This window comes from Acinetobacter sp. YH12040, assembly GCF_013420005.1.
In the GTDB taxonomy this organism is placed as follows: Bacteria; Pseudomonadota; Gammaproteobacteria; order Pseudomonadales; family Moraxellaceae; genus Acinetobacter; species Acinetobacter amyesii.
In genome coordinates this window covers 1-57,671 of sequence record NZ_VOZB01000004.1, presented here as the reverse complement: position 1 = coordinate 57,671, position 57,671 = coordinate 1, and the positions used below count along the sequence as shown (strand labels likewise).

The window sequence follows — 57,671 nt, the reverse complement described above, 5'->3', positions numbered from 1 at the left end:
CATACGGTTCAGCGTTAACGTACCGACTTTAGTTTCTGGAACTAGGTTCGTCGGCCAGATTTTTGTTGGATCAAGCGGGTCAAAATCAAAGCTGTTTAAATCTTTAGGATCTAACACTTGGATATAAAGATCCCATTTCGGGAATTTACCAGCGTTGATGTTGTTATAAAGATCGTTAGTCAAGTGATTAAAATCTTTACCTTGTTGCTCAGCAGCTTCTTTAACGTTCAGACCTTTCACGCCTTGTTTAGAGCGGAAGTTGAATTTAACGTATTTGTATTCGCCTTTGTCGTTATAAAGCTTGTACGCATGTACACCAAAGCCGTCTTGTTCGCGGTAGCTGGTAGGCACGCCTTGGTTACCATACACATAAGTCAACATGTTGGTTGCCCATGGCTGGCTAGACAAGAAATCAAATACGCGGTTTGCGTCTTGAACGTTGTTGATTGGGCTAGGCTTCATGGCATGGATGAAGTCTGGGAATTTGATCGCATCACGGATGAAGAATACTGGAGTTTGGTTACCCACTAAGTCCCAGTTGCCTTCTTGTGTATAGAACTTGATCGCAAAACCGTGCGGGTCACGTAAAGTTTCTGGAGAACTTTTACCATGAATTACAGTCGAGAAACGTAAGAAAACTGGAGTCTTAGTACCTGCTTTGAACAATGAAGCAATGGTGAGATCAGATAAATCTTTAGTTGCAACGAATTCACCATAAGCACCTGTACCACGGGCATGTACAACACGCTCAGGAATACGCTCACGACCAAAACGTTGTAATTTTTGAACCAATTGTACATCTTGAAGTAGAACTGAACCATTTGGACCCGCAGTAATCGAGTTTTGGTTATCGCCTACTGGTGCACCATTGTCTTTGGTTAATGGCGCTGCTTGAGTCGCCGCTGTTGCTGTTGCTAACATCGCAACCAATAAAGAACGCTTAAACATCGTCTTAATCTCTCTGTTAAATACCTTTCCTGCCCCGCAAAGATACTGATATTCAAAAAATAGATAAAACAGATAATTTTTATAAATTCAATCGTATTATTAGATTTATAAAAAATATATAGTTCATTTTCAAATGTTTGAGCCCAAAAATTTCTACACATCGCCTCGAAAGAAGGATGCATTTGCTACAATCCCTGCCCTATGTTCAATTTTCTACTCGGAAGAAGTTATGCGGGCCTTGTTACAACGTGTTTTAGAAGCCAAAGTGGTGGTCGACGGTGAAATCACGGGTGAAATCAATCACGGTATTTTGGTGTTTTTAGGCCTTGGCAAAGCTGACGATTTAGAAAAAGGAAAAAAGCTGATCGATAAGATCTTGAAATACCGCTTTTTTGATGATGAACAAGGCAAGATGGGCTGGAATGTCAGTCAAGCCGGCGGCGGTATCCTCTTGGTGTCTCAATTTACCCTGATGGCACAAACGCAAAAAGGCCTGCGTCCTGATTTTGGCCCTGCCATGCCGCCAAGCGATGCCAAAGCACTGTATGAACAGTTGGTCGATTACACCAAGCGCCAATATGACCATGTACAAACAGGCATCTTTGCCGCCGACATGAAAGTACATTTGGTTAATGACGGTCCAGTGACCTTTAATTTAGAAGTTGAATAACAACTGAAGCATAAAAAAAGCCCTCAAAAGAGGGCTTTTTTTTAATCCTCCCACTAAAGGAGGAGAACAAGGCGTAAATCTTACTTACCTGTTTTCTCTTTAATAAACGCACGTGCGATTTTGATTTTTTCTTTAACCGGTTTTGGAAGTTTAGGTGGAATTAACTTCGCCACTTGGTTAAACCAAACCAAAAGCCCAAAATCACCTTCCATTTTAATACTGCCATTTTGCATACCCGTCATGAATGCAGTTGGGTCACCTTTCATCAAAGTTTTTACGCCCTGTTCGCTGTCCGCAAATTGCAAAATAAAGTCGGCTTTTTCAGCATCACCTGAAACAGTATCAATCTGTCCATTATTTACAATAATTTGACGTGCAACACCTAAATCCGTGCCGATTTGAATACGGAATTGACGTTCATGAACCAATTCAATGAATTTAGGGCTAGTACGTGCAAGCTGTTTCATACGAAGCGCTAAACCTGCCACGAGTAAATCAAGTGGATCCGTACTGACATCAACTAAAGGTAGTTTTACGACAGGAATTGATGATAGTTTCATGACTTAAAGCCTATTGTAATTGTTGGAAAATTGACTGGTTTCATCCTACCATAACTTGGCTTTTGAGAAGTAAGGCTTTGTATCTCAAATCGGACTAATGCGTTCATAAAAAAATGCGCCCTTAGGCGCATTTTCATTGAAATTTTGTTCTGGCACTTATCGGCTCGAACATTGCTGTTCTTCATCATATACAGGCGTGTGCTCTATACATTGGCGCTTTGCCATCGCACGCTCTGCACGGCGGTCTTCACGTAACAATACTAAAGTGAATACCACCATTGCGGCCATTAATGCCGTTAAATAACTATAAGTCACTGATAATTCAAACATGGTTTGTGTACCAAATCGAATTACTTCAATGAGTCCCCACACCAGCATCCCCGCCAGCATAAAACTTAACCAGCGACGATAAGGCGAGAAGAAAACAGCAATCACAGCCGCCGATACCAAGCTCAGGCCAACGATTGTTGCTAAATTCGCTGTTAACATAAAAACCTCCGTCATTTGACAACTGACATCTCTTGTCTTACAGGATGCTGAGCCGTCTCACTACTGTATCTTCAGTAAATAGATTTGGTCGATCTCAATCTCTTGCAAGCATTATGCTGAGTTTTTTGCATAAAAAAAGTCTCGTTTTTTGTTCATGCGACACACCTTGTCGCAACATTATTTTGTCATTACATTTTTTCTTTTTAAAGAATTTCTAGAACAATGATGACATCTCGTTTCGAGTGTCATTACAAAAAAAACAGCTGGTTTTAGGCTAAAAAAAATAATTTTTCGAATGCTGTTAATCGTTGTTTTTATCGACAATTTTCTTCTACCTTTCATCGGATGAGCGGAATTTTTGGCATAAAAAAACGCAGCCTTTTGGCTGCGTTTTTTGTATGAATTAAATGGTTTTAAGCGCGATTTAAATCTTTATCATGCACACCAAGCAGGTAAAGAACACCATCTAAACCCACGCTTGAAATGGCTTGATTAGCATTTTGACGCACCAAAGGTTTCGCACGGAAGGCAACGCCTAAGCCGGCTAAAGACAACATTGGCAAGTCATTCGCACCATCACCGACAGCAATGGCTTGTTCTAATGAAATCCCCATTTCTTCAGCGATTTGAGTCAACAAGAAGGCTTTGCGCGCACCATCCACAATATGGCCTTTCACTTCACCGGTTACCGCGCCATCTTGGACGTCCAGTACATTGGCATGCACTTCATCGATACCCAGTTTTGCTTGTAGATATTCAGCAAAATACTGAAAACCACCTGACAAAATAGCCGTGCGATAGCCCAGTGATTTAAGCGTTGAAATCAGACGTTCCGCACCTTCTGTAATGGTCAGACGTTCTGCAATCTTAGGCAATACCGAAGCATCCATACCTTTGAGTAATGCCACACGTGCACGGAAACTTTGTTGGAAATCAAGCTCACCTTGCATAGCACGTTCAGTGATTTCAGCCACTTGAGCGCCGACACCCGCTTCAATTGCCAATTCATCAATTACTTCTTGCTCAATCAGCGTCGAGTCCATATCAAAGCAGACCAAACGACGATTACGACGGTAAGCATTGTCCTCTTGAACGGCAACATCTACCCCTAGTTCAGTAGATAGACGTAAACATGCTGCACGCATTGCAGTAGCATCCAACATTTGGCCTTTTAGACCAAATTGAACGCAGGCACGTCGTGGGCCTTCGCTTGATCCATCTAACTCTGGACGGCCAGATAAACGAGTCACAGTTTCAATATTGAAGCCTTGGCTCGACACAATATTTGTAACTGCCTGTAAATGAGACGCCTGTAATTCTGGCGCAAGTGCCGTAACGATATAGCGTGTGCGGCCTCCCTCATTTACCCATTGTTGATATTCTGTTGTAGAGATTGGTTTAAAGCGCACAGTTAAGCCAATATCATGTGCTAAAATCAACATCTCCTTCATGGCTAATGCTGTCGCAGTCTGGTCTTCCGACGAAACAACAATACCTAAAGTCAGCTGATTGTGGATGACTGCTTGTCCGACATCTAAAATCTGTAAGGAATGTGCGGACAAAACCTGCATTAATCGTGTAAATTGATTAGGTTGGTCAGGTCCTAAAAGTGATATAAGAATGATTTCTCGCATGAATTGACTCGGGTCTGAGCTACAACTAATGTAAGAATCATAATCTAAATTGAATAGAATTGCCTTGGAAGTTTACGTTGAATGCGCCTAGACAAGGGCTATTTGCTAGCCTATTAGTAGTTTGTTTTGCTTTGCATACCTTTTTATTGGTATTGGCAACAACCCACCAACTGAACGAAAACCGTGCCAGTCAGGGACAACTGATGACCAGTCAATTGGTTACAGACAGCCTATCTGAGCTTGAGCCGGCCAATACCGTATCATTAGCCTTACTTGCTGACCGCTATGCAACCAACCCGAGCGTGGCTTCCATCCGCATCTTAAATGCCAATAATCAAGTCTTGGCTACAGGCGGTTTGACCAAAACCCGTGACGGTGAAATCTTTGTTCGTGATGCGCTGCAAAACGAAAAGAAAGTCGGAACGGTTGAAATCACCTTAATTAAACCAAGTATTGGTGAAATCTTACGTACGCAATGGGCCGCGATTCTATTTTCATTATTCTTACATGGCTTGTTATGGTTGGCGTATCGCGCTATTGCACGTCCAAGTCGTACTGAATATTTAGCGCGAATCAACAATGAATCACGTCTAAAACACGAAATTCAAACGCTAGCGCAGGCCTTAGAACAAGAAAAACATAATGCCGCTGTGGCGATTGCTCAAGCGCAGCAAAATGCGCAAGCCAAAGCAAAACAGCATAAAGATATGAAACCAGTGGTTCTCGACAGCAACAGCTTGGCATTAAATATTCAATTTTATGATCCGAAACAGCTGCTCGATAGCGTCAACAAAACCGTGTCTGTGCCGTATTTTAATCTCTGCCAAATTTTCTTAAATAAAACCACAGAACTCTGTGTTCAACATTATAAATTGAACAGTTCTGACATCAGTACGGTACATAAGTTTGATGAACATGGCGCAACCATCAGCATGACCGCTGACACTCCAGATGCGCTGCGTTGCCTCACCATGATCAGCTCAGTATTCCAATTGCTTTCAGATGTTTTATATAAACGCTACCGTGAAGAAAAACGTTTCGTTTTACAAACCCGTAGCGCGATTTCAAGCTCTGTCGAAGCCATGCAATTGTCTTCTGTACAAGCGGCTGAACGTTTAGTCCAACAATTGGTTGCTAAAGAAAGTGCCATTCATGTGCCGACAACTTTGCTCAAAGAGATTTCAGATCATTTCCAATTGGTCAGTTTGCCAAATCCGACCAATGTGCTCACTCGTCATGCATTTATGCTCAATGGGATGGACAGTGATGCCGCTGAATTGGCTCAAAACTTCAGAACTGAAATTTTAAAATCCAAACAGTCAAAAGCCTCGTAAAGGTTTGAGCGAAATCAAAAATCCCGACTTAAGTCGGGATTTTTTGTCTTAAACAGTCGAAATTTTCTGTGCAATCAAATATTTTTGCGCGTTATGCGGTTCGGTACCTGCTTCAACCGCGACTTTCTCCCATTGCCCATTCGACTGCATTTCCCATGCATTTTGATTATCTTCCAAATAGTTAAGTAAACAATCTTTCATAATGCGTTTTTTCAAACGGCTTTCCAAAATGGGAAAACAGGTTTCGACCCGTGAAAATAAGTTACGTCCCATCCAATCGGCACTGGCACAGTACAATCGTTTTTCGCCTGCATGCTCAAAATAATACACTCGAGTATGCTCTAAGAAGCGTCCAACGATAGATCTCACATGAATATTCTCAGACATACCTTTGACCTGAGGAATCAAACAACAAATCGAACGGATAATTAAATCTACAGATACCCCTGCTTGCGATGCACGATACAAAGCAGCAATCAGTTGCGGTTCCGTGAGTGCATTGACCTTCACAATAATTCGTGCGTATTTTCCCGCTTGTGCAGCAATAATTTCCTGTTCAATCAGTTTCAGTAATTCAGTATGCAGGGTAAATGGTGCATGCAATAACGCTTTCAGCTTCGCCATCTTGCCCATGCCTGTCAGTTCCTGAAACATGCGATGCACATCTTCGCAAATATCGGGATGCGTCGTCATCAGGCCATAATCGGTATACATCCGCGCATTGCCTGCGTGATAGTTACCTGTTCCCAAATGGGCGTAGCGTAACAACTGATTATTTTCACGGCGCACAATCAAAATCATCTTGGCATGGGTTTTATAGCCCACAATGCCATACACCACGACAGCGCCCGCTTCTTGCAATAAGTTGGCCACGGTAATATTGGATTCTTCATCAAACCGCGCCCGAAGTTCTATAACTGCGGTTACTTCCTTACCGTTGCGAGCCGCCTCCGCCAAAACTTGTACGATGTCCGAATCTGGCCCACTGCGATAAAGCGTCTGCTTAATGGCTAAAACCTGAGGGTCTTTTGCAGCTTCACGTAATAGGTTAATAACCGGTTGAAAGGAGTCAAACGGATGATGTAACAAGACATCTTGTGTTTTTAATACATCAAAAATCGCAGTTTGTTTACGAAAAACTTTAGGAATAATCGGCGTATAGACCGGATATTTCAGTTCAGGTCGATTAAAACTGGTACTGAGACGCGATAAATTGATCGGGCCGTCAATGCGATAGAGCTCCTGCTCACTCAAATCAAATTCATCTAACAAATAATCAATAATGCTTTGCGGACAATCATCTTCAATTTCTAAACGGACTGCCCGACCAAAACGGCGTGAAGACAATTCATCTTTTAATGCCACCGCCAAGTCATCCACATCTTCAGCCAGAACTAAATCTGCATTGCGTGTCACTCGAAAGGCATAACAGCCCGTCGCTTTCATCCCCGGAAATAGGTCATTGATGTGTTGCTGAATAATGGCGGTCAGGAAAATTTGTGTCTCTGCACTGCCTTCAACCTCGGCGGGCATTTTGATTAAACGCGGCAATGAGCGTGGCGCAGGCACAATTGCCATTTCAATGGCACGACCAAAGGCATCTTTGCCTTCTAGACTCACAATAAAGTTGAGGCTTTTATTGACCAAGCGTGGAAACGGATGCGATGGATCTAAGCTAATCGGCGTTAAGACCGGTTGAACTTCTTTACTAAAATAATGGCTAATCCACGCCCGATGTTTTTCTAAAATATCTTTAAATTGAATAAAACGAATGCCTTCACTTTGTAGTGCAGGCAATACAGCATGATTGAGGGTTTGGTATTGCTGTGCAACCGTGTCATGAATCACTTGGGAAAGTTCATCTAAGACCACTTCAGTCGGAATGGCATCTGGCGTCCGTGCAATTGCATTCAAATCTCGTTGTTTCATTAGCCCCGCAATGCGAATTTCAAAGAATTCATCTATATTGCGTGAAAAAATGATGAGAAAATTCAAGCGTTCAAGTAACGGTAAACTTGAATCGAGTGCCTGAGCCAAGACCCGCCGATTAAAATCTAAAAGTGACAATTCACGATTATAATAGGTCTCTGATGAATGCTGAAAATGTGGCATACCCTCTCAATGCTGTTTGAAACAGTCTATATCTAAAGTGTTTGCCGGCATGTTAGGCAGCGGATATGACACTTATGTTACAAATAGCATTAATCAATTAAAAAAGCATGCAATTCCCTAAAGCTCTGTTCATCAAATCGTAAAATTTATTTTCGACATCAAAAAAAGGGACATTGCCCTCTATTTTACTGAATTGTTTTTTGTTTATTGAACAGGCTTGTCTTGTTCCAATGCTTTGGGCTCACTCGTCCGTGCTGCCCAATAGGTTGCCAGTGCGGGACCCGAAATATTGTGCCACAAACTAAAAATCGCACTCGGCACAGCGGTCAAAGGTGAAACGGCAAAATGGGTCGCCGCCAATGCCACACCTAAACCTGAGTTTTGCATCCCGACTTCAATTGATACTGCTTTACAGTCTGCATAGGGTAATTTAAATAGGCGGCTGGCCCAAAAGCCCAATAGATAGCCCAAGCCATTATGTAAGGCAACTACCCCAAGAATCAGTAAACCTGATTGCAAAATCTGTGTTCGGCTACCCGCAATGATTGCCGCCACAATCGCCACAATTGCCACAACAGAAACCAGTGGCATGACCTGTATATAGGCATCCACTCGGTGCTTAAAGACAGTTCGAATCATTAACCCCACAATGATCGGAAATAAAACCACTTGTAAAATTGAAACCAACATCGATGCCGCATTAATTTCGATCCATTGGCTTGCTAACAAATAGAAAATCGCAGGGGTTAAAACCGGGGCGAGTAATGTCGAAACAGAGGTACAGGCAACAGATAATGCGGTATTACCTTTTGCCATATAGGTGATGACATTAGAGGCCGTTCCACCCGGACAGCAACCGACAAGAATTACCCCGATCGCGATTTCTGTCGGCAGTTGTAATAATTTACACAAGAAAAATGCCAATCCCGGCATCACAATAAACTGTGCCAAAACCCCGATCATCACAGCTTTAGGACTTTGCAATACACTTTTAAAATCTTGCAGTGTCATGGTCATGCCCATACCCAACATAATGATGCCTAGCATCCATGGGATATATGCTTTTAACCAAACAAATACATCGGGAAAAAACATGGCGAGCGCTGCAAACAGCACCACCCAAATCGCAAATGTTTTCTGCACAAATTGAGTGAATTTTAAGAAAGCCGACATAGGCATCTTCCATTTAAAAACAGGGACAAAAAAAGGCACACCCTTGTGCCTTTTCTCAACTGAGCCCACTGGGTCATGCCAAAGATAATGCCTGTGCATGCTGCTGCACAATATCTTTCAGGTAAATACGCTTCACCCCATTCGCCAACATGTCTTGCCATGCATGCTGAAGCGAACCCTGTAAATCGATCCCTTTGGTCAAATCAGCAATCACAAAAGTTTCAAAACCAAGCTTACGTGCATCCATTGCCGTCCATGCAACACAGAAATCCGTGGCAATGCCCACCACAAAGACTGTATCAATACCACGTTCGCGCAAATAGCCCGCCAAACCTGTTGAAGTTTTCTGATCTGCTTCCATAAAAGCAGAGTAGCTGTCGATATGCTGATGAAAACCTTTACGGATAATCAGCTGCGCCGTCGGTAAATTTAAATTAGGATGCAATTCGGCATCCTGTGTGCCTTGTACACAATGCGTCGGCCACAGTACTTGCGCCCCATAACTCAACTCTATGCTGTCATAAGGTACATGCTCAGGATGATTTTCAGCAAAAGAGATATGGTCGGCTGGATGCCAATCTTGAGTCAGCACAATATTCGTAAAGTATTGCCCCAGTTGATTAATCCCTGGAATAATTTGATCGGCATTGGCAACAGCCAACTGACCACCCGGGGTAAAACCATTTTGTACATCGACCACAATCAGCGCTGTATTTTTTTGCATATCTCTCCATCCGTTGTCATGCATTTTCGGCGACTCTACTGATTCGCTCATATTTTAAAAGCCTTAGTATTCAGTCCTGTGCGTAAAAATAAAATGACTGTCCTTCCTGACAATACCGATACTTGGGCAAATGCTCAACCAAACGTTGTGCAAATCGTGGGTAAATACGGGCTTTTCGCCGAGTCGAAGCATGAAAATAAAAATATCGCGGTTGATGTTGAAAGATATATTTTAATAAATGGCTGCGTGTCTGTTGCATGACCTCAAATGCATTAATATTTTCAGCAACATCTTCTAGGGTAGGTTCATCGGCAAAGGCCAACCACGCATTTTTTCTCGGCTGTTGGCGATTTCTTTGAAATACAGGTTTGAGTTCCAAGATAAATTCGTGCTGATGTAGATACAAACTAAATTCACGTTGATCAACTTTAAAAATTGCGACCAGTTTTCTTGCTGACATAGCCCCTCTACGTTGATTTTTTGTTTTCTCTTTCTGCTGTATTTTTACATAAAATACATTTATTTATATTGGTTTAGAGCATTAGTGCGACTTCTATTGTCGCCATAAAAAAAGCCCGCATGATGCGGGCTTTTTTTGATATAACATGTTTCTTATGATGGAATACGACGTACCAATAACAACATAAATATTGCAGAGATTGCGATACATGGAATTGCCGCGGTAATCACCCCTGCCGCCCCAAAACCTGCTGCCAATAACTGACCAGCAATTGCAGGGCCTAACATTGCACCGACACGACCAACGGCTGAAGCTACGCCAACACCCGTACCACGTAACTGTGTTGGATACACGATACCACCGAAGGCATACAGTACACCTTGACAACCAATCACGAATGCACCGACTAAAGCTGACGCCATGTACATTTGAGTCAATGAACCTGCACCATTCAGCGCAAATAGACCTGCCAAAATACCGCCGTACATCAAAATGATCACATAAGCTTTCTTCCAACGATCAGTCAACATACCTAAAATGATCGTACCAATGGTTGCACTCACCATGAAGTAGAACTGCGCAGTTGCACCATCTTTACGAGTGAAACCGAGTTCGGTGAACAACGACGGTAACCAGCTCAACATGATGTACACCACCATCAAGGTGAAGAAGTAGCTCACCCAAATTGAGAAAGTACGTAAACGGTTTTCTGTGTTAAAGAGGTTTTTGAAAGCACCTTGTTGCACTTCGCCATTGGCGGTCGCTTGAACCGCTTGATCTTTGGCTTTCAAGAATTCACGCGATTCGGGCAGGAACCAAATCATCAATGGAATCACAACAATCGGTAATAAACCGCCTAAATAGAAAATATTTTTCCAGTTTGCACCGAAGTCCGTCATTGCAACTAATGACAAGATTGCCGCACCCACAGGCATACCACAGTACATCAAACCGACTGCACGACCACGATTTTGTGGCGTTACCGCTTCAGATGCCAAGGTAATTAAAATTGGCATTGCTGCACCTAAACCTGCACCTGCAAGAAAACGTACAGCGAGTAAGCTATGGAAGCTATTTACCCATACCGTACATAAGGTAAAGATGGCGAACATCCCCGTAGACCAAATTAATACTTTTTTACGGCCCATTCGGTCTGCAATCCGACCACCCACCAAAGCACCAGGTAATAATCCTAAAATACCGGCACTAAAAAACACCCCTAGCTGCGAGCTATCCAGCCCGAAATATTCACGAATCCCTGCTGCTGCAATACCTGCAGCCTGAATATCCAGACCTTCGATTACGGCAATAAGGAAGCAGATTGCTACCGTGACAATAGCATGCTTATTATCTGACTTTTCCATTGGAGAATCCTTGTTGTCATCAGCGTTCAAATTAAGTCGCATCATCGCTGAGCCTTATAAAGGATATAACTACCAATAAGTTGAAGCCTTTCGTCCAAAATTGGATTACGTGCATGGTGTAATAGTTTTTGTGCTTTAAGTCACAAAGTCGTAAAAACAATTAAAAATTTAAAATAAAAAAATATGAATCGTGCAATGAACAGTCAAATCAAGCGATCTTTTTAAACACTCATAAAAACATGTCTATTTCTATTAGATATAAAAAAGATTATTACCCAAGTTTTTAACAATCATTTGTAATAAAACCCGAGCGAATTGATATAGTTTTTAAATCTTTAGTCATTGTTATTTAATCTTAAATTCTGATTAAAAAGCACGGAATACACATAGATCAACCTTTTGCTGATGATTTAATCAATCCCATCAACCATGCCAACCCTCTCGATTGAATAACACATTTTCAAGATTCAGCCCTTGCTGAACAATTTTCAGGCTGCAAAAAAACCGCTATTTTACACTTGATTGTTTTAAGTTTGATTTGTATAAAGAATTTTATGGCTTTGACCAAAGCATATTGTTCTTATGCGTTTGATCAGTCATAATTTGCGTAAGCATTATTCAATTTGGGTATAGCCCAATGAACATGCTACAAATCAAAATTCGAAACCATCCAGAAATCAATATTTCATCTTGTCGGATGGACAAATAGGATAGCTTTTCAAAATGACTCAGCAAGCTCAGACCATTCAAGGTTCAATTGTCGCAATCGTCACCCCAATGTTTGAAGATGGCAGCGTAGATTGGAAGAGCCTCGAGAAGCTGGTTGAGTGGCATATAAAGCAAGGCACCAATAGTATTGTTGCTGTAGGGACTACAGGTGAAGCTTCTACCTTGAGCATGGCCGAACACACTCAGGTGATCAAAGAAATCATCCGTGTGGCGAACAAACGCATTCCAATTATTGCCGGCACAGGTGCAAACTCAACCCACGAAGCAATTGAACTCACCAAAGAAGCCAAAGAATTAGGTGCAGATGCGGCATTATTAGTTACACCATACTATAACAAACCTACCCAAGAAGGCCTGTATCAACACTACAAAGCGATTGCTGAAGCTGTTGATTTACCTCAAATTTTGTACAATGTACCTGGCCGTACTGGTGTAGACATGCACAATGACACCGTGATCCGTCTTGCTGATATTCCACAAATCGTGGGCATTAAAGACGCCACTGGCGATGTTCCTCGTGGTCAAGAACTCATTGAAGGCCTTAAAGGCAAAGATATGGTGGTGTACTCAGGTGATGATGCAACGGCTTATCAGTTAATGGGTTTAGGTGCTAAAGGCAACATTTCGGTTACTGCGAACGTGGCGCCAAAAGAAATGAGCGAAGTGTGTGCAAGCGCTTTGGCGGGTGACGCAGTCCAAGCCGAGCAACAAAACAATACTGTTGCAAATTTACATCAAATTTTATTTTGCGAATCGAACCCAATTCCTGTGAAATGGGCACTTCATGAGATGAACCTGATTGAAACAGGCATTCGCTTACCATTAACACCCCTTGCAGAACAATATCGTACTCCGCTTCGTGAAGCACTCATCACTGCGGGCGTTATCAAATAAAGAAGAGCAAACATCATGCAATTACGTTTAGGACTTAGCCTGGCACTTTCAGTATTTACATTAGCCGGTTGTAGTTCACTTGCCTTTAATAATGGCACACTGGACTATAAACAAACCACAGATGTTGAACCGCTGAAATACCCTGAAGGGTCAATGGTTCGTCCTGCAACGCCTTTGTATCCTGCTCCATCAGTTGACCCGCTAGCAATTGAGCATGCACCAAAGCTTGAAAATAAGCGTGGCAATCGCTATGCCCTTCCGCGTCCAGCCGCGGAAAAAAATAATGTCGTTGCAGATTCCTCAACAGACAGTACAAATATTAGCCGCCCTCAACTATTGGTGGATGGAAATCAAAATCCACTGATCAAAGTTGAAGGAAATTCTGCTACAATTTGGCAATACACACTTGCTACCCTCAGCAGCCTTAACCATACCATTGTTGGTCAGAGCAAAAACCGTTACGAAGTAACCGTCAAGGTCGATCAGCAGACCTATGTCTTAAGACTTTCTTCTGTAGGTTCAAGCAATAACATCGCTGTGTTCAATGCCGATAACAGTTTTGCAGACAAAGAAAAAGCTGCAGATCTGTTAGCTCAGATTTACCAAAATTGGCCAGCCTAGTCGTACTAGGCATTTTTTCTCGAAAAAGGTTCCCTCATGTTAAAACAAACCTTGCTCTATACTGGTAAAGCGAAATCTGTTTATGAAACAGATAGTTCTGACCACCTCATCCTAGTTTTCCGTGACGATGCTTCTGCATTCAACGGTGAAAAAATTGAACAACTGGATCGCAAAGGTAAGGTGAACAACCGTTTTAACGCCTTTATCATGGAAAAATTGGCTGCGGCTGGTATCGAAACTCATTTCGAAAAACTTCTTTCTCCAACTGAAGTTTTAGTGAAAAAATTGACTATGGTTCCTGTAGAGTGCGTAATCCGTAACTATGCAGCAGGTTCACTTTGCCGTCGTTTAGGCGTTGAAGAAGGTAAAGAACTTACTCCGCCAACTTTCGAATTGTTCTTCAAAGACGATGCGTTAGGCGACCCAATGGTGAATGAATCACAAGCGATTGCATTAGGTTGGGCGACTGCAGAACAACTCGCTCAAATGAAAGAATTGACTTACAAAGTAAACGAAGTACTTAAAGGTCTATTCGATGCAGGCAACATGCTGCTTGTTGACTTTAAACTTGAATTTGGTGTGTTCCACGACCGTATCGTACTGGGTGACGAATTCTCTCCAGACGGCTGCCGTCTATGGGACAAAGACACTAAGAAAAAACTCGACAAAGACCGTTTCCGTCAAGGTTTAGGCGGTGTAGTTGAAGCTTATGAAGAAGTTGCTGCACGTTTAGGTATCGACCTTTCTGATATCTAAATCGTCCATCGATTATAAAAACCGAGCTCTTTAGCTCGGTTTTTTAATGAAATATTACTCGATTAATCCATGATCGAAAAAACAAATGTTAACCATAAAAATCCTCTGTTTCACATTTACCCACGTTCACACTAAGATAGCTACATATCAGGCAGCACCAGGATCTATACTTCTCCAATGTGTATGCCGACCAGATTTTCCATCTACCCTCTAGGATGTATCTCCCCCAAAGACATCCTATTTTTTCAGCCCAGCTCGCCTTGAGTTGGGCTTTTTTTTGCATGAAATAGACATAAAAAAGGGCGCCGAAGCGCCTTAGCATTATGATCATTCAAATCATTGTTGCTGTTGTTGCATCCAACGTCGTTGCTGCAAACGCTCACCTTCAACTTCACGTTTATTACGTGCAGACTCATACAGCTTAGTGCCTTTCAGTTCAGGCGGCATATAATCCTGCATGACAAAATGCTCAGGATAATTATGTGGATATAAATAGTCCACGCCATAGCCTTGCTCTTTCATCAATTTGGTTGGTGCATTTCTCAAATGTAGTGGCACAGGTAGATTCGAGGTTTTTTCTGCCAAATCTAAGGCTTTGTTGATGGCCAAATAAGTACTGTTACTTTTAGCACTGGTTGCCAAATACACCGCACATTGCCCCAAAATGATTCGACATTCAGGCATACCAATTGCCTGCACAGATCGGAAACATTCTCCAGCCAACAGTAAAGCATTTGGATTTGAGTTGCCAATATCTTCTGATGCCGCAATCAACATACGACGGGCAATAAAAACAGGATCTTCACCACCTTTGAGCATTCGAGCCATCCAATACAAAGCGGCATCTGGATCACTGCCTCGAATCGACTTAATAAAAGCCGAAACTAGATCATAATGCTGTTCGCCCGATTTGTCATAGCGTGCAATATTTTGCTGCGCAACTTTGACTACTACCGCATTGTTAATGATATTCTCTAAGTCTGGCTCAAACGTACTGGCGATTAAATCTAAAAGATTTAATGCTTTACGAGCATCACCTGCGGCAAATTGAAATAAAGCTTCATATTCTTCGATTTGAATATAACGCTCTTTTAAAAACGAATCTTGCTGAATGGCTTGATCCAATAAGCGCTGAATTGCGTCATTATCCAGAGCATTTAAGGTATACACCTGACAACGCGACAATAAGGCATTATTAACTTCAAATGAAGGGTTTTCTGTTGTTGCACCAATCAGAGTAATTTTGCCCTTTTCAACCGCATTCAGTAATGCATCTTGTTGTGACTTATTAAAACGATGAATTTCATCAATAAACACCACAGGTGTCAATAAATCTCCACCATCGGCGATGATTTCACGTAACTCTTTCACTCCAGTATTGAGCGCAGATAAACTAATAAATGGTCGGTCAACGGCCTGCGCTAACAACAATGCAATTGTGGTTTTACCTACACCCGGAGGTCCCCAAAAAATAATCGATGGCAAATGCCCTTGGTCAATCATCTGGCGTAACGGTGCATCTTCACCCAGAAGGTGATCTTGTCCAATAATTTGAGATAAATCATGAGGACGCATGCGTTCAGGAAGAGGAATTTGGCTGTCTGACATCTTATTATTTCGTTTCCGGCAATTGGGGACGTTTTTTCTATTCTAACACTGCCTTGGCAGAATCTTTGCTTTATTCGGTATTCAATTTAGGAGGGTGGTTTAATGTCGTTATTTAAGTATCTTGCATGTAAAAAAGCTTAGGCGAATGTTAACTATAATGTAACAAGACTTCCTAGCCCTTATTGATCAAATTAAAGTATCATCGGCAAGATATCCCATTTTAGACTTGCCTGACCCAATTGGACAGATTGTATGAAGCAATCAACAAAGCAAAAGCGAATCGTTCAAGTTCAACAAGGCATTGATCTACCTATAAATTTATTTCAAAAAATGCCCCAAGCCAAGAGTATACAATTACAAGATAATCAATTCGCTGAATTACGAGAAAAACTGAATAGTCGTAATCAAATGTTAGATGCTAGTGTCGACTGTATAAAATTATTAAGTCTAGACGGTCATGTTCTGCATATGAACCGCGCGGGATGTTTAGCTCTGGGCGTACCTCTAACTGAAACTGAGTTTGGTATGTCTTGGCATAAATTACTGCCTGAAGAAGTCCGTGACGCGTGTTTGAATGCTTTTGCCGAAGCCAAAGAAGGTAAAATATCTCGCTTTGTCGGCATGAGCCAAGTAGCAGATGAACCCTTGGCTTATTGGGATAATATGCTCAGCCCAGTATTCAACGAATATGGCCAAGTCAAAGAAATCCTCTGTGTATCACGTGATATTACGATACAGCGACTGGCAGAAAATAAACTTCAACGCATCATTGAACGAGATGATTTAACAGGTTTATTAAACCGCCGTGCGTTTAGTCGAGTATTTAAAAGCCAATTAAAAGTGGCGCGAGAACATCAGCAACAACTGGGTTTGTTATTAATCGATCTAGATTATTTTAAGCATATTAACGACACCTTAGGTCATAGTGCAGGAGACCATTTACTGCATACCCTTGGGCAGCGTTTTCAGCAATGTTTTGATACAAATATTGTAGTTTCACGTTTAGGTGGCGATGAATTTGCCATTTCTATTCCAAATTTAAAATCGCAACAACAATTACAGAATTTTGCCAGCATCGCCTGTCAGCAAATGGACATGCCCATTTTCTATAATGGGCAAAGTATCAATATTGGTATGAGTATTGGCTGTGCGATCTACCCTCGCGATGCACAAAATACCTCCAATTTACTTAAATGTGCTGATATTGCGCTAAATGATTTAAAAAGCAGTGGTCGTGGTGGTGTACGTATGTTCAACCATACTATGTTAAAAACCCTTGAAAATACTACTCGCCAATTAACGCTTGCACGCAGCTTGATTAAGTCCAATCAAATTATTCCGTTTTATCAGCCCAAAGTTCGTCTTTCTGACAGTCAAGTTATCGGCTTTGAAGCGTTGTTACGTTGGTATGATAAAGACCAACAATTACAATTACCTTCTCAAATTTTTGCTGCATTTCAAGATTATGAATTGGCTTCACGCATTAGTGAAACAATGCAAATTAAAATCTTTCAAGATATTCAAAAATGGATTGAACTTGGACTGCAACCGCTACCGATTTCTATAAATGCTGCACCTGTAGAATTTTTACGTGATGATTATGCGGAAAAACTACTGAATCGCTTAAAGCAGTTTGGTATATCACCGGATATTATTGAGGTCGAAATTACCGAGCAAAGCCTGTCAGAACGTGGCTCAAATTATGTGATTCGCGCTCTCCATTTATTAAAAGAGCATGGCATACACATTTCTCTAGATGATTTTGGTACAGGTCATTCATCATTAACACGTTTGAGTAATTACCCTGTCGACTGTATTAAAATAGACCGTAATTTTGTGGAACGCATGCATACCGACTGTTCAGCACTTGCCATTGTCAAAGCGATTACCCAAATTGGTGCGAGTGTTTCCCTGAATATACTAGTCGAAGGTATAGAGAAACCGGAACAGGTCGATACATTAAAAGAATGTAATTGTCATACTGGACAAGGTTTTTACTTTTATCGCCCGCTCAGTTATGACCATGCGATGGAACTTTTGAGTCACTAAAACTTGTGGAGCAAGACACGATGACACTGAAGTATTTAGTCAGTGCCTGTCTGGCAGGCCAACCCGTTCGTTATGATGCAAAATCAAATACACAACAAGCGATTTGCCAACTGATGCAGACTCACCAAGTCATTACGGCCTGCCCAGAAATGATGGGCGGCCTGAGCTGTCCACGTTTTCCTGCAGAAATTCAAAATGGTCAAGCCACTGATGTGCTCAATGGTACAGCTCAAGTTAAAGATGTTTTGGGGACAGACGTTAGTGCTGAATTTATTGCAGGTGCTCAACGAATGTTAGAATTGGCCCAATTACACAAAGTTGATGTTGTTGTCTTGAAAGATCGCAGCCCGTCTTGCGGCAGCCATTATATTTATGACGGCAGCTTTACCCGTACGAAAATTGAAGGCTATGGAGTAACCACAGCACTCCTCAAACAGCACGGTTTTCAGGTTCTGTCAGAACAAGACTTTCTGGCTATGATACAAGATCAACTCTAGATCCAAGATAGAGCGTATCTGTGTCCTTTAGCGTACCCAACGTACAATATAATCTTCAATATCGTCAGGGTTGACGTCTTCTTCACTGATGCAACGCCCTGCGGCAGACTTTCGTGCCTTCAAAATACTGTCACGATTTCCCGTCACTAGATGATGCCAACGTGGTAAATCTTTACCTTCAGAAATTCTACGATAAGCACAGCTCGGTGGTAGCCAATGAAATTGGTGAATCTGATGTGGCGTCAGCTGTATACAGTCTGGAACATGTGATTGACGATTTGGATAATCGGAGCAAGATGCCTTTTCACAATCTAAAAGTTTGCATGCCACTTTGGTGTAGGCAACCTCATGAGTATCTTCATCTTCAAGCTTAATTAAACAGCAAAGTCCGCAACCATCACAGAGTGACTCCCACTCCAAATGGGTGAGTTCAGTCAAAGCATGCTTTTTCCAAAAATGTGGGCGTAGAGTATCGGTCATCTTCTCGCTCGCAACAAAGGTGGCAGGCATATTAACTGAACCTGCACATTAATTCTTTGTTTAAGTTACCGAATATTGAACATTAAATAAACAAAAGACTACATAGTAGGTTTTTTTAGCCTCTTATAATGGGCATACAGAATAAAAAATCACATGGAGATAAAACTATGTTCCGCTGGGCTATTATTTTCGCTGTAATTGCATTGATTGCGAGTTTGCTAGGTTTTGGTGGTGTGGCAGGCTTATCCAAAGACTTTGCTGTTATTCTTTTGGTTATTGCAGTTATCCTTGCAATTGTTGGTTTCCTCTCTCGAGGAAAAGTTTAGGCGACGGATTGTATGTCGTTTTAAACTACAAATTACCCCCCCCCTTAGACTCATGGATAAGAAACGTACGTTTTTATCATCTTGAGTGTCAATGAAAAAAATAAGAGCCTATGAGCTCTTATTTTTTTACATCCACGTAAACTTACTACGTTATATGGTTTTAGCTTTATGGTTTTAAATGACGTGGTCTAAAGCCTGTTGCAATTAAGGCGATACCATAAGCAGCAACACCAATCACACATAAGATGATCACTTCCGCGACACGCATCCACGCAGATACATCACCGTTGTACCATGTTAAGCCATACCACAGTGCAGCAATCATCACAGCATTGGCTATCGCAAACTGAATCACCAACTTTTTCCAATGTGCGCCAAAGCGAAAAATATTGCGCTTATGTAAATAAAAATACAGCATCCCTGCATTCACTAATGCGGAACCAGAGGATGCCAATGCCAAGGCCATATGCTCAGCATGCCAATCAATCAGTTTAAAGAACCCAATAAACACCACGTTAAGAATGGCATTGGCTGCGACCGCCATTAAACCTACACGTACTGGAGTTTTGGTATCTTGCTGCGCATAAAACCCTGGTGCAAACACTTTGATCAACATGAATGAAATCACACCAGCACTCATACATTGCAATGCCAATGCAGTCATCTGTGTATCTTCAAAGCTAAATTGACCACGTTCAAATAAGGCCTGAATAATAGGTGTCGAGAGCATGAAAAGCGCAATACTGGCAGGCACACCCACCAAGATAATGACCTTAGCTGCCCAATCAATCATACGACGGAATTTTTCTTGATCTTGTTCAGCATGACGCGCAGACAACGAAGGTAAAATTACAGTACCAATAGCTACCCCAATCAAACCTAAAGGTAGCTCGGTCATACGTTCAGCACTATATAGCCATGATACTGAACCGTCTTGCATAAAAGACGCCCAAATGGTGTTCAACAGTAGGTTGATCTGCGTCACTGAGACACCAAACAGTGCTGGCAGCATCAACTTCATGATGCGATCAACACCTTCGTGTTTGAAGTCAACTTTCGGTGGAATCAGTAATTTTTTACGCCACAGCTCTGGAATCTGAATCGCCAATTGCAAGAATCCTGCCGCGACAACAGACCAACCCAAAGCCATAATTGGCTCAGCCATATAAGGGGTTAACCACAGCGCACCGGCAATCATCGCGACATTGAGTAACACTGGAGCGAACGCAGGTGTACTGAATGAGCCATAACTATTCAAAATACTGCTGGCAAATGCCGTTAAGGACATAAACAGTAAGTAAGGAATCGTTAGGCGGAACATATCGGTAGCTAACGCAAATTTGTCTGCATCACCATGGAAACCCGGTGCATAGATATAAATAATCGCGGGTGCCGCCACCATTGCGATGAACGTCAAACTAGTCATCACCAGACCTAAACAGCCAAAAACACGGCTAATCAGAATCTGGACTTCGGCATGGGTTCTACTGGTTTTATATTCAGTCAATACAGGAATAAAGGCTTGTGAAAATGCCCCTTCTGCGAATAAACGCCTAAAAAAGTTAGGAATACGAAAGGCAACCACGAAGGTATCGAAGTCTTTACCTGCACCAAATACATTTAACAGGACAATATCCCGTACCAGTCCCAATACACGGGACAACATAGTCATTGCACTGACAATGACTGTCGAACGCCAAAGCGCCATCGGTATTTCTCACTTTTGAAAGTGCGCCTATTGTAATGAAACTCGTCAAGGAATTTCATTGGTTTATTAAACGCAGTATGTATTGTTTATTTGTTTTTAAAATGATGCAGCTGTTGACGAAAAGCGTTCCACTCAAAAAATGGACCCGGATCAGTTTTACGTCCCGGTGCAATATCTGAATGCCCTGCAATATGTTGTTGAATTTTTGGATAAACCTGCTGCAAACATGCCACCACTTGAGTCAATACCTCATATTGCACAGGTTCGAAAGGCAAGTCATCACTGCCCTCCAGCTCAATCCCAATCGAATAATCATTACATTCTTTTTGTGCTAAATAGGTAGAACGCCCTGCATGCCAAGCACGATCGTTAAAATTCACAAATTGCAGTACTTCACCTGTACGCAAGATCAATAAATGGGTAGAAACCTCCATACCTTCAATGGTTTGAAAATAAGGATGTTTCGACCAATCCAACTGATTTTGGAAAAATTGTTCGATATAACCACCGCCGAACTGAGAAGGTGGCAAACTAATATTATGAATGACGACAAGCTGAATTTCGGTATCTGCGGGACGCTGATTAAAGTTCGGTGATGGAACTTGACGCGCACCTAGCAATTGCCCATCCTGCACCTGAAATGTTGTTGCTTGTGACATAAAAAAATCCTGTGTCTAAGCCGGCCTGCAATGCTGCAGATCAAAACGCCGAGCCCTACTTGAAAGTTTTAATGCTAAAACTTTCACATTGAAATCTCAATTCAAGTCTGTGAAAGGAGTTAAAAATCACTCATTTTTAAGGAACAATGCTAATATAACGCGCACATTTTCCTGGGTTAAAAAGATACGGAACTTCTTATGAGCATATCGCAATCTTTGCTTGAACAATCAATCCAAATCAATATTCAACACGCACTACAAGAAGATATTGGCGAAGGCGATATTACAGCCCTGTTAACTCCAGAAGATGAACAAGCAACTGCAACGATTATCAGCCGTGAAGAGATGATCTTGGCGGGTCAGCCTTGGGTCAATGCACTCATTCAGGCTTATGATGCCGCTGTCCAAGTCACTTGGTTGAAAAATGACGGTGACCGTGTGGCCGCAGGCGAAGCCTTTTTAAAACTCGCAGGTTCTGCGCGTAGCTTACTTACGGTTGAGCGTCCAGCCTTAAATTTTGTACAAACCTTATCTGCAGTAGCGACCAAAACCGCTGCCTATGTCCAGCAGCTTGAAGGTTTGCATACTCGTCTACTCGATACCCGTAAAACCTTGCCAGGCCTACGTATTGCTCAGAAATATGCTGTCGCTGTTGGTGGAGGTCAAAACCATCGCTTAGGTTTATTTGATGCTTTTTTGATTAAAGAAAACCACATCATGGCTGCTGGTGGCATTAGCCAAGCTATTGCTAAAGCGCATACCATTGCTCCGGGTAAACCCGTTGAAGTGGAAGTCGAAACTTGGGACGAACTCAACCAAGCGTTGGAAGCAGGTGCGGATATTGTGATGTTGGATAACTTTAGTCAGCAACAAATGATTGATGCCGTCAAACATGTGAATGGTCGCTGCAAACTTGAAGCCTCAGGCAATATCACTATAGCAAATTTACGTGAAGTGGCAACAACGGGTGTCGACTATATTTCGATGGGTGTTTTAACCAAAGATGTGAAAGCAATTGACCTGTCTATGCGCTTTAATGCTTAAACGTTACCAAAATTAAATCCATTTAAAAAAGGGTGCTCATCAGCACCCTTTTTAAGATGATTCCTTTTAATCATCATCTTTGCCTTTTGAATTCTCTTCTCGCTCTTCATCCTGATCTTGATCAGCTTTAGCATCACGATCATCATCATTTTGCTCATTGTCATGATCACGATCTGATGACAAAACAAAGCGCTCTTTATCCTCATCTTTTGAATTGGAAACATCACAAGCACTCAGTCCTAAAAGTCCCAACAATGAAAAACCGATCAATAACGCTTTCATTATTTTCTCCTTGTTATTGTGTTCTTCACACTGTGCTGAAACTTTGCTGCCAACAATAGCGCTTTTCGGTTTTAATTTGTCAGTCGATATTACTCACCCAACTTAAAAACAAAAAAAAGCACCCGAAGGTGCTTTTATCAACTTAAGCTTGAGTAAATCTTACCAACCCAAAGCTTCTTGTTGTTTCTTAATCAACTCTTGAATACCTTTTTCAGCCAATTCAAGCATTTCATTACACTGTGCACGCGTAAATGGTTTGTCTTCAGCTGTGCCTTGAAGTTCAATGAACTCACCTGCTTGTGTCATGACCACATTTAAGTCAGTTTGGCAGTTTGAATCTTCTTCATAGCAAAGATCAAGTAATGCTTCATCTTGATACATACCTACAGAAACAGCTGCAACTAAGCCTTTAAGCGGATCTTGTTTGATTTTTTTATTTTCAAGCAAGACATTCATCGCATCGACCAAAGCAACAGCTGCACCTGTGATTGATGCTGTGCGTGTACCGCCATCTGCTTGAATCACATCACAGTCGATGCTAATTGTATTTTCACCCAATTTTTTCAAATCAACCATGGCACGTAAGCTACGACCGATCAAACGTTGGATTTCTTGTGTACGACCACTTTGTTTACCACGTGCTGCTTCACGGTCACTACGGGTATGTGTAGAACGTGGAAGCATGCCGTATTCCGCAGTTACCCAGCCTTGACCTTTCCCTTTAAGGAAACGTGGCACTGAGTTGTCGACACTTGCAGTACAAAGAACTTTTGTATGACCAAATTCAACCAATACAGAACCTTCCGCATAACGTGTGTAGTTACGGGTAATTTTTACTTCACGTAATTGATCTAATGCTCGTTGGTCGATACGCATGATGAGTCCTTAATCTGACAAAATTGATTGCGGTACATTATAACAGAAGGTACAGCCAGATTCGGGACGCATTCGTGCGCATTTACAAAATCCATTCATCCAAGTTTTGATAGGCCCATCGTACGACATCAGGAAATTTGTTAGACTGAAGCCACGCAAAATTCAGGACGAATTGCATGTCGATACGGGAAGAACGTAAGCAACAAAGTCGTAAAGCTATCCTTGATGCAGCGCTTGCATTGAGTACCACAGGCCGTTCTTTTAGCAGTCTGAGCTTACGCGAAATTTCCCGTCATGTCGGCTTGGTTCCTGCTGCGTTTTATCGCCATTTTCAAGACATGGACGAACTCGGTTTGGAACTAGTCGACCAAATGGCCCTGCACCTTCGGAATGTCCTCAATCAACTGAGTCAGCAATGCTTTCAAGCACCAGATGCACGCACACGACAAAGTCTGGATTATTTATTTCATGCCGTTGAGCAATTTCCTGAGGCATGGATGTTTCTTATTGCTGAACGTTGGGGTGGTTCAGCTTCCTTAAGACAAGCCATTACACGTGAATTTAATTTTCTCAGTACCGATTTGGCCCATGCACTGGCTCAAGTTGAAGCGACTCAACATATTCAATCCGAACAAGACCTCAAAGTATTGGGACAAATTTTGTTTGAATTGGCCTTAAGTTGGGCCATGCAGTGGATTGACTTACATCGACATATTGACCTTCCACAACGTACGGATGCGCTACAACAATTTCGCCGCCAAGCTCAGACTCAAGTTCAGCTCTTATTTCGTGGCATCTTACATTGGGATCGATCTTTGGCTCAAATCTCTGATCCACAAAATTTATCGCCATAAAAAAGCCGCATCGAGTGCGGCTTTTTTATGACATCTGTTATTTTGCTTTGCGTTCTTTATCAACAAGGAATTTCACGATTTCAACGGTACGTGCATCTTCACCTTGTACGATGTATTTACCATTGACGGTAATCGCAGGCACGCCACTCAATTGATATTGAGCCGCTAAGCTTTTCGCTTGAGCAATTTTTGATGACACAGCAAATGATTTAAATGTGCTGTTAAATTTCGCTTCAGGAACACCATAACGGGTGTAGAACTTCGCAAATGCGCCTTGTTCTAAGATATTTTTCTGACCCACATGAATGTCATGGAACAATTGTAAATGTGCTTTTTGACGAACACCCAATGCTTCCGATGCATAGTAAGCACGTGCGCCTTGTTCCCAAAGTGGGTTCATTGCTGCAGGTGTACGGACAAAACGTACATCTTTAGGCAATTGCTTTAACCACGTTTGCATATGCGGTTCTAATGTAAAACAATGTGGGCAGCCATACCAAAAGAACTCACGGACTTCGATTTTACCTGGACGTTCGACTTTAATCGGTTTTGGAATAACCGTGTAATCAGTCCCCGCGACAAATTGTGCTGCCATCGCACTGCCGGAAAAAGCCAAAATAGCTGTTGTAATCGTGCCTAAAAGGAATTTTTTCATTGAACTTATCGTCCTCAAAATCATTATGATTAGTTTATGGCAACACTATAAATCAAATCTGTCGATTTCGTTTTCATTCTGTGAACTTTTTTAAGGCTTTTATCGCTTTTTTTTCAGGACGCGCTACACTAACTCCCATAAACTTTTTTCTAAAATATAAAGACTTGATTGAGGTGCAACCGATGTCGCAATTGAATGTTGATCCACAAGAAATTGCCAAATTTGAAGCTTTCGCAGCCATATGGTGGGATCAGCATTCTGAGTTCCGCCCTTTGCACATGATTAATCCCCTGCGTTTGAACTGGATTGATGAGCATTCAAATGGTATCACTGGCAAGAAAGTATTAGATGTAGGGTGTGGCGGTGGTATTTTAGCTGAAAGCATGGCACGTCGTGGCGCGCAAGTATTGGGTATCGACATGGGCGAAGCGCCATTAAATGTTGCACGCCTACATGCCGAACAAGAAAATGTGCAAAATATTGAATATCGCCAAGTGCCTGTAGAGCAATTGGCAGAAGAACAAGCAGGTCAATATGACGTCGTTACCTGTATGGAAATGCTCGAACATGTACCTGATCCAGCATCAATTATTTTAGCGTGTCAAAAACTGGTAAAACCGGGTGGTCATGTATTTTTCTCGACCATTAACCGTAATCCTAAAGCGTATTTGTTTGCGATTATTGGTGCGGAATATGTTTTACGTATGTTGGCGAAAGGCACTCATGATTATTCCAAGTTTATTAAACCTTCAGAATTAGCTCATGATATTCGTCAAGCCGAGTTAAAACTCAAAGATATGACTGGTTTACATTATAACCCGATCACCAAACGCTATTGGCTCGCACCCAATGTGGATGTGAACTATATGGTTCATACGGTGAAAGAAGCCTAATGAAAGCTGTACTCTTTGATCTTGACGGTACACTGATTGATACCGCGGCTGATTTTATTCGTATTATTCAAGACATGTGCCGTGACAAAGGCATTGCGGTGGTCAGTGCAGAAGATATTCGTGTACAAGTATCTGAAGGCGCGCGTGCGATGGTCAAACTGGTCTATCCAGAGTTAGACGTTGAAGATCCTGTCTTTCTGGCACATCGTCAACGCTTTCTAGATCTGTATGGTGCTGATATTGCAGTTGATACCGATCTATTTGAAGGCATGTATCCACTACTCGCAGAGTTAGAACAACATCAAATTCCGTGGGGCATTATCACCAATAAGCCGCGTTCACTCAGTGAAGCGTTGCTCAAAGCGTTGAATTTGACTGAACGCTGCTCGGTATTGGTTTGCCCAGACGATGTCAGTAAAACCAAGCCAGACCCAGAGCCGATGTATTTAGCAGCCAAGCACATTCATCTAGATGCTCAAGACTGTATCTATGTCGGTGATCATCCACGTGATATCGATGCCGGTCGTAATGCGCAGATGTACACAATTCTTGCGGCTTATGGCTATTTACCTTTACAACACAAAGATGACTTAACAGCTTGGCATGCAGATTGTATAGTGAAGACTGTTGCTGAATTGCATGAAGTCATTCATGATTTGGTCATCAAACCGAAAATGCTAAACACAGCGACTTTATAACGATAGAACACAACACAATAAAACGAGGAGGTACGGATGAAATATTCAGAATATCAACCTCGCCCCGATCTGCTTAAAGATCGCATTATCCTGATTACAGGTGCGGGCGATGGTATTGGCCGTGCGGCTGCCCTCAGTTATGCCTTACATGGCGCAACCGTGGTCTTACATGGACGCACACTGAATAAACTAGAAGTGATTTACGATGAAATTGAAGGATTGGGTGCCCCCCAACCGGCTATTTTACCGCTACAACTGTCTAGTGCCTCTCCTCGTGATTATGAGCTATTGGTCGACACCTTAGAAAAGCAATTTGGTCGCCTAGACGGCATTTTGCATAATGCAGGGATTTTGGGTGAGCGAACTGAACTAGAACATTATCCTGTGGATGTTTGGGATGATGTCATGGCGGTGAACCTTCGTGCGCCCTTTGTACTGACTCAAGAGCTGATGCCCCTACTGCAAAAATCTGAGCATGCCTCAGTGGTCTTTGCCAGTTCAGGTGTGGGGCGTGAAGCCCGTGAACGTTGGGGCGCGTACTCGGTTTCAAAAATTGCCATTGAAGCCGTAAGCACTTTATTCGCAAAAGAAAATGTACATCCGAATATTCGCTTCAACTGCATTAACCCAGGGGCAACACGTACTGCCATGCGTGCAAAGGCGTATCCAGACGAAGATCCAAAAACTTTGCCTACGCCTGAAAGCATCATGCCTGCATATTTATATTTAATGGGTGACGACAGCTTGCATTTAACCGGTGCCAGCATAGATGCCCAAGATGAATAGGGTGAAAACCCAATTTAAAAAGGAAGCTCGCGCTTCCTTTTTTTATGTATTGAATGCCTACAAGACATCATTAACCGACTGATTTCGCGGTGTCCACGCGAAAGTCGACTTGAGTTTTTAGCAAATTTGCCGATACTTGAGGCATTCTTTAAAAACATTGGATTGATACATGTCTGACTTTAGCAATATTACAGTGACTCCAACTGAGGATGGCATGGTTAACCTACTGGTCGATGGTCAACCGATTTCAGCAAAATATGGCATGAAATTCGACCCGAGTATCGTGGACGATTTAAAAGGCTTAGATGTCGGTCAAAATGCAAAATTATTTGAACAATTTATTTTTTCGCATACTGACTTAAACTTTGAGCATGCCTATTTCTATGTCACTTGCATTCAAAAGCAAGAAGCAGGCTTTCAAGTGATCACTAACTTTGTTTATCGCATCATTGCGCAAGATCAAGCACCGTTTGAGCATGTGATTACCAAACAAGGTGCAGCAATGACACCTGAAGATATTAATGAATTTATTCAAGCTCATATTCAAAAATCATTAACGGATTATACCGACCTGAAATACGCATACTAATTACGTTCCAAGTGACACATTTAGAACTAAAAAGGGCCATTTGATGCCCTTTTTTTAAACTCTTAGATTAGCATTTGAAATTCAACAAGCTTTGATCAATAGACAGCTTCATTACCCAACTTGCCATTGATCGTATTTTTAAATTATTTTTATAATAATATTCTGTTTTTCAAATCAAGTATAAAAGCATAGACTGCTGAGCATGACATAGACCGACGGCAAGGAGACCCAAATGGCTGATCAAAAACGTAAAATTGAAACCATTCGTTCAATTGAAAACTTACAACTGACTGAAAATTTGATCTCTGCAATGGACGATGCCGAGCAAGCTGAATCTGTGGCTCAAGCGATTTATTCACTCCAATGCCTCAATGAGCAGTGGTACTAAAACCCGAATTTACCCACCGTTTTCAGTCCAGTATCTCTACCCTATTTGCCCATCAAGACTTGATGGGCATTTTTGATCTTGCTTAAAATAGACCTCAAATTTGATCAAAGCTGAATTGCAAGGATAAAAGCACGCTTTATCGGGCCATCGTTTTCAAGATGGAAAGATTGTTCTCGGCGCCAAATTTATCGCATAATATCCGCAATCTCTTCGTTTTATTTAAAGAAATATTCATCTTTCTTCACAGTTTCTCTGCATTTAATGCGTACAGTAGTGATATTGAAGATAAATTACTCATGAGGGTTGAACATGAAAAAGATTTTGCCAATTTTGGCTCTTTCTTTCAGTGCTTTAATAGCAAGCAGCATCACGTCTGCAGCGCCTCACTTCAAGAACGATGAACGTGGCTTTGATGGCCCACGCGGCAATGCATATGGTCAAATGAAAAAAGATCGTGATTTCCGTGGTTATCAGGACGATGACGATCTTGAAGATCGACGCCGTATGCGTGAACAACGTGGAGTCAAACGTTTGCAACAACATAAATGGCAAACGGGCTATGTGATGCCACAGCATTATCGTGGTAATGGTTATAAAGTCGATTATAAAGACCATAACTTACCTAAACCATCGCGTAATCAGCAATGGTATAAAATCAATAATGACTACATATTGGTCAACTCAGATAGTAACAGTATTCTGAAAATTTTAGGTATGTAAGCCATTTTGAATTAAATTTCGCCATATTTTTTAAAGCCCAGATTAACTCTGGGTTTTTTTATGAGGTTTTTCAACATTTAACCGAAAAGCCTGATGCTGCCTAGCTTTCAGGTCATTTGCACACCTTCAAATTTCCTCCATACATTTCACAATTCAACTATATTACCCCCACGCTTTCTCTGAACTTTCTCGCTAATTTTGAATCATCGAAAAACAGATTAGAAATGTATAGAGGTGTCCCATGAACAAAATCGTATCGACTTTAGTTCTTTCAGTATCGGCTTTAATGGCAACGACAGCAGCAATCGCTGCACCAGACCATCGTCAAGATGACCGCCGTTACCATCCGTCATACCAACATCAAGATAACCGTTGGAACAATGACCACCGTCCGAGCAATTGGAATAACAACAACCGTTATGACAATAATCGCTACGACCGTAATGACTTTCGTCGTGTAAACCCAAGCCGTGATTGGCGTGTCGGTCAAAGCTTTCCACGTTATTTCGACTCAAGCCGCTACAAAGTGAGTGATCGTGAAGCACGCCGCTTACCGAACACCGGTCGTTATCAACAATGGTACAAAATCAATGGTGATTACGTGCTAGTCAATGATCGTACCGATCGCATCATTCGAATTAAGAATGGCTAATCATTCAACGATCTCTTGAGTCCCTTTCCCAACACCTGAACACTGTTCAGGTGTTTTTTTATATTTGCTTTCCGCTGTCATCTGTTTTTGTTTAGAATCATCCATAACAGAGCGAATAAACAGGCATAGGCATGCAAACGAATATCACTGAACCATCTTCCAGCACAACCTTACAGTATGTGCATTGGTTCCGTCATTCTGCACCCTATATTAATGCGCATCGCAACAAAACCTTTGTCATCATGTTTGATGGTGAAGCGCTGCAACATGAAAATTTTCAACACATTATTCATGATATTGCCTTATTACACTCACTTGGTATTCATCTAATTTTGGTGCATGGTGCTCGTCCGCAAATCAATCATAATTTACAAAGCAGCGGCATCAAGACACCATTTCATCATCACCGTCGCATCACCACTCGCGAATCCTTACCTGCGGTGATGAATGCCGTCGGTTCCATTCGTCTGCAAATTGAAGCCCTCCTGTCTATGGGTTTAGCCAACTCACCGATGTACGGCGCGCGTATTGATGTGGTCTCAGGCAATTTGGTCACGGCAAAACCGTATGGCATTCGTGACGGTATCGATTTTCAACTGTCTGGTGAAGTTCGTTCCGTCGATATCGATGCGATTCAACGTCATTTAGAGAGCCAAAATATTGTGGTGCTTGGGCCAACAGGTTATTCCACGACAGGTGAAGTGTTTAATTTATTGGCTGAAGAAGTTGCGACCAAAACCGCGATCAGCTTAAAAGCGGATAAGTTGATTTTCTTGGGCAAACAACATGGTTTGCACAATGAACATGGGCAGCTACAACGCGAAATTACGCCTCATCAACTTGATCAGCATATTTTGCAATATCAAGATTCTAACCCCGACATAGCCCTGCATTTAAGCGTTGCCAAAGATGCTTCCCTTCAAGGCGTACACCGTGTTCATCTCATTTCCTATGCTTATGATGGCGCATTGATCGAAGAATTGTTCACGCGTGACGGTTCTGGCACCATGATCACTGATGCGCATTATGAAGAAGTGCGTACTGCCGATATTCAAGATGTTGGCGGCTTAATCAATCTCTTACGTCCTCTCGAACAAGAAGGTATCTTGGTTTATCGCTCACGCGAACGTCTGGAAAATGAAATTGGACAATTTGCAGTGATTGAACGTGACGGTACGATTTTGGCCTGCGCTGCGTTATACCCGATTCCTGTCACAGGGAATGAAAAACGCTCTGCTGAAATCGCGTGCGTAGCTGTGCATCCAGGGTATCGAAAATCAAATCGCGGTAGCCAAATTTTGCATTATTTAGAAGAAAAAGCGCGAGATTTAGGTATCGAACAATTGTTTATTTTGACCACACGAACAGCGCATTGGTTCCTTGAACAAGGTTTTGAACAAGTCAGTGTCGATGACTTACCGAATGCCCGTCAGGCCTTATATAACTATCAAAGAAACTCATTGGTTTGTAAAAAGTCACTTTAAAGTGGCTTTTTTTATGCGCTGAATAGCATTATTTTGCATAAGGTTATGCCGAATCCCTTGGCATAACCCTTCAATCACTTTGCAAGCCACAGAATAACTATATCTGCCATTTAAATAACCATAATAAATAAAATAATTTCAACAACTTAAAATAATACCTCTGCACATTATATGTTTTTCTAAAATCATAATTTTTCATAAGTTTTGCTGATTTTTATTTATCTTTTTTCCTGATTTTAAATTTAAGTTTTCTTATTTTTTTCGAAAAAGAAAACTCTTTAGCTTATGTGTTCATAAATCAACAGTTCTGCAACTTTAGGCCTTTATAGGAGCAACACATGCGTACTCACAAAGCAAAACTTTGGACAAAAACACTTGTACTGTCTACAGCGGTTGTGGGTGGCATGATGATGTCGGGCTGTGGCAAAAAAGAGGCTGAAGAAAATGTCACCTTAAATATCGGCTTCCAAAAATATGGCTTATTGCCAATTTTAAAAGAACGCGGAACCTTAGAAACAGCCTTAAAAAGCCAAGGTGTAAATATCAAATGGGTCGAATTTCCTGCTGGTCCACAGTTGCTTGAAGGCCTGAATGTAGGCAGCGTGTCATTTGGTGAAGTCGGTGAAGCACCACCTATCTTTGCACAAGCCGCTCAAACCGATTTGGTTTACATTGCCAACCAACCTGCTGTTCCAAAAGCTGAAGCGTTAATTGTGCAAAAAGATTCGGCTATTCACAGTATTCAGGATTTAAAAGGTAAACGTGTGGCCTTAAACAAAGGCTCAAACGTGCATTACCTGTTGCTCAAGTTGTTGGAAGCCAATCAGCTTAAATTTAGCGACATCAATGTCGTGTATTTACCGCCTGCCGATGCACGAGCTGCCTTTGAAAAAGGTGCAGTCGATGCATGGGTAATTTGGGACCCGTTCCTTTCTGCCGCTGAGCATCAACTTAATGCTCGCACCATTGCCAATGGCGAAAACTTGGTGAAGAACTACCAGTTCTATTTGGCCGATCGCAAATTTGCTCAGGAAAATCCAAAAGTCCTGCAAGCTGTGGTGAATGAGTTGAATTTGACCACGCAATGGGTCTCAAAAAATCAAGACGAAGCGGCCAAGTTACTCGAAGGCAAAACCGGCTTAGGTCTGGATGTACTTAAAACATCAATTTCTCGCTTAGGCAATCAAGTGACGCCGATTACTGCACAAGTGGCGCAAGAGCAGCAGCAAGTCGCTGATGCGTTTTATAACGAAAAATTAATTCCCAATAAATTAAATATTGAGTCGGCCATTATCAAATAAGCCGACCACAGCATAAGGGCGATGCCATGCGTATTCTAAGAACATTTTCCATACTGACTTTAACCACTTTTGGCCTTGGACTCAGTGCCTGCCAAAAACAAGAAACAGCACAGCAGGATCGTGAAAAACCAGCTGAAACAGCCGTAAAAACCTTGGTTATTGGTTTTCAAAAATCAGCCTTAAATTTGCTGGTTGCCCGTGAACAAAAGCTCTTTGAACAACAATTTCCCGGCGCTCACATTGAGTGGAAGGAATTCCCTGCTGGCCCACAAATGTTAGAAGCCCTTGCCGTCGGTGCAGTGGATTATGGCTATGTCGGCAACACCCCGCCTATTTTTGCCCAAGCTGCCAATAAAGACCTGAATTATATTGGCTATGAAGTGGTGCCTGAACAGTCGCTTGCTGTCGTGATTCCAGCGGATAGCTCAATCAAAACCATTCAAGAATTACGTGGCAAACGCGTTGCTGTACAAAAAGGCTCGAGTGCGCATGAGTTATTAGCCAAAACTTTAGAAAAAGCCGGTTTGACTTGGAATGACATTCAACCGATTTGGATTCCACCAGCAGATGCACGTGCCGCATTTGATAAAAAATCAATTGATGCATGGGCCATTTGGGACCCGTTTTTATCTGCAGCGGAGTTGGATGCTCAGGCTAAAGTGCTGATTCAATCTGGTGATTTTCCAAAGACCTATTCATTTTATGTGGCAAATCCAAAAGTCGTTCAAGCACACCCTGATGCCCCAGCTAAATTTTTAAAGGCCCTAGACGCTTCCGATCAGTGGATTGTGAAGAACCAAAATGTGGCTTTAGAGATTTATCAAAACAGCACTGGGCTGCAAAAGAATATTGCTGCGCAAGCCTTTTCTCGCCGATCTAAACCATCTCCTGTGCGCCCACTGACACCCGAGGTCATACAAGCACAGCAAAATATTGCGGACTTATTTGAACAAGTCCAACTGATTCCAAACAACATTCAAGTCCAAAAGCAAGTTTGGACACCTTCATCACATTGATACCCGAGCCATCAAAAATACAAGGAACTGAACATGAAAATTTTCTGGTTTATCCCTACCCACGGTGACAGTCGCTACTTAGGAACAAGTAAAGGTGCACGCCAAGTCGATCATGCCTACATGAAGCAAATTGCGGTAGCGGTGGATAATCTTGGCTATGAAGGCGTTCTGATTCCGACAGGTCGTTCATGTGAAGATCCATGGCTTACAGCTGCAAGCTTGATTGATGCCACTAAAAATCTAAAATTTCTAGTCGCGCTACGTCCAGGGGTGACAACGCCTGCACTGACTGCACGTATGGCTGCAACTTTTGACCGTTTATCTGGCGGTCGAATCTTACTCAACTTAGTCACAGGCGGCGATGAGCAAGAACTCAAGGGTGATGGTGTCTATGAAGATCATGCGACGCGTTACCAAACTGCAGCAGAATACACCACGATTTGGCGTGAAATTTTAACCCGTTCACATACTGGTGAAAGCTATACCTTCCATGGCGAACGTTTGAGTGTGGACGACGCAAAATTACTTTATCCACCGGTACAAAAACCGTATCCACCACTATGGTTTGGCGGTTCTTCAGAGGCAGCTGTTGAACTGGCGACTGATCAAGTTGACACCTATTTGACTTGGGGTGAGCCACCTGCTGCGGTGAAAGAAAAAATTGCAGTGGTGCGTGAAAAAGCCAAAGCCAAAGGACGTGAACTGAATTATGGCATTCGTTTACACGTCATTGTGCGTGAAACCAATGAAGAGGCATGGAAAGCAGCTGAAGAACTGATCCAATATGTCGACGATGCCACCATTGCCGCCGCGCAAGCCAAGTTCAAAACCATGGACTCTGTAGGGCAACGCCGTATGGCTGAACTACACAATGGCGACCGCAGTAAATTAGAAGTATCGCCAAACTTATGGGCGGGTGTCGGTCTGGTTCGTGGTGGTGCAGGTACAGCACTCGTTGGTGATCCTGAAACCGTCGCCGCACGTATCCAAGAATATGCCGATCTAGGTATTAGCACTTTTATTTTCTCTGGTTACCCACACCTTGAAGAGTCTATTCGTTTTGCAGAATTGGTGTTCCCACTACTGCCATTGGAAACACGTCAAAAATTGGTTCAACCTAACTTAACCGGCCCATTTGGTGAGATTGTCGCGAACAACTACACCCCAGATGAAAATAAAAAAGCTAAAAAGATTCAGGAGCCGGCCTAATGTCCAAAACTTTTTCTGTTGAAACCTTCAAAGCACCGAAGGTTTCACGTGGAACACAACTCGGGCAGCGTTTGCTGCCTTGGTTGTTTCCTATTGCATTAATTATCGTGTGGCAAATTGCCTCTGTTACAGGGCTGTTAGAAAGTCGTATTTTGCCTGCGCCAAGTGCGGTGGTGGTGGCCTTTTGGAACTTACTGATCAGTGGTGAACTGTGGAAGCATGTCCAAATCAGTGCGGGTCGTGCTTTGGTTGGGCTTTTAGTTGGGGGTGGATTAGGTCTTTTTTTAGGGCTGCTGAATGGTTCATCCAAAACAGCATCGACGCTACTTGATACCACGCTGCAAATGATCCGTAACATTCCTGCTCTTGCCCTGATTCCCTTGGTGATTTTATGGTTTGGGATCGATGAATCGGCCAAGCTTTTTTTAGTTGCTATTGGAGTATTCTTTCCCATTTATATCAACACCTATCATGGTATTCGCTCTGTAGATCCTCAACTGATTGAAATGGGCAAAAGCTACGGTTTGAGTGGCTGGCAACTGTATAAAGAAATCATTCTACCGGGGGCGATGCCGTCTATTTTAGTTGGTCTGCGTTTTTCACTCGGGCTCGTTTGGGTTTTGTTGATTGTGGCAGAAACCATTTCTGCACAAGCCGGCATCGGTTATATGACCATGAACGCACGCGAATTCCTGCAAACCGACATCGTCTTGGTCGGGATTTTATTGTATGCCCTACTCGGTAAATTGGCCGATGTACTGGCTGTTACCTTAGAAAAATATTTACTCCGTTGGCACTCGGGTTACCAAAAATAAGGAGCATATGATGACCGATTTAAGTATAAGCCGTCATGCAGACGACTCAACCCAACCTCAGCGTTCTTCTGTCGAGGATATCAACCCCCATGCGGTGTTGGGCGCAGAGATCCTGATTGAACAACTACACAAATTTTATGGCGATGTTAAAGTCCTTGAAGACCTTGACCTGCATATTCAACCCGGTGAATTCTTGGCGATTGTCGGTCGTAGTGGCTGTGGTAAAAGTACCCTGCTTCGCCTCATCGCCGACTTAGAAAAACCGAGTTATGGAGAAATTAAATTTAAGTCTGCTCGTCATATTCGTGAAGGCATCACAAGTGATGATATTCGTGTGATGTTCCAAGACCCTCGCCTCCTGCCTTGGCGTAGCATTGAGAAAAATGTGCAACTCGGTTTAAGCAAAGACCAACATGCCAATGCCACAGCACTCCTCGATAAAGTTGGTTTAAAAGACAAAGCGGGGCTTTGGCCAACACAGCTGTCAGGAGGGCAACGTCAACGTACTGCACTGGCACGTGCCTTGTCACATAAACCACGCATTTTGCTGCTAGATGAACCACTGGGTGCGCTCGATGCCTTAACACGTTTAGATATGCAGAATTTGATTGAAAAACTCTGGACTGAACAAGGTTTTACCGCAATTTTGGTCACGCATGATGTAAGTGAAGCCGTGCAGTTGGCAGACCGTATAATCTTGCTCGATAAAGGCCATATTGCCAAAGAATTTAGTGTCGATTTGCCCCGCCCACGAAAAAAAGGCATTGAATTTACTGAACTTGAACAACAAGTCTTACAAGCGGTCTTGGCCACTTAAGCTGTACTTGTGCAGGAAATCATCACTTAAACCGTGTGACTTCCTGTACTATTCAAGAACAATATCGCAACAAAACCATGTTTAGCATTGAGGGGAGATTTATCGCCTGTTGACAAATACATCACAAAAATTACGACAAATCATAAAAAGCCATGACTAAAAATAATGATTTATTTAAATTTCACCCTAAAATGATTATTTGAAATATTATGGCATTCGTCGTATTTATTTGACCGTTGAACAGAATAAACTGCCAAAATTCATAAAATTAAAAACGATGATTGTGCACAAATCTGTTGATTTGCCGTACAATTCAATATTCCCTTTTCATTTTCTTAAAAGAGCTAATGGAACAAAAAAAGAGTACCCAGAAACGCCACCAGTTGCTTAATGCAGCACTGGATGTCTTTTCCCTGTATGGCTTCAATGGCGCCAGCTTGGATGAGATCGCACAGATTGCAGAAATGCATAAATCGAATATTTTCTATTACTATGAAAATAAAGAAGCGCTTTATGTTGAAGTTCTGACAACGGTTCTACAAAAGTGGCTTGCTCCGCTACAAATGTTGGAAGCAGACCTTGAGCCTGAAGAAGCGATCACCAATTATCTATTGCAGAAAATTGAAGTATCTCGTACCCAACCGAAAGCCTCACGTTTGTTCGCACTTGAAGTCATTCAGGGCGCACCACACATTCTTGAAATTTTAAAAGGTCCACTAAAAAAATTAGTGAAACGCAAAGCCAAAGTCATTAGCAACTGGCAAGAACAAGGCAAAATTTCAAAAGATATTGATCCAGAACTTTTAATTCTGAACATTTGGGCAATTACGCAAAACTATGCTGACTTTGCAACCCAAATGGAAATGGTCACTGGAAAAACCTTACGTAATCGCAGTATGCAACAACGGATTATTCAACATACCGTTCATATGATGCTTTACGGTGTAATTCCACGCCCAGAAAAGTAAATTGAATTGGGTCGAATTGGCATACGACCATAGCATTCTATGGTCGCCGACCGAAATTAGCTAAATGCCTTATTTTACTGTTTGATATAATTCCAATAATTTCTTTGCGCCGAATAATAAATTTTCTTCCCAATCCAAATGTGCTGTGTCATTCGCACCATCGGTAATATATTTTACCGACACAAAGCGAACACCCAGTTTTTTACATACTTTAGCGATTGCGTAGCCTTCCATATCGACAAGATTACACGGTACTTTCGGCAGCCCAGTTTCAAAGCTGTCGCCTGTACCACAAATTCCTTTAGGCAAATGGCTAAACATGCTCTCTGGCTGAATTTCAGCAGGATGATCGGTATCCATCGGGGTCACCCCGACATCAAAACCCAAAGGCGATACGTCCATATCCCGTTGTACAAATTGAGCCACTTCAACCAACGCATGTGCATCAAAATGTGAACTTCCCGCAGTGCCCAAATTCAGCAAAGTATGACATCCGGTTTTTTGAATCACATCAAAGGCTTTAAATGCGGCATTGACTTTACCAATACCACTGTAATGCACTTCAATGCCTGCAGCTTCAAATAAGCCTTTAGATTCACTCGGCAGTGCCATAATTAAAGCGATTTGCTGACGCATAGCGGTCTCCTCAAATTGATGCCTTCATATAGCATACATTTGCACGTGCGCAGAAAAATCATCTTCAAAAATCACATTGCTCAGAAAAATAAATTCCTCAAGCAGATTCAACTGCTATCAAATTTGAAATTGCATAGGCCGCTTGCCAATAAAAGATGGTGCCAATTGTTGGTCATGACGTAAGGCATCTAAAATCTTCTCTAATGCAATATGTGCCATATCCCCTCTCACACTATGCGAATGGGTCATCGGCATATGCTCGATGCCAGCTCTTCGCGCTGACAAAATTTTAATGTCTTGTTTGTTGACCACCCAAGTATAGGCATTCACAGCCGGCATCAATGCCTTAGACAACAATTTTGGAATGGGAAATTTATAACTGACACAGGTATAAACCCGTGACTCATACGGCCCCACAGGGCTAATCAGACTATTAAACACCATGCCCGACGGCTCTCCCCAATGGTACTCCACCAAGGTAATATTCGGTGCGATAAAACTGTCGCGGTGGACTTGTTCAGCACCATGCGGATTGGTTAGCCATGGCATCATGCCAACATCTGCATCATGGTCATGATAGTCAACCACTACTTTGCGCGGCCCAACATCTATGGTGGCATCTACGGCTTTTCCGGACTCTGAACGAAACCAGCCTTCATGGACAAATATAGTATGGGTCACATCAATAATATTTTGTGCAACAGCGCCCATCTCGCCATCATAACTGCCAACCATGTAGTAGCTGACCCAACCGGCTTGATCATAAAATGGTAATTTAAATATTTCTGGGCGTTCTTGTTTTGGCTTTTCACCGAGATAAATCCATACCACCCCATCTTGCTCACACACATCAAAACTACGCTGTTTAAAGGGATGCGGTTTTTCTGGAAAAAATTGTCCATTGACACTGGGAATATGCGCCACATGGCCATCACCCTGATACGACCAACCATGATATGGACATGTCACACAGCCATCAGTCATTTTACCCTGAGACAAAGGCACACCACGATGCACACATTGATCGAGCAATGCAGCGGCTGTTCCATCTTTTTGTCGGAACAGAACAATTTTTTTACCATACAGGGTGGCTGAAAAAGGTTGATCTTTTTTGAGTTCTTTAGAGGTACAAGCGACGTACCACTCTTCTAATAATCCTTTGGCATCATCCCAAAAACTGGTTTGATTACACATAATTCGATCCTTATTTTTATCTTTTTTGTTTTAATCCATAATCCTTACTCTAGCACCTACACTTCAAGCAAGTTTATATCTCGAAGCCAATTGATCTCTCGAAAATACGCGCAAATTTTATACATGAATGTTTTACTTGGATAGCAAAATAACGTAACTGCATCACACGCTTGCAGAAGCTCTATATTTGTTTGCTGAAATCCGTCAAAGCTAACGCGCAATAGTTTTCTTCAACGGATTTACATTAACCCGACATCATTTAAGATGCACGCTGAGCATCACAATACGCTTTTAAACACGGAGAAAAAAATAAGCTGCCGCGATAAAACCCTTGTATGGTTTTCAGCATCACCAATAACCAAAGCGTACAGAGCAAAACCGCAAAAAAAGTGCCACACTGTTGGATAGCGTGTAACTGCGTTTGTTCCGCCAAATGGATGACCGCCAAACTAAAAACCCCGAATGGAAATGTCATCGCCCACCACCCGAGATTAAAGGGTAAATCTCGCAAATGTTTTAGCGTGATGAGTATAGCGATTCCAAACCACCATACACCAAATCCGAGTAGAACAAGGGCTGCGAACACACCGCCTTGAAGTAATACCTGTCCTAAATCTGCCAAGTCTACCGCTGTCAAAATACGCGGGGCTTGCTCTCCCAAAAGTAACAGCGCTAAAGCCCCTGTCCCAATCGGTCCTAAGGCCAACCAACTGCTGATTGCCATCTCCTTGCTTGGTAATTGATGTAAAGCCAGACGCAGCAACAAAATGCTTAAGATGGCAAATGCTGGAAATACTGAGATCCCCCAAAGCAAATAACTCCCCAGCAAAATATGGACAGCATGGGCCTGTGCAGGTAAATGCGCCAACAATAAACCGCCTGAACTGGCAGCCACCTCGCAAGCCACTATCGGCAATAACCATACTGCGGTCATGCCTTGCAGCGCATGTTGCTGACGACTAAACATCAGAAATGGGACACACCATGCAATCGCAATTGCCATCAACACATCGACATACCATAAATATTCAGCCCAAGTGATGATGCTTACGCCGAAAAACTCAGTGTAAAGCGTGGTGCCAAATTTCAATGCACCATTGATCAGGGTTGCCAGTGCCATGGGGATTGCCCCCAGAAATAAACTCATCACCGGATGCTGGAAAATCTGCTTGGCTTCTTGTGGGTATAAGATCCATCGGCTGAGATACATGCCACTAAACAATATGAATAACACGATGCTGATCTGCCACAGCGCTGCTCCAAAGGACCACATCCACTGCTGCCCCAACGCTATAGATGGTAAAATGAGGGCCACCACACCTGTGCCCATCACCACCGTAAACCAGTTTGGGGTGAAATGACGAATCAAGTCTTGTTTATGCTGGAGTTGATAAAATGGCATTTTCATCGCATGATGCTCATCAAAATGGAATGTCTATAGTTTAAGCACACCATTAAATAAGAAAAATTGATTAATATTTATTTTTATAATTTATTTTACTGATAATAAATTCATCTCTGCATAAAAAAACTTGAGTAAAAACACAACAACAAGACGAACGCAGAAGATTATGGCAATATATAGCCCTCAAACATTTTCAACAATTGATTCGCCCATGAAGCTGCTCCGTCTGAATGCTTTAGCGCCCCACTTAGAACTCCCCAAAACTGCCGTGACCATTGGCAATTTTGATGGCGTACATTTGGGTCATCAAGCGATGGTCAGCCAGCTCAAAGACATAGCACAGCAACAAAACTTAAAAACAGCTGTGATGATTTTTGAGCCACAACCGCTTGAATTCTTTAAAGCTTATGATGCACCGCCTCGAATCAGTTCACTACGTGAAAAAGTCGAATATTTAACTGGACTGGGCGTCGACTATATTGTGGTGGCGAAATTTGACAATGCCTTTCGTAATCTCAGCGCCGAAGAATTTGCCGATATTTTAAAAAATAAACTCAATACACAAAGTTTAGTTTTGGGCGAAGATCATCACTTTGGCAAAAACCGTCAAGGCAATAGCGAATTTTTACGCCAATACGGCTTCCAAGTCACAGCCCTGCAAAATGTCGAAGTCGATGGCGAACGTGTCAGTTCAACACTGGTTCGTCAGACATTACAAGCAGGCGACCTTGCCCATGCCGCAAAACTTTTAGGTCGTCCATATAGCATCACAGGTCGTGTGCAGTATGGCGATCAAATCGGTCGCACGATTAATTTTCCTACCATTAATGTGCGTTTAAACCGTCATAAACCTTGTTTAAATGGCATTTATGCAGTCGATGTCATTTGTGAAACTGAATCTTTAACAGATAAAGTAAAAAGCGAAAATGCTGACAAATTAGGGGTTGCAGGTTATGCACCCTCTGCCCTGTTTGGTGCAGGGCATGTTGGTACGCGTCCCGCGATTAAACAGGAACATCCTGAATGGCGATTAGAAGTACATTTTCCTGATGTTTCTGCTAATCTGTATGGCCTGTTAATGCGGGTGACGTTCTTGAACTTTTTACATGGCGAAAAGGACTACCCTTCGCTTGAAGCATTGAAAGCAGGAATTGATGATGACGTCGAAAAGCTCCTTGAGTTTCGAGGTCAGCACCCTCATTTCCCCTTTTAAACCCCGATTATTTATTGTAAAACGCGTCAGTCAACGGGCTGATAAATTTGGAAGACAACTTGCATGAGCGATAAGCAAACTCCTGAAAATGCAGTGGATTATAAAGCCACGCTAAACCTCCCAGGTACTGAATTTGCGATGAAAGCAAATCTCGCAGTACGTGAAGCGAAATGGTTAGAAGAGTGGTATGCCGACAACATTTATCAGCAGATTCGTGCATCGCGTATTGGCAAGAAAAAATATGTGCTTCATGATGGCCCTCCATACGCAAATGGCCAAATTCACTTAGGCCATGCGGTGAATAAAGTCCTCAAAGACATCATCATCAAAAGCCGTGTAATGGACGGTTTTGACGCACCGTATGTACCAGGCTGGGACTGTCATGGTCTTCCAATCGAACTGAAAGTTGAAGAAAAAGTCGGTAAAGTCGGCGTAAAAGTAGATGCCTCAACTTTCCGTAAAGCCTGCCGTGAATATGCTTACACCCAAGTCGAATTACAGAAAAAAGACTTCGTGCGTATGGGCGTATTTGGTGATTGGGACAATCCTTACCTCACCATGAACTTCAAACAAGAAGCCGACATCGTTCGTTCGCTCGGTGAAATTGCTAAAGCAGGCCATATTGAGCCGGGTCTTAAACCTGTAAACTGGTGTTTGGACTGTGGTTCTGCCTTAGCTGAAGCTGAAGTAGAATACGAAGACAAAAAATCAGATGCGATTGACGTTGGTTTTAACGTTGTTGATTTAGCTGATTTATCTGCACGCCTAGGTGTTACAGTTAGCGATTCTACAGATATCGTAATCTGGACAACCACGCCTTGGACTATGCCTGCCAACCAAGCGGTTGCTCTACATGCTGAGCTTGAATACCAATTGGTGAAAGCAACTGGCGAAGACAAAGCAGCGCAAAACTTCATCCTTGCAAAATCATTAGTTGAATCTGCAACGCAGCGTTATGGCTTTAACGCAGTTGAAGTGATTGCTGAGTTTGCTGGTGCAAAACTTGAAAACCTAGTACTACAACATCCGTTAATTGCTGAACGCCAAGTACCAGTAATCTTAGGTGAGCATGTCACAGACGGCAGTGGTACAGGTGCTGTACATACCGCGCCAGGCCATGGTGTGGACGACTATAAAGTTGGCTTACAGTACAACCTAAAAGTCGACAATCCAGTTGGCGGCAACGGTGTGTATTTACCAACTGCGCCAATTTTTGCAGGCGAACACATCTACAAAGCTAATCCAAAAATCATTGCTGCTTTAACCGAAGCAGGCAAACTTTGGGCACATGTGGTGATCAAACATAGCTATCCACATTGCTGGCGCCATAAAACACCGATTATCTTCCGTGCAACACCGCAATGGTTCATCAGCATGGATGCAAAAGGTTTACGCCAAGGTGCATTGAACGCGATTGAAAATGACATCAGCTTCGTACCGGATTGGGGTAAAAACCGTATCCAATCGATGATTGAAGGTCGTCCAGACTGGTGTATCTCACGTCAACGTACATGGGGCGTGCCAATTCCATTCTTCGTGCATAAAGACACCAACGAACTTCACCCGCGTACGCCTGAGCTGATCGAAGAAGTGGCGAAGCTGATTGAACAAGAAGGTATTGACGGCTGGTATAACCGTGATGCGTCTGAGTTTATCGGTGCAGATGCAGAGCAATACAATGCAGTTCGTGACACTCTAGACGTTTGGTTTGACTCTGGAACAACACACTTTGCAGTACTCCGTGAACGTGAAGAATTGCAAGACCCTGCTGACTTGTACCTTGAAGGTTCTGACCAACATCGTGGCTGGTTCCAGTCTTCATTGTTGACGTCTATGGCGATTAATAACCGCGCACCTTACAAAGGCTTATTGACTCACGGCTTCGTTGTTGACGAAAAAGGCCGCAAAATGTCGAAGTCGATCGGTAACGTGATCACTCCACAAGACATCATCAAAGACATGGGTGCAGATGGTCTACGTTTCTGGATCGCCTCTGCAGACTACCGTTATGAAATGACTGCGGGTAAAGAAATCTTCAGCCGTGCATCAGATGGTTACCGCCGTATCCGTAACACATTGCGTTTCTTGTTGGCTAACTTGAATGGCTTCAAACCATCGACGGATGCGTTGCCTGTTGATCAATTGATCGCACTGGATCAATACATCTTGCAACGTGCTGCGGAAGTACAGAAAACCATTCAGCAAGCCTATGAAGATATGAACTTCCATATCGTGACCAGCGCATTGACCAACTTCTGTATTAATGACTTGGGTGGTTTCTATTTAGACATCATCAAAGACCGTCAGTACACCACTAAGGCAGACTCAGCTGCGCGTCATTCTGCGCAAACTGCGTTGTATCACTTGGTTCAAGCATTTGTTCGTTGGATGTCTCCAATCTTGAGTTTCACCGCACAAGAAGCTTGGCCGCTAATTCCAGAGCAATCTGAGAAATATGTATTTACTGCGGAGTGGTATGACATTCCTGTAGCCTCTACAGCAAATTTAGTGACTGAAGCTGAATGGCAAACCTTGATCACCGTTAAATCTGCAGTGAACAAGTTTATTGAAGCTGCACGTACTGCAAAAACTGTGGGTTCAAACTTGTCTGCCAAAGTTGAACTTTGGGCCAATGCTGAGCTGAAAGCTGTTTTAGACAAATTCGGTGAAGAACTGCGTTTTGTCCTCATCACTTCTCAAGTGATTGTCAATGAGTTTGATGCAACGCAAGGTGAAGCCTCTGACCTTGATGGTTTAAATGTCAAAGTCTCTGCTGCTGATGGTGAAAAATGTGCACGCTGCTGGCATGTATTGCCAGATGTGAATACACATCACGAACATCCAGGTCTTTGTTCTCGTTGTATTATTAACCTTCCTACAGGTCAAGGCGAAGAGAGAAAATATGCCTAATCCACAAGAAAAAAAGGGCTTCTTTCAATTCTACCCACACAATTTAGTGTGGGTGGGCTTATCCATTGTTGCCATTATTTTGGATCAATGGACCAAATGGATTGCAAGTACACATCTGAACTACGCAGATCCTGTACCTGTCATGCCCTTTTTAAATTGGACATTACTACATAACTATGGCGCTGCCTTTAGTTTCTTGTCCGATGCCGGTGGATGGCAACGTTATTTCTTTACTTCACTCGCAGGACTTGTGTCTGTCATTTTTGTATTTTGGCTCATGCGTATGCCAAAAAACGTGAAAGTCCTTCCAATTGCCATTGCCCTGATTTTAGGCGGCGCAATCGGCAACTTAATTGACCGCGTATCTTTAGGCTATGTGGTGGATTTCATTCACGTGTATTACAACAACAGCCACTTTCCTGCATTTAATATTGCAGACAGTGCCATTACTTTAGGCACGATTCTGCTTCTTATCGATACGTTTTTCTTAGAAAAACACCGAATTCAACGTGCGGAAGCGCAAAATGACTGATTTTATCAATCCTAACGAGGAAACTCGTATTGAAGAAGGCTCTAAAGTAGACCTTCACTTTTCTGTTGCTATTGAAAATGGCGTAGAAATTGACAATACCCGTAGCCGTGCTGAACCTGTCAGCCTTGTCATGGGTGATGGCAGCTTATTACCGGGTTTTGAGAAAGCTTTATTCGGTTTACGTGCAGGTGACCGCCGTACTGTGAGCCTTCCTCCTGAAGATGCTTTTGGTCCATGGAACCCAGAAAACGTACAAAAGTTTGATACTGTCAAATTTGAGCAACGTCCTGTTGAAGGCCATATGATTGAGTTTGAAGATAAAGCCAAACAAAGTCTGTATGGAGTAATCAAAACCGTCGGTGAAGACATTACCGAAGTGGATTTCAACCACCCTCTAGCTGGTAAAAATATCACCTTTGAAGTTGAAATTTTCAAAGTGACCCCTGCCGGTCAACAAGGCGTGAAACTGATCTAAGTTTCAGCAAATAAAAAGCTCCTTCGGGAGCTTTTTTTATCACTATTTTTATAACTATCAATCGACTCGATACATTTTCTGTATATGCAACGGACCGTTTTCATATTAATTTAATGCAAGACTTTAAAACAAGACAGGAAATACGATGAAACTTCATATTATTGTCGGCAGTGTCCGCGAAGGCCGTACGGCAATTAAGATTGCCAACTGGCTACTTTCAGAAATCGAAAGCTATGACTACAGTACCGTAGAAACTGAAATTGTCGATTTAAAAGAATGGGATCTGCCTATTTTTGCAGGCGCACATCCACCATTAACCGGGATTTATGACCAACCCAAACAACAAGCATGGGCAGATAAAATCGCACAAGGTGACGCATTTATTTTCATTAGCCCTGAATATAACCACGGCTACAGCCCTGCGCTCAAAAATGCATTGGATTACCTCGGTAAAGAATGGGCCGGAAAACCTGCGGCATACGTTAGCTATGGTGGCACCAATGGTTCACGTTCGATTGATCAAATTCGCCAAGTGGCAACCCAATTGGGCTTAATTGACAGTAATGCTGTGGTTGAAATTCGTGACATTTTCACGCGCAATCAAACAGATAAATTTGAACCGAATGAATTTGACAACAAAGCGGTTAAAGGGATTTTCAAAAAATTACTGCAATATGTGAGTGCTTAATTCTTGCCGTTCGCGTGATAGATGCCACCTTTTATAGGTTCAGGCTTAGATTATTTTCAGCAGATGGCAGCTATACGCCATGCATCATCCACGATAAAGTTAAAGCATACAGAGACAGGACGTCACTGAACATAAAACAACAATGATAAGACCAAGCAGGAAGCTTACGGTAAGACAGGAGTTATACCGCTAGAATGAATCTGAAAAAGCCCCAACAGGACGTTGGGGCTTTTTCATTTCGTTCTGTATGCTTAATCATAATGAAGCCCACCTAGGTAGGCTCCTTCTAATCATTGCGATATAGAATATTATCTTGCTTTCGACACATCCACAATTAATCGTGTTGCCAAATACAAACGCGGAATAATACTGTCTTTTAAAATATATTCTGCATTGCTTGAGTGAGCCCCATCTCCTGATAATCCCATTCCCTCAATTACAGCAGCTTTCGACTTTACTCCAGCAAAAGCAGCATCAGTACCGCCTCCTGTTGGAGTCAAAGAAACAGTCAATGGAATGTTTAACTCATTTTTATAGATGTCTTGCGCTTTTTCAGCCAACTTTTTAGAGGGATCATTTACAGCCAACGGTGGACGGCGGACTTCAAATTTCACACTGACTTGGCTATCTGATAACTTTTTATTTTTGATTTTCTCATTTAACGTTTTTTCAACGGCCTCAAAGTCTTGGACACGTAGTGCTCTGACATCCGCCTGTGCAGCAGCATGTTCTGGAATGACATTGCGTGTTTTACCCGCTTCCGCCACAGTCCAATTCAGCTTTAACCCAGTGTTAGGATCAGATAGATTTTGCATTTGTGCGATTTGGTGAGAGAGCTCAGTGAGTGCATTCACCCCTGCCTCAGGTTTCACACCGGCATGTGAAGATTTTCCTTTAATTTCTAAATAGGCTGCGCCAATGCCACTGGTTGCCAGACGTAAGTTACCATCTTTACCGCCCCCTTCAAAAGACAACACCACATCCTGATCTTGTGCTGTTTCTGTAATCAACTTACGTGAGGCAGGTGAGCTGATTTCCTCATCTGAATTCATCAAAACAGTGATCGTGCCATAGTCTTTATAATTCAATTTTTTAAGGGTATTCAAAACATGCAAAATTGCAGCTACCCCTTGTTTATCATCAATGATACCTAAGCCATAGACCTGATTACCGTCAATTTTAAACGGTTGGTTTTTAAGCATTCCCCGTTCATAAACCGTATCCATATGCGCGATCATCATGATTTTACTTTTACCTTGACCTTTCAATACCCCTTTAACTATTGGTCCCATTTTCTCAGGTGTATCGTCCATGCGATAAATATCTGTACTTTCGATCACACTCACTTCAGCACCGACATTCTTCAACTGATCTGCCACCACTTTGGCCATTTGATTCAGGCCTTCAAGATCCTTACTGCCGGATTCAATATTGACCAAGGTTTTCAAGGTCTCTAAATAACTTTGCTTTTGACTTTCCGCAATTTGCATAATCTCTTGTGGAGATGCTGCCCAACTTGCTGAAGCACTAAGCGCAATGACGCAGCCTAATGCAAGCTGAAGTTTTGATGTCGTCCGTTGTTGTGTAAGTGTTCTTAGCATCGATCTTATTCCCTGTATATTTTTCATTATGAATTTTTAATGTCTGATAAATTAATTCACCATTCAACCAATTAATCGCAAAAATATGTAACACCGCTGATAAAGCTTTTTGTCACTTCAAAACTAGCTTCCTGCTGTTTTAAAAGCGGTTTAGATCAATTTGGATGCATAGATCTAGTGGTCTAGAGCCTAGATGCTGTGCAATACATTGACGCGACGGACAGAATGATAATTTAGGTGTTGTACGTTTTGGCTTACATCAGATGCGGATAATAGACACTATTCACGTTATTGGATTACTTTTATATTAAGGTCATACAGCGACAGGATGTCACTGAACATAAAACAACAATGATAAGACAATGAGCAGGAAGCTTAACGGTAGGACAGGAGTTATACCGCTAGAATGAATCCGAAAAAGCCCCGACAGGATGTCGGGGCTTTTTTCGTTTAGGCGATGTGAAAGCAACATTCCATGTATTTGCACAGACTAAACATCCACCTGAAAACCTAAATCGACATCACAGGCGGCTTGACCACCTCGTATCCCCCAATTTTCTAGCGGGCTTTCACGTAAGGTAATGATGATATGGTCGGCTGGAATGCCAAATTCCACCAAATTATGCACCAACATTTGATATAACTTACGCTTGGTTGCTACGGTTCGTCCCGCAAAACAATCAATGGTGATATGTGTAAAACGCTCAGGCTGCGTCAAATGATCAAACACCTGAAACCGATGTGGCGCATGCACTTGCAAACGTATATTGCGGTCATATCGAGGCAATTGAAAACTCTGTTGTATGGCGTCAAAGACAGCATTTATCAGCTGTTGCTCTTGTTCTATGCTGTATTGCATCCGTATATCGATTTGTGTTGCAGGCATGCGCGAAACTCATTGTTGTTATATTCATCACTACACTAGCAGGATTTAGCGATGTTCTGCTGTAGGCATTTACCTACAGCGCTTGCAGTATTTACGGCTATGGCTTTAACAGCAACGCGCCTATAGTAAGAACATACAGAGACAGGATGTCTTGCAATAAAAATAAATAATGCACATGCAGCAGGAACGCTGATCGGTATGACAGGAGTCATATCTTTAGAATGAATCTAAAAAGCCCTCGATAGGATGTCGAGGGCTTTTTTCATGTCGTCATTCATTCAGCGATCACACTCTATTCGTCGAAAAATCGCAATTTATCAACAATACTTACATCGCAACAGTAAAACTGTACTTATAATCGGCAGAGAATTTAGACAGAATAACGGCTGCGAGTTCAGCAGCTCGAACTGTCAGCGCTTAGGGATTAGGCGACAACAATAAAAATTGAATTAAAAAATTAGAGAATGACCTATGCAATTGCAACAGCAACAACTGAATAGTTTTACCCGCATTTTTCATGCCGCTCCAGAACACAATAGCCCGCAAGATCTTGCACAATATATTGGCGCGCATCGACAAGAGCTTTTACAACAAATCCATGAAAATGGCATCTTACTGTTTCGTGGTTTTAACATCGAACAACCCGAACAATTTAACCAACTGATTGAACAATATTTTCAGTTTACCCCATGGAATGCATTTAACCCCAATATGCCCAGCTGGGTTGCATCATGGATGCGAAAATACAGCGAGAAATTGCTCGGCGCAGGTGACTACCGTCGTTATATCGACCGCAACACAGTGCAATTGGGTCCAGTCGAAAACTCGGTACAAGGCCCGCATGTTGAAGGTGGCGTGCGCTCAGAACGCTCGCGTTATATCGCCTTATTCTGTCAGGAACCTTCGACGTATTTGGCAGAAACTGGGTTCAATAACTTAGAGCAAATTTGGGAGAATTTTCCGAAACATTTACAGGAAAAATATCTCGGCGCATGGAACCATTTTTCTTATGTTTCGGCACGTGAGGTGGGACTATTTGACCGATTATTGCTGAAAAAGAGCCCGTTTAGTTTAGAGATTCGACAAGATAAAAAAGCCAAACTGACCTTGCAGCGTTCGCCACTGGTGATTCATCACCCCGATACGAAAAAGCATGTGATTCAGCCGTGGGCTTTTGCCAATAATACCAATTCATTTGCCCATCAGGCGGCCAAAAATTGCTTTGAAAATCGCGGGGAGATTGAAATCGATTCAACGGCTGACGGCATGCAACTAACATGGGAAATTTACACGCCAGAAGGTCAACAAATTGAATGGAACGATGCCGAAAAGCAGCAATTTTTTGATGCGATGTATAAAGATGCCCTGCTTTTACAGTGGCATAAAGGTGATGTTGCGATCGTCGATAATATTAAAATTGCGCATTGGCGGATGAATGGAGAACAGGGAAATCGTAAATTGATTCAAATTCAAGCCAATGCATTTAATGCCGATGAGCACTATGCGGCTTAGCTGACGTATTTAAAATTCGTGTAGGCCTATATGTGAGAAGCCCCGTAGGGGCTTTTTTTTATTTTTTGAATTTTTTGTTTATTTTTTAGCCACTATTTCGGCTCAATTTTGAATAACCATGCCTTTTCTCCATCTTCAATGCCCCAAATACTGCCGTCTTTGGCTTCAATTAGTCCTCGAATACGCTGTGGCATGGCAATTCGTTGTATTTCTTGGACAGGTTTAAGCTCTGTATCAACAATCACAATCGCTTCTGAAGATAAGCCACCAATCAACGCTTTATTTTTCCACAACGGGAACTTTTGCCCTTGGTAAAACATCAAACTTGACGGTGAAATCACCGGTGTCCAACTGATAGCAGGCGCTTCAAATTCAGGCCGAGTATGATGATCAGGAATCGGTTGATCATCATAATGATCGCCATTCGATACATGCGGATAGCCATAGTTTTTCGCACGCTGCACGAGATTTAACTCATCACCGCCTTTCGGGCCCATTTCGGCCACCCACAGCTGCTGTTTTGCATCAAATGCCATGCCTAAAGGGTTACGGTGCCCGAAACTCCAGACTTGCTTTGCAACCTCGCCTTGGGTCTGAAATGGATTATCCGCAGCAGGTGTTCCATCACTATTTAAGCGCAGCACTTTACCCAAATTTGACTGTAGATCTTGTGCAGGATCAAACTTTTGACGTTCGCCCGAACTCACCCATAATTTTCCATCTGTACCAAACTGCATTCGGTGTGAATAATGGCCTTGACCTTCTGCTTTTGGAATTTGCCTCCAAATAATTTTCCGCTGTTTTAAACTTGGTGCAGCTTCATTGAGGTTTAATGTGGCTTTTTCGATGACAGCGCCATAACCGCCCTGTCCGGCTTCTGCATAGCTCAAGTATATCTGATGATTTTTTTCAAACTGTGGATCGAGTGCAATATCACCTAATCCGCCTTGTCCGCCATAGGCTACTTTGGGAAGGTTTTTCACCTGTATTTTCTGCTGATTTTGCGGGTTAAAGATGATCAGCTGGCCTTTTCTTTCTGTCAGCAATAAACGGCCGTCTGTAAGCGGCTGGATGGCCCAAGGCTCATTAAATTGAGCGATTTTTTGTATTTTAAAGCGCTGTTCTTGCTGGATTTGTGCCGATTTTTGAGCTTGGCTTGGTGTTTGATCTTGTGCTGTAGTTGTGGTGTTTTCCGCATGGCATGCGGCTGTCATCAAGATACCGACGATGAGGCTAGGCGTTCGAAAATATTGTATACATTGTTTCATTTACTGTTCCCTTCCCTTTTATAATCATTTGATTCTAATCAATTAATCAGATGATTTTTCTTTGGAAAGGTAACAGAATAATTTTGTACGTTTTGGCTTACATGACATGCAGAAAATTGCTGCTATTCAATTTATTCAAACAGGCCTAATCTACAGTTATCAGGAAACAGGAAGTTTCCGAAACACCAAAACAATAAGAATAGTTTCTGCATCAGGACGTGAGATATGACATGGAGTTGTATCTAAAATACGAAATACGAAGAAAACCCCAACAGGATGTTGGGGTTTTCTTTTTCTAGCTGATTTTTAAAAGTTCGCTCTAATCTAGAACTTTCGCATAACATCTCTGTCAAAACTTCTTACAGTTTCCTGCGAAATTATTACATACCCAAATCCGTCAGCTTGTTAGCGTGGTAGACAATCCTCATTGCAAGGAGTCAATCATGACTTTAAAAGCTTTAGTGATAACGTCAAATGTCGGTGTTGAACATGATGAGCTGATTCAACCCTTAAATTATTTAAATGAAAAGGGAATTGAAGCCATTCATGCCGCTGTTAAACATGCTGCGGTCCAGACAGTAAAAGCAGACAAAAAGGTCGAAGCTGAAGTCCAACCCAATGCCCAATTGAGCAGCGTAAATGCTGAAGACTATGACGTGTTAGTAATTCCGGGCGGAACTGTCAATGCAGATCATCTACGGATCGATGAAGATGCGCTGCGGCTTATTCAAAACTTTGCTAGCCATCAAAAACCTATTGCTGCAATTTGTCATGGTCCTTGGGCGCTCATTAATGCTGAAAGAATTCGTGATAAAACTCTGACGTCTTATAAAAGCATTCGTTTGGATTTGGAAAATGCGGGTGCACATTGGGTCGATGAGCAGGTGCACCGCTGTAATACGGGCGGTTGGGTGCTCATTACTTCTCGCTGTCCAGATGACTTGCCTGCGTTTAATCAAGCGATTCAGCAGGAGCTTGAGCAACAGCAACAGCAACAGCAACAGCAACAGCAACAGCAACAGCAACAGCAACAGCAACAGCAACAATAATACTAAAATGAAAATACCCGCATATTGCATGCGGGTATTTTATAATGTTGATTCATAAAATATATGGCTTACAAATTTTTTAAGTACGCCACAACATCGTCATTGCCTGCCATTTCTGCAAGTTCTAAAGCGGTGTATTGGGTTTTGTGCTGTACGTCTGCACCTTTGCCTACCAATAGCTTCACTACGTCTAAATAGCCGTTTTCTGCGGCTGCATGCAGTGCGCTGTAGCCTTCGTCATCGGCAGAGTTTACGTCTGTGCCATTTGCCAAAGATTTTTCGACTTCTGCGAGTTCACCTAAAGATGCCCAGTACACCAGTTCAGGCAGATGCAGTTCTTCATCATCTTCAGGGATTGGGGAGAATGAGTTGAGTTTCATAATGACTTAAAAATTTATGTATTAACATCCATCTTACAAGTTCAAATTTTCAATTTCTATTGCATTTTATTTTGTATATTATCCAAACGAAATGACTGCTCTTTAATTTGCGACAACATTGAGTAATTTCCTACTACTGATAAACCTAAAGCACTAATTATTAACCAAGCAGACCAATTTGCTAGCTCAATAACATCTATATTCTCAATATCGGACCAATAAGCTCTATGTAAAGCTTTAGATCTTTTAGCATATAGTTTTTTTATTTTATTTTTCAACTCATTATAACTATTAACATCATAGATACCATAACCACCGTATACCAATATACAAGCAAGACCTTTTGCATTTGATTCAGATATTTTGGAATCAGTAATAGAAAAAAAACACTCAATACACGACCACAGCTTAATAAACTTCATAGTAGCATTATGATCTTTTGTAGCTTCACAATACCAATATACTGCTTTTATAATCGCATCCTCTACTTCAGTTTTTTCTTTGCACTGTAAAATATTAAAAAAAGAGTCAAAAAATAGATTTACCCTAAAATATTCTAATAGTTCAGAATCAATTTCTGCGATTGAAAAAGAAGGGAATGCAAAAGAAAAGCTATTATCTTCACACCTAGGTTTCCATTGCAAACGAGGTTGTCTCGATTTATGGGTTGATGACGAATTCAATACTTGAATTCTATAACTAAAGATTGATTTTTTATTGACTGTTTGAAAACATATATTTAAAAAGCTAGTTATTAAATTAGTTTTGTAATCAAACTTTTGTTGTACTTTTTTTTTACTTCCCTCTTCGCTGCCAATAATCCATAAATAATCTTTCATCATTTTATAAAAATTAGGATCATGTTTCCCATATGCTTCATTAAAAATAGATAAATCAGATGGAACGATCCTATATTTTCCACAGTTTAATATCTTAACATTCTTTAATTTCACCCCCTCACAACACATAAGATTATTATAAGTATGAATCTCGGTCTTTGATAACTTGTAAACATCATCCAACATATTGGCTAAATCTTTATTGTTCAAAAGGTAATCTGCATAAACTTTTTCCAAATTTAAAAAAACCTCAGAAAAAGTAATGTACTCTTCTAAGTCATAAAATGAGATTAATCTTTTTGTAATTGATCTTAGAATTAGCCTGGTATCTGTAGTAATGTAAATACTATTCTTTTCTGATAAACGAATTTCTTGCCCTAAAAGATCATCTAGATTTTTGATGTCTTCAATACTATTTATCTTTATAAAGGCTTTTTCTGAAAACAAAGAATTGATCATCCTTTGAAGAGTTCTTTTTTCTTTAGATCGGTTCATAAAAGAAATCTTTATTGAATTTTTCTGATTCTAATAATTATTCCAAACATATAAAAGCCCCCTTTCGGAGGCTTTTCTTTTTAAAGAATCATAACTTAAGCTTTGGCTGTAGTTGCCTCTTTAACATCAATTTTATCACTGTCGTTTTCATGCATGATCAATGCAACCGCGATCGCAGTAATCAGTACAGGTAAACCCACCGCCATAAAGTTGAAATGCGCAGGTAAGTTCATACCAAGTAAACCACCAATCAGAATCGGCCCTACAATCGCACCCATACGACCAATGGCAGAAGACCAACCAATTCCTGTCGAACGTACAGCAAGTGGGTAATACTGTGCCACATAGCTGTACAGCAGCATTTGCGAACCAATAGATGCAGCACCTGCCAAGAATACCAAAATGTATAGCAAGAACTGATTCGATTGGAAGCCCATCAAGCTCATCACAATCGCGCCCATCATACCCAAAACCATCAGCACAGGTTTTAAATGGAAACGGTCAGCCAAAATACCACCGCCAACAATACCCACAACTGCGCCCACGTTCATGACCATCATGAACATTAAGCTGTTATCCATAGAATAACCGGCTGCCATCATCAGTTTTGGTAACCAGCTGCTTAGCGCATACATGGTCAATAGGCACGTAAAGAACGCCACCCAAAACAGCAATGTATTTACGGCACGACCACGGCGGAACAAACTCACCACGTTAGCAGCTTCAGGTACATTTTCTTGCGGTAAAGTGAATACTGTATTTTCAGTCACTTTCACTTCAGGCGCTAAGCGCTTCACGATACTGCGGGCTTTTTCCTGTTTGTTTTCTTTCACCATAAATGCCAAAGATTCAGGTAAGAATTTCCAAATCACAGGTAAAAGGAAAAGTGGAATACCTGCAATAAAGAACATGATTTGCCAACCAAAGTCAGGGGTGAACCATGAACCTAAAAGTGCCGCCATCACACCACCGACTGCATAACCACTAAACATCGTCGTTACTAGTGTGCTACGCATCTTCTGCGGCGCGTATTCCGACGTTAAAGCCACAAGGTTAGGCATTACACCGCCAATCCCTAAACCAGCCAAGAAACGCAAAATACCAAATTCTGTTGGATTCGATGCAAAACCACCAGCAAAGGTCAAACCACTAAATAAAACGATACAGATCATGATGACTTTTTTACGGCCAATCTTATCTGCTAAAGAACCAAAGAACATGGCACCAAACATCATCCCTGCGAGCGCAGTACTGGCAAGCATCCCCGCTTGCATTGCACTTAAGCCCCAGTCTTGCATCAATAATGGTAAAACCACGCCATTAATCGCTAAATCGTAGCCATCAAATAAAATAATCAATAAGCACCAAGCCACTACATTGAAGTGGAACGGGGTAAATTTAGCCTTATCGACTACAGAATTTATGTCTATTTTTTCCGTTGTCATCGTTCTCATCTCCCATGAGTACTTGTCCATAACATTCATTGAATTTTTAAGTAAAATTCAACAGCCACGGAATATACGGAACAGTAATTTCTAGGGATATTAGACGTATGTTTAATAAATCGAATTGCTTATAAGTGCATGTTAATTGTGTTATTTTTCATGTTTTAGTTTAATTATTAAACATTATCAATATATGATTATTTAACTGATTTTTTTAAATAATAATATCCTAGTTTTTAGGTCTAATTCTTCTATTCTTTCATTAAACTTCAGAACGACACACCATCATTTAATTCTATCTTTAGTTTAGAAAAATTTTAAATGTCTAAAAAACAAACGTAATTACATCTTTAGAAAAGCTCGTTTGAACGCTCTTGATTGTTTTAAATGCATTGAGAGCACTGAGATTAAGCGATCACTAGCTAACAGCGAAATCGACGAGACGCATAATATGACTGTGCACCATTATGGTAGCTAAATACATGATAATAACGTCGGTCACAAAACAGTGCCGCGCCCTTTTGCCGAATATCAACTGGCGTTACAATCCAGCTCGAAGTCTTTAAATCAAAATGAAAAACTTGCTGTATCGCTCGATAGTCCTCTTCTGTCAGAAGCTGAGCACCGATGTCTCGAACCATGTCTATTACGTTATTTTTGGGAGGATGATCCTTCCGATTCTCCAAGGCATCACGGTCATAACATAAGCTTCGTCTAGGTTTTGGCGACTCTAAGCTGCAATCATAAAATATCAGGTCATGAGATTGCCGATTCAGCGTCACAATATCTGGCTCACCGCCTGTATTTTCCATTTCAATTAAAATTTTTAGTTTTGAGGACTGTGCTATCAATTGTTTTTTAACTTCATCCCAAAGCAATTCTGGATGACGCTGCATATTTGCCTAAAAGCGTTGCTGCAATATCTCTAAAATAAAGATTTCATCGAGATCTTGGAGCGTATGTATATTCTATTATTTTTATACATTGCAGACTGAATTTCACTATAAAGAATATAAGCTCACCTTGATGTAAATTTTTTGCGCTATTTAGCCTCATTCTTTTTAAATATCTCTAGTTTTCCTATTTTTGTGCTTTAGCTTTTTCTACTTTTATAACGTTCGTTTCCTTTTATCTTTTTACGAACACATAAAAAAACACCCCCAACGTTTAAGTTGGGGGTGTTTTCGAATAATGAGCTGGCGATGACTTACTCTCACATGGGTAACCCCACACTACCATCAGCGCTAAGAGGTTTCACTTCTGAGTTCGGGAAGGGATCAGGTGGTTCACTCTTGCTATTG

At 41.9% G+C, this 57,671-nt stretch carries 56 protein-coding genes, 1 rRNA gene and 1 pseudogene (1 of these 58 running past the window's edge); 31 read left to right on the top strand and 27 right to left on the bottom strand.

Going from position 1 to position 57,671, the window contains the following annotated elements; all coding sequences use genetic code 11:
* Positions 1-948: the 5' portion of a catalase gene (locus FTT99_RS05465; protein ID WP_180130545.1), read on the bottom strand. It extends 570 nt beyond the left edge of the window; 948 of the gene's 1,518 nt are visible here — the first part of the coding sequence; it begins with the start codon at positions 946-948; the stop codon falls past the left edge of the window.
* A gap of 229 nt (positions 949-1,177) precedes the next feature.
* Between FTT99_RS05465 and dtd the strand changes: the two genes are divergently transcribed.
* Positions 1,178-1,618 carry a D-aminoacyl-tRNA deacylase gene (gene dtd, locus FTT99_RS05460; RefSeq protein ID WP_180036027.1) on the top strand — a complete coding sequence of 147 codons (441 nt, stop codon included), beginning with the start codon at positions 1,178-1,180 and terminating at the stop codon, positions 1,616-1,618.
* 80 nt (positions 1,619-1,698) lie between these two features.
* Here the strand turns inward: dtd and FTT99_RS05455 are convergent, their stop codons facing one another.
* From FTT99_RS05455 to serB, 3 genes are all read right to left on the bottom strand, one after another.
* Complete coding sequence (locus tag FTT99_RS05455) at positions 1,699-2,178, bottom strand: SCP2 sterol-binding domain-containing protein (protein ID WP_078190615.1); 480 nt, start codon at positions 2,176-2,178, stop codon at positions 1,699-1,701.
* 156 nt (positions 2,179-2,334) lie between these two features.
* Positions 2,335-2,667 (bottom strand): AciT family ciprofloxacin tolerance protein, encoded by a 333-nt coding sequence (gene aciT / locus FTT99_RS05450; RefSeq protein WP_078190616.1) that lies wholly within the window; start codon positions 2,665-2,667, stop codon positions 2,335-2,337.
* Positions 2,668-3,080: 413 nt separating this feature from the next.
* Positions 3,081-4,301: a phosphoserine phosphatase SerB gene (gene serB, locus FTT99_RS05445; protein WP_111885109.1), complete on the bottom strand. Its 1,221-nt coding sequence runs from the start codon at positions 4,299-4,301 to the stop codon at positions 3,081-3,083.
* Between the two features lie 77 nt (positions 4,302-4,378).
* Here serB and FTT99_RS05440 point away from each other — a divergent pair, with 77 nt between their 5' ends.
* The gene (locus FTT99_RS05440) at positions 4,379-5,635 is read left to right on the top strand and encodes a hypothetical protein (RefSeq protein ID WP_078190618.1); all 1,257 of its coding nucleotides are present in this window, start codon (positions 4,379-4,381) and stop codon (positions 5,633-5,635) included.
* Between the two features lie 48 nt (positions 5,636-5,683).
* Here FTT99_RS05440 and ppk1 read toward each other — a convergent pair whose 3' ends face one another.
* The 5 genes from ppk1 to mhpT form a co-directional block, all read right to left on the bottom strand.
* Positions 5,684-7,747, bottom strand: a complete 2,064-nt coding sequence (gene ppk1, locus FTT99_RS05435; protein WP_180130541.1) for a polyphosphate kinase 1 — start codon at positions 7,745-7,747, stop codon at positions 5,684-5,686.
* Positions 7,748-7,951: 204 nt separating this feature from the next.
* On the bottom strand, positions 7,952-8,920 hold the full coding sequence (locus FTT99_RS05430; protein ID WP_180130535.1) for a bile acid:sodium symporter family protein: 969 nt from the start codon (positions 8,918-8,920) through the stop codon (positions 7,952-7,954).
* Positions 8,921-8,993: 73 nt separating this feature from the next.
* On the bottom strand, positions 8,994-9,644 hold the full coding sequence (pncA, locus tag FTT99_RS05425) for a bifunctional nicotinamidase/pyrazinamidase (RefSeq protein WP_180116200.1): 651 nt from the start codon (positions 9,642-9,644) through the stop codon (positions 8,994-8,996).
* Positions 9,645-9,714: 70 nt separating this feature from the next.
* Positions 9,715-10,104 (bottom strand): hypothetical protein, encoded by a 390-nt coding sequence (locus tag FTT99_RS05420; protein WP_180130532.1) that lies wholly within the window; start codon positions 10,102-10,104, stop codon positions 9,715-9,717.
* A gap of 152 nt (positions 10,105-10,256) precedes the next feature.
* On the bottom strand, positions 10,257-11,468 hold the full coding sequence (gene mhpT / locus FTT99_RS05415) for a 3-(3-hydroxy-phenyl)propionate transporter MhpT (RefSeq protein WP_180004342.1): 1,212 nt from the start codon (positions 11,466-11,468) through the stop codon (positions 10,257-10,259).
* A gap of 723 nt (positions 11,469-12,191) precedes the next feature.
* On the opposite strand from mhpT, the gene dapA reads away from it, so the two are divergent.
* Genes dapA through purC form a run of 3 tightly spaced genes read left to right on the top strand, consistent with a single transcriptional unit; the run spans position 12,192 to position 14,468 of the window.
* Positions 12,192-13,091 (top strand): 4-hydroxy-tetrahydrodipicolinate synthase, encoded by a 900-nt coding sequence (dapA, locus tag FTT99_RS05410; RefSeq protein WP_078193262.1) that lies wholly within the window; start codon positions 12,192-12,194, stop codon positions 13,089-13,091.
* A 15-nt stretch (positions 13,092-13,106) separates the two neighbouring features.
* Complete coding sequence (locus tag FTT99_RS05405; protein ID WP_078193263.1) at positions 13,107-13,712, top strand: lipoprotein-34 precursor (NlpB); 606 nt, start codon at positions 13,107-13,109, stop codon at positions 13,710-13,712.
* A gap of 36 nt (positions 13,713-13,748) precedes the next feature.
* A complete protein-coding gene (gene purC, locus FTT99_RS05400) occupies positions 13,749-14,468 on the top strand; it encodes a phosphoribosylaminoimidazolesuccinocarboxamide synthase (RefSeq protein WP_078190626.1) in 720 nt (239 codons plus the stop codon).
* 336 nt (positions 14,469-14,804) lie between these two features.
* On the opposite strand, the gene FTT99_RS05395 is transcribed toward purC, so the two are convergent.
* A complete protein-coding gene (locus tag FTT99_RS05395; protein ID WP_111885104.1) occupies positions 14,805-16,076 on the bottom strand; it encodes a replication-associated recombination protein A in 1,272 nt (423 codons plus the stop codon).
* A gap of 252 nt (positions 16,077-16,328) precedes the next feature.
* Here FTT99_RS05395 and FTT99_RS05390 point away from each other — a divergent pair, with 252 nt between their 5' ends.
* Positions 16,329-18,125, top strand: coding sequence for an EAL domain-containing protein (locus FTT99_RS05390; protein ID WP_180130530.1), 1,797 nt, complete (start codon positions 16,329-16,331; stop codon positions 18,123-18,125).
* Positions 18,126-18,145: 20 nt separating this feature from the next.
* Positions 18,146-18,622, top strand: coding sequence for a DUF523 domain-containing protein (locus FTT99_RS05385; RefSeq protein ID WP_078193265.1), 477 nt, complete (start codon positions 18,146-18,148; stop codon positions 18,620-18,622).
* Between the two features lie 27 nt (positions 18,623-18,649).
* Here FTT99_RS05385 and FTT99_RS05380 read toward each other — a convergent pair whose 3' ends face one another.
* Positions 18,650-19,102 (bottom strand): YcgN family cysteine cluster protein, encoded by a 453-nt coding sequence (locus FTT99_RS05380; protein ID WP_180036044.1) that lies wholly within the window; start codon positions 19,100-19,102, stop codon positions 18,650-18,652.
* Between the two features lie 167 nt (positions 19,103-19,269).
* Between FTT99_RS05380 and FTT99_RS05375 the strand changes: the two genes are divergently transcribed.
* Complete coding sequence (locus FTT99_RS05375) at positions 19,270-19,428, top strand: DUF1328 domain-containing protein (RefSeq protein WP_005006601.1); 159 nt, start codon at positions 19,270-19,272, stop codon at positions 19,426-19,428.
* A 166-nt stretch (positions 19,429-19,594) separates the two neighbouring features.
* Here FTT99_RS05375 and murJ read toward each other — a convergent pair whose 3' ends face one another.
* Together murJ and ampD are read right to left on the bottom strand one after the other, a co-directional pair.
* Positions 19,595-21,136 (bottom strand): murein biosynthesis integral membrane protein MurJ, encoded by a 1,542-nt coding sequence (murJ, locus tag FTT99_RS05370; protein WP_078193266.1) that lies wholly within the window; start codon positions 21,134-21,136, stop codon positions 19,595-19,597.
* Between the two features lie 86 nt (positions 21,137-21,222).
* Positions 21,223-21,795, bottom strand: coding sequence for a 1,6-anhydro-N-acetylmuramyl-L-alanine amidase AmpD (ampD, locus tag FTT99_RS05365; protein ID WP_180130528.1), 573 nt, complete (start codon positions 21,793-21,795; stop codon positions 21,223-21,225).
* Positions 21,796-21,993: 198 nt separating this feature from the next.
* Between ampD and nadC the strand changes: the two genes are divergently transcribed.
* Positions 21,994-22,839: a carboxylating nicotinate-nucleotide diphosphorylase gene (nadC, locus tag FTT99_RS05360; protein WP_180130526.1), complete on the top strand. Its 846-nt coding sequence runs from the start codon at positions 21,994-21,996 to the stop codon at positions 22,837-22,839.
* Between the two features lie 66 nt (positions 22,840-22,905).
* Here the strand turns inward: nadC and FTT99_RS05355 are convergent, their stop codons facing one another.
* Entirely contained in the window at positions 22,906-23,121 is a 216-nt protein-coding gene (locus FTT99_RS05355; protein ID WP_180078513.1) for a hypothetical protein, read from the bottom strand.
* 159 nt (positions 23,122-23,280) lie between these two features.
* Positions 23,281-23,997, bottom strand: coding sequence for a ribonuclease PH (gene rph / locus FTT99_RS05350; RefSeq protein WP_111885099.1), 717 nt, complete (start codon positions 23,995-23,997; stop codon positions 23,281-23,283).
* 176 nt (positions 23,998-24,173) lie between these two features.
* On the opposite strand from rph, the gene FTT99_RS05345 reads away from it, so the two are divergent.
* Positions 24,174-24,851, top strand: a complete 678-nt coding sequence (locus FTT99_RS05345) for a TetR family transcriptional regulator (RefSeq protein WP_180130524.1) — start codon at positions 24,174-24,176, stop codon at positions 24,849-24,851.
* Positions 24,852-24,888: 37 nt separating this feature from the next.
* Here FTT99_RS05345 and FTT99_RS05340 read toward each other — a convergent pair whose 3' ends face one another.
* Complete coding sequence (locus FTT99_RS05340; protein WP_111885097.1) at positions 24,889-25,506, bottom strand: thiol:disulfide interchange protein DsbA/DsbL; 618 nt, start codon at positions 25,504-25,506, stop codon at positions 24,889-24,891.
* A 182-nt stretch (positions 25,507-25,688) separates the two neighbouring features.
* On the opposite strand from FTT99_RS05340, the gene ubiG reads away from it, so the two are divergent.
* The 14 genes from ubiG to FTT99_RS05270 all read left to right on the top strand — a co-directional run bounded on the left by ubiG (position 25,689) and on the right by FTT99_RS05270 (position 37,842).
* Positions 25,689-26,399 (top strand): bifunctional 2-polyprenyl-6-hydroxyphenol methylase/3-demethylubiquinol 3-O-methyltransferase UbiG, encoded by a 711-nt coding sequence (ubiG, locus tag FTT99_RS05335; RefSeq protein WP_078190637.1) that lies wholly within the window; start codon positions 25,689-25,691, stop codon positions 26,397-26,399.
* A complete protein-coding gene (locus FTT99_RS05330; protein WP_180130522.1) occupies positions 26,399-27,097 on the top strand; it encodes an HAD family hydrolase in 699 nt (232 codons plus the stop codon). The genes ubiG and FTT99_RS05330 overlap by 1 nt, the downstream gene beginning before the upstream one ends.
* A 36-nt stretch (positions 27,098-27,133) precedes the next feature.
* Positions 27,134-27,883: a YciK family oxidoreductase gene (locus tag FTT99_RS05325; RefSeq protein WP_180022987.1), complete on the top strand. Its 750-nt coding sequence runs from the start codon at positions 27,134-27,136 to the stop codon at positions 27,881-27,883.
* 169 nt (positions 27,884-28,052) lie between these two features.
* Positions 28,053-28,472 (top strand): hypothetical protein, encoded by a 420-nt coding sequence (locus FTT99_RS05320; RefSeq protein ID WP_111885093.1) that lies wholly within the window; start codon positions 28,053-28,055, stop codon positions 28,470-28,472.
* A gap of 232 nt (positions 28,473-28,704) precedes the next feature.
* Positions 28,705-28,860: a hypothetical protein gene (locus FTT99_RS05315; RefSeq protein WP_180063058.1), complete on the top strand. Its 156-nt coding sequence runs from the start codon at positions 28,705-28,707 to the stop codon at positions 28,858-28,860.
* 309 nt (positions 28,861-29,169) lie between these two features.
* Positions 29,170-29,580, top strand: coding sequence for an RcnB family protein (locus FTT99_RS05310; protein WP_180008591.1), 411 nt, complete (start codon positions 29,170-29,172; stop codon positions 29,578-29,580).
* A 241-nt stretch (positions 29,581-29,821) separates the two neighbouring features.
* The gene (locus tag FTT99_RS05305) at positions 29,822-30,232 is read left to right on the top strand and encodes an RcnB family protein (RefSeq protein ID WP_180084471.1); all 411 of its coding nucleotides are present in this window, start codon (positions 29,822-29,824) and stop codon (positions 30,230-30,232) included.
* A gap of 131 nt (positions 30,233-30,363) precedes the next feature.
* Positions 30,364-31,716, top strand: coding sequence for an amino-acid N-acetyltransferase (argA, locus tag FTT99_RS05300; protein ID WP_180084472.1), 1,353 nt, complete (start codon positions 30,364-30,366; stop codon positions 31,714-31,716).
* A gap of 338 nt (positions 31,717-32,054) precedes the next feature.
* Complete coding sequence (locus FTT99_RS05295) at positions 32,055-33,017, top strand: sulfonate ABC transporter substrate-binding protein (RefSeq protein WP_180130520.1); 963 nt, start codon at positions 32,055-32,057, stop codon at positions 33,015-33,017.
* Positions 33,018-33,043: 26 nt separating this feature from the next.
* Positions 33,044-34,033, top strand: a complete 990-nt coding sequence (locus FTT99_RS05290; RefSeq protein WP_180130518.1) for an aliphatic sulfonate ABC transporter substrate-binding protein — start codon at positions 33,044-33,046, stop codon at positions 34,031-34,033.
* A 33-nt stretch (positions 34,034-34,066) separates the two neighbouring features.
* Complete coding sequence (gene ssuD / locus FTT99_RS05285) at positions 34,067-35,242, top strand: FMNH2-dependent alkanesulfonate monooxygenase (protein ID WP_180084475.1); 1,176 nt, start codon at positions 34,067-34,069, stop codon at positions 35,240-35,242.
* The gene (gene ssuC, locus FTT99_RS05280; RefSeq protein ID WP_180130516.1) at positions 35,242-36,057 is read left to right on the top strand and encodes an aliphatic sulfonate ABC transporter permease SsuC; all 816 of its coding nucleotides are present in this window, start codon (positions 35,242-35,244) and stop codon (positions 36,055-36,057) included. Before ssuD ends, ssuC begins: the two co-directional genes overlap by 1 nt.
* A 10-nt stretch (positions 36,058-36,067) precedes the next feature.
* Positions 36,068-36,874, top strand: coding sequence for an ABC transporter ATP-binding protein (locus FTT99_RS05275; RefSeq protein WP_180130590.1), 807 nt, complete (start codon positions 36,068-36,070; stop codon positions 36,872-36,874).
* 347 nt (positions 36,875-37,221) lie between these two features.
* Entirely contained in the window at positions 37,222-37,842 is a 621-nt protein-coding gene (locus FTT99_RS05270; protein WP_078190649.1) for a TetR/AcrR family transcriptional regulator, read from the top strand.
* 69 nt (positions 37,843-37,911) lie between these two features.
* Here FTT99_RS05270 and FTT99_RS05265 read toward each other — a convergent pair whose 3' ends face one another.
* From FTT99_RS05265 to FTT99_RS05255, 3 genes are all read right to left on the bottom strand, one after another.
* A complete protein-coding gene (locus tag FTT99_RS05265; protein WP_078190650.1) occupies positions 37,912-38,478 on the bottom strand; it encodes a 5'-nucleosidase in 567 nt (188 codons plus the stop codon).
* 117 nt (positions 38,479-38,595) lie between these two features.
* A complete protein-coding gene (locus tag FTT99_RS05260; RefSeq protein WP_180130514.1) occupies positions 38,596-39,672 on the bottom strand; it encodes an aromatic ring-hydroxylating dioxygenase subunit alpha in 1,077 nt (358 codons plus the stop codon).
* Between the two features lie 259 nt (positions 39,673-39,931).
* Positions 39,932-41,080, bottom strand: a complete 1,149-nt coding sequence (locus FTT99_RS05255; RefSeq protein WP_180130512.1) for a TDT family transporter — start codon at positions 41,078-41,080, stop codon at positions 39,932-39,934.
* A 208-nt stretch (positions 41,081-41,288) separates the two neighbouring features.
* Between FTT99_RS05255 and ribF the strand changes: the two genes are divergently transcribed.
* The 5 genes from ribF to FTT99_RS05230 all read left to right on the top strand — a co-directional run bounded on the left by ribF (position 41,289) and on the right by FTT99_RS05230 (position 46,895).
* Positions 41,289-42,290, top strand: coding sequence for a riboflavin biosynthesis protein RibF (gene ribF, locus FTT99_RS05250; RefSeq protein ID WP_180009565.1), 1,002 nt, complete (start codon positions 41,289-41,291; stop codon positions 42,288-42,290).
* A 63-nt stretch (positions 42,291-42,353) separates the two neighbouring features.
* Positions 42,354-45,200 (top strand): isoleucine--tRNA ligase, encoded by a 2,847-nt coding sequence (gene ileS, locus FTT99_RS05245; protein WP_180130510.1) that lies wholly within the window; start codon positions 42,354-42,356, stop codon positions 45,198-45,200.
* Positions 45,193-45,732: a signal peptidase II gene (lspA, locus tag FTT99_RS05240; protein ID WP_078190655.1), complete on the top strand. Its 540-nt coding sequence runs from the start codon at positions 45,193-45,195 to the stop codon at positions 45,730-45,732. Before ileS ends, lspA begins: the two co-directional genes overlap by 8 nt.
* Positions 45,725-46,207: a peptidylprolyl isomerase gene (locus FTT99_RS05235; RefSeq protein WP_078190656.1), complete on the top strand. Its 483-nt coding sequence runs from the start codon at positions 45,725-45,727 to the stop codon at positions 46,205-46,207. The genes lspA and FTT99_RS05235 overlap by 8 nt, the downstream gene beginning before the upstream one ends.
* Before the next feature lie 145 nt (positions 46,208-46,352).
* Positions 46,353-46,895 (top strand): NADPH-dependent FMN reductase, encoded by a 543-nt coding sequence (locus tag FTT99_RS05230; RefSeq protein WP_180130508.1) that lies wholly within the window; start codon positions 46,353-46,355, stop codon positions 46,893-46,895.
* Positions 46,896-47,203: 308 nt separating this feature from the next.
* Here FTT99_RS05230 and FTT99_RS05225 read toward each other — a convergent pair whose 3' ends face one another.
* Together FTT99_RS05225 and FTT99_RS05220 are read right to left on the bottom strand one after the other, a co-directional pair.
* On the bottom strand, positions 47,204-48,496 hold the full coding sequence (locus FTT99_RS05225) for a glutamate carboxypeptidase (protein ID WP_180130506.1): 1,293 nt from the start codon (positions 48,494-48,496) through the stop codon (positions 47,204-47,206).
* A 490-nt stretch (positions 48,497-48,986) separates the two neighbouring features.
* A complete protein-coding gene (locus FTT99_RS05220; protein WP_180130504.1) occupies positions 48,987-49,382 on the bottom strand; it encodes a tautomerase family protein in 396 nt (131 codons plus the stop codon).
* Between the two features lie 471 nt (positions 49,383-49,853).
* Here FTT99_RS05220 and FTT99_RS05215 point away from each other — a divergent pair, with 471 nt between their 5' ends.
* Entirely contained in the window at positions 49,854-50,894 is a 1,041-nt protein-coding gene (locus FTT99_RS05215) for a TauD/TfdA family dioxygenase (protein ID WP_180130502.1), read from the top strand.
* A gap of 92 nt (positions 50,895-50,986) precedes the next feature.
* Here FTT99_RS05215 and FTT99_RS05210 read toward each other — a convergent pair whose 3' ends face one another.
* Positions 50,987-52,162 (bottom strand): PQQ-dependent sugar dehydrogenase, encoded by a 1,176-nt coding sequence (locus tag FTT99_RS05210; protein ID WP_180130500.1) that lies wholly within the window; start codon positions 52,160-52,162, stop codon positions 50,987-50,989.
* 443 nt (positions 52,163-52,605) lie between these two features.
* Between FTT99_RS05210 and FTT99_RS05205 the strand changes: the two genes are divergently transcribed.
* Positions 52,606-53,211: a type 1 glutamine amidotransferase domain-containing protein gene (locus FTT99_RS05205; protein WP_180161297.1), complete on the top strand. Its 606-nt coding sequence runs from the start codon at positions 52,606-52,608 to the stop codon at positions 53,209-53,211.
* Positions 53,212-53,279: 68 nt separating this feature from the next.
* Here the strand turns inward: FTT99_RS05205 and FTT99_RS05200 are convergent, their stop codons facing one another.
* From FTT99_RS05200 to rrf, 5 genes and pseudogenes are all read right to left on the bottom strand, one after another.
* Positions 53,280-53,591: an ankyrin repeat domain-containing protein gene (locus FTT99_RS05200; protein ID WP_180161295.1), complete on the bottom strand. Its 312-nt coding sequence runs from the start codon at positions 53,589-53,591 to the stop codon at positions 53,280-53,282.
* A 56-nt stretch (positions 53,592-53,647) separates the two neighbouring features.
* Entirely contained in the window at positions 53,648-54,925 is a 1,278-nt protein-coding gene (locus tag FTT99_RS05195; protein WP_180161293.1) for a HEPN domain-containing protein, read from the bottom strand.
* A gap of 95 nt (positions 54,926-55,020) precedes the next feature.
* The gene (locus FTT99_RS05190; protein ID WP_180107421.1) at positions 55,021-56,370 is read right to left on the bottom strand and encodes an MFS transporter; all 1,350 of its coding nucleotides are present in this window, start codon (positions 56,368-56,370) and stop codon (positions 55,021-55,023) included.
* A gap of 422 nt (positions 56,371-56,792) precedes the next feature.
* Positions 56,793-57,335: pseudogene (locus tag FTT99_RS05185) on the bottom strand (DUF4256 domain-containing protein).
* 229 nt (positions 57,336-57,564) lie between these two features.
* A 5S ribosomal RNA gene (gene rrf / locus FTT99_RS05180) occupies positions 57,565-57,671 on the bottom strand; the annotation flags it as partial.

Bases quoted from the DNA above. Each gene is read 5' to 3' on its own strand.
- dtd (WP_180036027.1), top strand. From the start codon at position 1,178: ATGCGGGCCTTGTTACAACGTGTTTTAGAAGCCAAAGTGGTGGTCGAC.
- FTT99_RS05455 (WP_078190615.1), bottom strand. From the start codon at position 2,178: ATGAAACTATCATCAATTCCTGTCGTAAAACTACCTTTAGTTGATGTC.
- aciT (WP_078190616.1), bottom strand. From the start codon at position 2,667: ATGTTAACAGCGAATTTAGCAACAATCGTTGGCCTGAGCTTGGTATCG.
- serB (WP_111885109.1), bottom strand. From the start codon at position 4,301: ATGCGAGAAATCATTCTTATATCACTTTTAGGACCTGACCAACCTAAT.
- ppk1 (WP_180130541.1), bottom strand. From the start codon at position 7,747: ATGCCACATTTTCAGCATTCATCAGAGACCTATTATAATCGTGAATTG.
- FTT99_RS05430 (WP_180130535.1), bottom strand. From the start codon at position 8,920: ATGTCGGCTTTCTTAAAATTCACTCAATTTGTGCAGAAAACATTTGCG.
- pncA (WP_180116200.1), bottom strand. From the start codon at position 9,644: ATGCAAAAAAATACAGCGCTGATTGTGGTCGATGTACAAAATGGTTTT.
- FTT99_RS05420 (WP_180130532.1), bottom strand. From the start codon at position 10,104: ATGTCAGCAAGAAAACTGGTCGCAATTTTTAAAGTTGATCAACGTGAA.
- mhpT (WP_180004342.1), bottom strand. From the start codon at position 11,468: ATGGAAAAGTCAGATAATAAGCATGCTATTGTCACGGTAGCAATCTGC.
- dapA (WP_078193262.1), top strand. From the start codon at position 12,192: ATGACTCAGCAAGCTCAGACCATTCAAGGTTCAATTGTCGCAATCGTC.
- FTT99_RS05405 (WP_078193263.1), top strand. From the start codon at position 13,107: ATGCAATTACGTTTAGGACTTAGCCTGGCACTTTCAGTATTTACATTA.
- purC (WP_078190626.1), top strand. From the start codon at position 13,749: ATGTTAAAACAAACCTTGCTCTATACTGGTAAAGCGAAATCTGTTTAT.
- FTT99_RS05395 (WP_111885104.1), bottom strand. From the start codon at position 16,076: ATGTCAGACAGCCAAATTCCTCTTCCTGAACGCATGCGTCCTCATGAT.
- FTT99_RS05390 (WP_180130530.1), top strand. From the start codon at position 16,329: ATGAAGCAATCAACAAAGCAAAAGCGAATCGTTCAAGTTCAACAAGGC.
- FTT99_RS05385 (WP_078193265.1), top strand. From the start codon at position 18,146: ATGACACTGAAGTATTTAGTCAGTGCCTGTCTGGCAGGCCAACCCGTT.
- FTT99_RS05380 (WP_180036044.1), bottom strand. From the start codon at position 19,102: ATGACCGATACTCTACGCCCACATTTTTGGAAAAAGCATGCTTTGACT.
- FTT99_RS05375 (WP_005006601.1), top strand. From the start codon at position 19,270: ATGTTCCGCTGGGCTATTATTTTCGCTGTAATTGCATTGATTGCGAGT.
- murJ (WP_078193266.1), bottom strand. From the start codon at position 21,136: ATGGCGCTTTGGCGTTCGACAGTCATTGTCAGTGCAATGACTATGTTG.
- ampD (WP_180130528.1), bottom strand. From the start codon at position 21,795: ATGTCACAAGCAACAACATTTCAGGTGCAGGATGGGCAATTGCTAGGT.
- nadC (WP_180130526.1), top strand. From the start codon at position 21,994: ATGAGCATATCGCAATCTTTGCTTGAACAATCAATCCAAATCAATATT.
- FTT99_RS05355 (WP_180078513.1), bottom strand. From the start codon at position 23,121: ATGAAAGCGTTATTGATCGGTTTTTCATTGTTGGGACTTTTAGGACTG.
- rph (WP_111885099.1), bottom strand. From the start codon at position 23,997: ATGCGTATCGACCAACGAGCATTAGATCAATTACGTGAAGTAAAAATT.
- FTT99_RS05345 (WP_180130524.1), top strand. From the start codon at position 24,174: ATGTCGATACGGGAAGAACGTAAGCAACAAAGTCGTAAAGCTATCCTT.
- FTT99_RS05340 (WP_111885097.1), bottom strand. From the start codon at position 25,506: ATGAAAAAATTCCTTTTAGGCACGATTACAACAGCTATTTTGGCTTTT.
- ubiG (WP_078190637.1), top strand. From the start codon at position 25,689: ATGTCGCAATTGAATGTTGATCCACAAGAAATTGCCAAATTTGAAGCT.
- FTT99_RS05330 (WP_180130522.1), top strand. From the start codon at position 26,399: ATGAAAGCTGTACTCTTTGATCTTGACGGTACACTGATTGATACCGCG.
- FTT99_RS05325 (WP_180022987.1), top strand. From the start codon at position 27,134: ATGAAATATTCAGAATATCAACCTCGCCCCGATCTGCTTAAAGATCGC.
- FTT99_RS05320 (WP_111885093.1), top strand. From the start codon at position 28,053: ATGTCTGACTTTAGCAATATTACAGTGACTCCAACTGAGGATGGCATG.
- FTT99_RS05315 (WP_180063058.1), top strand. From the start codon at position 28,705: ATGGCTGATCAAAAACGTAAAATTGAAACCATTCGTTCAATTGAAAAC.
- FTT99_RS05310 (WP_180008591.1), top strand. From the start codon at position 29,170: ATGAAAAAGATTTTGCCAATTTTGGCTCTTTCTTTCAGTGCTTTAATA.
- FTT99_RS05305 (WP_180084471.1), top strand. From the start codon at position 29,822: ATGAACAAAATCGTATCGACTTTAGTTCTTTCAGTATCGGCTTTAATG.
- argA (WP_180084472.1), top strand. From the start codon at position 30,364: ATGCAAACGAATATCACTGAACCATCTTCCAGCACAACCTTACAGTAT.
- FTT99_RS05295 (WP_180130520.1), top strand. From the start codon at position 32,055: ATGCGTACTCACAAAGCAAAACTTTGGACAAAAACACTTGTACTGTCT.
- FTT99_RS05290 (WP_180130518.1), top strand. From the start codon at position 33,044: ATGCGTATTCTAAGAACATTTTCCATACTGACTTTAACCACTTTTGGC.
- ssuD (WP_180084475.1), top strand. From the start codon at position 34,067: ATGAAAATTTTCTGGTTTATCCCTACCCACGGTGACAGTCGCTACTTA.
- ssuC (WP_180130516.1), top strand. From the start codon at position 35,242: ATGTCCAAAACTTTTTCTGTTGAAACCTTCAAAGCACCGAAGGTTTCA.
- FTT99_RS05275 (WP_180130590.1), top strand. From the start codon at position 36,068: ATGACCGATTTAAGTATAAGCCGTCATGCAGACGACTCAACCCAACCT.
- FTT99_RS05270 (WP_078190649.1), top strand. From the start codon at position 37,222: ATGGAACAAAAAAAGAGTACCCAGAAACGCCACCAGTTGCTTAATGCA.
- FTT99_RS05265 (WP_078190650.1), bottom strand. From the start codon at position 38,478: ATGCGTCAGCAAATCGCTTTAATTATGGCACTGCCGAGTGAATCTAAA.
- FTT99_RS05260 (WP_180130514.1), bottom strand. From the start codon at position 39,672: ATGTGTAATCAAACCAGTTTTTGGGATGATGCCAAAGGATTATTAGAA.
- FTT99_RS05255 (WP_180130512.1), bottom strand. From the start codon at position 41,080: ATGAAAATGCCATTTTATCAACTCCAGCATAAACAAGACTTGATTCGT.
- ribF (WP_180009565.1), top strand. From the start codon at position 41,289: ATGAAGCTGCTCCGTCTGAATGCTTTAGCGCCCCACTTAGAACTCCCC.
- ileS (WP_180130510.1), top strand. From the start codon at position 42,354: ATGAGCGATAAGCAAACTCCTGAAAATGCAGTGGATTATAAAGCCACG.
- lspA (WP_078190655.1), top strand. From the start codon at position 45,193: ATGCCTAATCCACAAGAAAAAAAGGGCTTCTTTCAATTCTACCCACAC.
- FTT99_RS05235 (WP_078190656.1), top strand. From the start codon at position 45,725: ATGACTGATTTTATCAATCCTAACGAGGAAACTCGTATTGAAGAAGGC.
- FTT99_RS05230 (WP_180130508.1), top strand. From the start codon at position 46,353: ATGAAACTTCATATTATTGTCGGCAGTGTCCGCGAAGGCCGTACGGCA.
- FTT99_RS05225 (WP_180130506.1), bottom strand. From the start codon at position 48,496: ATGCTAAGAACACTTACACAACAACGGACGACATCAAAACTTCAGCTT.
- FTT99_RS05220 (WP_180130504.1), bottom strand. From the start codon at position 49,382: ATGCCTGCAACACAAATCGATATACGGATGCAATACAGCATAGAACAA.
- FTT99_RS05215 (WP_180130502.1), top strand. From the start codon at position 49,854: ATGCAATTGCAACAGCAACAACTGAATAGTTTTACCCGCATTTTTCAT.
- FTT99_RS05210 (WP_180130500.1), bottom strand. From the start codon at position 52,162: ATGAAACAATGTATACAATATTTTCGAACGCCTAGCCTCATCGTCGGT.
- FTT99_RS05205 (WP_180161297.1), top strand. From the start codon at position 52,606: ATGACTTTAAAAGCTTTAGTGATAACGTCAAATGTCGGTGTTGAACAT.
- FTT99_RS05200 (WP_180161295.1), bottom strand. From the start codon at position 53,591: ATGAAACTCAACTCATTCTCCCCAATCCCTGAAGATGATGAAGAACTG.
- FTT99_RS05195 (WP_180161293.1), bottom strand. From the start codon at position 54,925: ATGAACCGATCTAAAGAAAAAAGAACTCTTCAAAGGATGATCAATTCT.
- FTT99_RS05190 (WP_180107421.1), bottom strand. From the start codon at position 56,370: ATGACAACGGAAAAAATAGACATAAATTCTGTAGTCGATAAGGCTAAA.